Annotated in this window: 56 protein-coding genes and 2 pseudogenes (2 of these 58 only partly in view); 40 read left to right on the forward strand and 18 right to left on the reverse strand. The window is 64.3% G+C overall.

Annotation, left to right across the window (positions count from 1 at the left end; genetic code table 11):
• From OIE68_RS31385 to OIE68_RS31420, 8 genes are all read left to right on the forward strand, one after another.
• A protein-coding gene (locus tag OIE68_RS31385; RefSeq protein WP_327094599.1) for an ABC transporter permease crosses the window boundary here: on the forward strand, positions 1-821 show its 3' portion. The gene continues 121 nt to the left of window position 1, outside the view; the window shows 821 of its 942 coding nt (coding positions 122-942); the start codon falls outside the window, past its left edge; its stop codon occupies positions 819-821.
• The gene (locus OIE68_RS31390) at positions 818-2,692 is read left to right on the forward strand and encodes an ABC transporter ATP-binding protein (protein WP_327094600.1); all 1,875 of its coding nucleotides are present in this window, start codon (positions 818-820) and stop codon (positions 2,690-2,692) included. The genes OIE68_RS31385 and OIE68_RS31390 overlap by 4 nt, the downstream gene beginning before the upstream one ends.
• 12 nt (positions 2,693-2,704) lie before the next feature.
• Positions 2,705-4,393 (forward strand): ABC transporter family substrate-binding protein, encoded by a 1,689-nt coding sequence (locus OIE68_RS31395; protein ID WP_327094601.1) that lies wholly within the window; start codon positions 2,705-2,707, stop codon positions 4,391-4,393.
• A complete protein-coding gene (locus OIE68_RS31400; RefSeq protein WP_327094602.1) occupies positions 4,390-6,075 on the forward strand; it encodes an ABC transporter family substrate-binding protein in 1,686 nt (561 codons plus the stop codon). Before OIE68_RS31395 ends, OIE68_RS31400 begins: the two co-directional genes overlap by 4 nt.
• Complete coding sequence (locus tag OIE68_RS31405; RefSeq protein ID WP_327094603.1) at positions 6,072-7,739, forward strand: ABC transporter family substrate-binding protein; 1,668 nt, start codon at positions 6,072-6,074, stop codon at positions 7,737-7,739. The genes OIE68_RS31400 and OIE68_RS31405 overlap by 4 nt, the downstream gene beginning before the upstream one ends.
• A complete protein-coding gene (locus tag OIE68_RS31410) occupies positions 7,736-8,497 on the forward strand; it encodes a hypothetical protein (RefSeq protein ID WP_327094604.1) in 762 nt (253 codons plus the stop codon). The genes OIE68_RS31405 and OIE68_RS31410 overlap by 4 nt, the downstream gene beginning before the upstream one ends.
• Before the next feature lie 116 nt (positions 8,498-8,613).
• Positions 8,614-9,351, forward strand: coding sequence for a FadR/GntR family transcriptional regulator (locus OIE68_RS31415; RefSeq protein ID WP_327094605.1), 738 nt, complete (start codon positions 8,614-8,616; stop codon positions 9,349-9,351).
• Between the two features lie 109 nt (positions 9,352-9,460).
• Entirely contained in the window at positions 9,461-10,171 is a 711-nt protein-coding gene (locus OIE68_RS31420; protein ID WP_327094606.1) for a sterol desaturase family protein, read from the forward strand.
• A gap of 237 nt (positions 10,172-10,408) precedes the next feature.
• Here OIE68_RS31420 and OIE68_RS31425 read toward each other — a convergent pair whose 3' ends face one another.
• The gene (locus OIE68_RS31425) at positions 10,409-10,966 is read right to left on the reverse strand and encodes a TetR/AcrR family transcriptional regulator (RefSeq protein ID WP_327094607.1); all 558 of its coding nucleotides are present in this window, start codon (positions 10,964-10,966) and stop codon (positions 10,409-10,411) included.
• Between the two features lie 119 nt (positions 10,967-11,085).
• Here OIE68_RS31425 and OIE68_RS31430 point away from each other — a divergent pair, with 119 nt between their 5' ends.
• The 3 genes from OIE68_RS31430 to OIE68_RS31440 all read left to right on the forward strand — a co-directional run bounded on the left by OIE68_RS31430 (position 11,086) and on the right by OIE68_RS31440 (position 15,223).
• The gene (locus tag OIE68_RS31430; protein ID WP_327094608.1) at positions 11,086-11,841 is read left to right on the forward strand and encodes a carboxymuconolactone decarboxylase family protein; all 756 of its coding nucleotides are present in this window, start codon (positions 11,086-11,088) and stop codon (positions 11,839-11,841) included.
• A 156-nt stretch (positions 11,842-11,997) separates the two neighbouring features.
• On the forward strand, positions 11,998-12,903 hold the full coding sequence (locus OIE68_RS31435; protein WP_327094609.1) for a hypothetical protein: 906 nt from the start codon (positions 11,998-12,000) through the stop codon (positions 12,901-12,903).
• Between the two features lie 34 nt (positions 12,904-12,937).
• The gene (locus OIE68_RS31440) at positions 12,938-15,223 is read left to right on the forward strand and encodes a heavy metal translocating P-type ATPase (RefSeq protein WP_327094610.1); all 2,286 of its coding nucleotides are present in this window, start codon (positions 12,938-12,940) and stop codon (positions 15,221-15,223) included.
• Positions 15,224-16,029: 806 nt separating this feature from the next.
• On the opposite strand, the gene OIE68_RS31445 is transcribed toward OIE68_RS31440, so the two are convergent.
• Entirely contained in the window at positions 16,030-16,677 is a 648-nt protein-coding gene (locus OIE68_RS31445) for a maleylpyruvate isomerase family mycothiol-dependent enzyme (RefSeq protein WP_327094611.1), read from the reverse strand.
• A 72-nt stretch (positions 16,678-16,749) separates the two neighbouring features.
• On the opposite strand from OIE68_RS31445, the gene OIE68_RS31450 reads away from it, so the two are divergent.
• From OIE68_RS31450 to OIE68_RS31460, 3 genes are all read left to right on the forward strand, one after another.
• Positions 16,750-17,670, forward strand: coding sequence for a MerR family transcriptional regulator (locus OIE68_RS31450; protein ID WP_327094612.1), 921 nt, complete (start codon positions 16,750-16,752; stop codon positions 17,668-17,670).
• 205 nt (positions 17,671-17,875) lie between these two features.
• The gene (locus tag OIE68_RS31455; protein WP_327094613.1) at positions 17,876-18,520 is read left to right on the forward strand and encodes a dihydrofolate reductase family protein; all 645 of its coding nucleotides are present in this window, start codon (positions 17,876-17,878) and stop codon (positions 18,518-18,520) included.
• A gap of 151 nt (positions 18,521-18,671) precedes the next feature.
• Positions 18,672-19,709, forward strand: coding sequence for an alpha/beta hydrolase family protein (locus tag OIE68_RS31460; protein WP_327094614.1), 1,038 nt, complete (start codon positions 18,672-18,674; stop codon positions 19,707-19,709).
• A gap of 186 nt (positions 19,710-19,895) precedes the next feature.
• Here OIE68_RS31460 and OIE68_RS31465 read toward each other — a convergent pair whose 3' ends face one another.
• The 5 genes from OIE68_RS31465 to OIE68_RS31485 all read right to left on the reverse strand — a co-directional run bounded on the left by OIE68_RS31465 (position 19,896) and on the right by OIE68_RS31485 (position 24,676).
• On the reverse strand, positions 19,896-20,945 hold the full coding sequence (locus tag OIE68_RS31465; RefSeq protein ID WP_327094615.1) for an ABC transporter ATP-binding protein: 1,050 nt from the start codon (positions 20,943-20,945) through the stop codon (positions 19,896-19,898).
• Positions 20,942-21,754: a molybdate ABC transporter permease subunit gene (modB, locus tag OIE68_RS31470; RefSeq protein WP_327101888.1), complete on the reverse strand. Its 813-nt coding sequence runs from the start codon at positions 21,752-21,754 to the stop codon at positions 20,942-20,944. The genes OIE68_RS31465 and modB overlap by 4 nt, the downstream gene beginning before the upstream one ends.
• A complete protein-coding gene (modA, locus tag OIE68_RS31475) occupies positions 21,754-22,533 on the reverse strand; it encodes a molybdate ABC transporter substrate-binding protein (protein WP_327094616.1) in 780 nt (259 codons plus the stop codon). Before modA ends, modB begins: the two co-directional genes overlap by 1 nt.
• 5 nt (positions 22,534-22,538) lie before the next feature.
• Positions 22,539-22,937, reverse strand: coding sequence for a TOBE domain-containing protein (locus OIE68_RS31480; RefSeq protein WP_040685875.1), 399 nt, complete (start codon positions 22,935-22,937; stop codon positions 22,539-22,541).
• 191 nt (positions 22,938-23,128) lie between these two features.
• Positions 23,129-24,676, reverse strand: a complete 1,548-nt coding sequence (locus OIE68_RS31485; RefSeq protein WP_327094617.1) for a serine/threonine-protein kinase — start codon at positions 24,674-24,676, stop codon at positions 23,129-23,131.
• A gap of 283 nt (positions 24,677-24,959) precedes the next feature.
• Here OIE68_RS31485 and OIE68_RS31490 point away from each other — a divergent pair, with 283 nt between their 5' ends.
• The 5 genes from OIE68_RS31490 to OIE68_RS31510 all read left to right on the forward strand — a co-directional run bounded on the left by OIE68_RS31490 (position 24,960) and on the right by OIE68_RS31510 (position 30,061).
• Complete coding sequence (locus OIE68_RS31490) at positions 24,960-26,339, forward strand: serine hydrolase domain-containing protein (protein ID WP_327094618.1); 1,380 nt, start codon at positions 24,960-24,962, stop codon at positions 26,337-26,339.
• Between the two features lie 39 nt (positions 26,340-26,378).
• Positions 26,379-27,110 carry a MerR family transcriptional regulator gene (locus tag OIE68_RS31495; protein WP_327094619.1) on the forward strand — a complete coding sequence of 244 codons (732 nt, stop codon included), beginning with the start codon at positions 26,379-26,381 and terminating at the stop codon, positions 27,108-27,110.
• Positions 27,111-27,694: 584 nt separating this feature from the next.
• The gene (locus tag OIE68_RS31500; RefSeq protein ID WP_327094620.1) at positions 27,695-28,252 is read left to right on the forward strand and encodes a class IV adenylate cyclase; all 558 of its coding nucleotides are present in this window, start codon (positions 27,695-27,697) and stop codon (positions 28,250-28,252) included.
• Between the two features lie 511 nt (positions 28,253-28,763).
• Entirely contained in the window at positions 28,764-29,555 is a 792-nt protein-coding gene (locus tag OIE68_RS31505) for a class I SAM-dependent methyltransferase (RefSeq protein ID WP_327094621.1), read from the forward strand.
• 83 nt (positions 29,556-29,638) lie between these two features.
• The gene (locus OIE68_RS31510) at positions 29,639-30,061 is read left to right on the forward strand and encodes an NUDIX domain-containing protein (protein WP_327094622.1); all 423 of its coding nucleotides are present in this window, start codon (positions 29,639-29,641) and stop codon (positions 30,059-30,061) included.
• A gap of 20 nt (positions 30,062-30,081) precedes the next feature.
• On the opposite strand, the gene OIE68_RS31515 is transcribed toward OIE68_RS31510, so the two are convergent.
• Together OIE68_RS31515 and OIE68_RS47205 are read right to left on the reverse strand one after the other, a co-directional pair.
• Entirely contained in the window at positions 30,082-30,915 is an 834-nt protein-coding gene (locus tag OIE68_RS31515; protein WP_327094623.1) for a hypothetical protein, read from the reverse strand.
• Between the two features lie 360 nt (positions 30,916-31,275).
• Positions 31,276-31,374 (reverse strand): annotated as a pseudogene (locus OIE68_RS47205) (hypothetical protein); the annotation flags it as partial.
• 605 nt (positions 31,375-31,979) lie between these two features.
• Between OIE68_RS47205 and OIE68_RS31520 the strand changes: the two are divergent.
• Complete coding sequence (locus OIE68_RS31520; protein WP_040685793.1) at positions 31,980-32,327, forward strand: glycine zipper domain-containing protein; 348 nt, start codon at positions 31,980-31,982, stop codon at positions 32,325-32,327.
• A gap of 495 nt (positions 32,328-32,822) precedes the next feature.
• On the opposite strand, the gene OIE68_RS31525 is transcribed toward OIE68_RS31520, so the two are convergent.
• On the reverse strand, positions 32,823-33,602 hold the full coding sequence (locus tag OIE68_RS31525) for a GTP-binding protein (protein ID WP_327094624.1): 780 nt from the start codon (positions 33,600-33,602) through the stop codon (positions 32,823-32,825).
• 156 nt (positions 33,603-33,758) lie between these two features.
• On the opposite strand from OIE68_RS31525, the gene OIE68_RS31530 reads away from it, so the two are divergent.
• Together OIE68_RS31530 and OIE68_RS31535 are read left to right on the forward strand one after the other, a co-directional pair.
• Positions 33,759-34,181 carry a Zn-ribbon domain-containing OB-fold protein gene (locus OIE68_RS31530; protein WP_419150822.1) on the forward strand — a complete coding sequence of 141 codons (423 nt, stop codon included), beginning with the start codon at positions 33,759-33,761 and terminating at the stop codon, positions 34,179-34,181.
• Entirely contained in the window at positions 34,174-35,376 is a 1,203-nt protein-coding gene (locus tag OIE68_RS31535; RefSeq protein WP_327094626.1) for a lipid-transfer protein, read from the forward strand. The genes OIE68_RS31530 and OIE68_RS31535 overlap by 8 nt, the downstream gene beginning before the upstream one ends.
• A 242-nt stretch (positions 35,377-35,618) precedes the next feature.
• Here OIE68_RS31535 and OIE68_RS31540 read toward each other — a convergent pair whose 3' ends face one another.
• Positions 35,619-36,017: a PPOX class F420-dependent oxidoreductase gene (locus OIE68_RS31540; protein WP_327094627.1), complete on the reverse strand. Its 399-nt coding sequence runs from the start codon at positions 36,015-36,017 to the stop codon at positions 35,619-35,621.
• 239 nt (positions 36,018-36,256) lie between these two features.
• Between OIE68_RS31540 and OIE68_RS31545 the strand changes: the two genes are divergently transcribed.
• Complete coding sequence (locus OIE68_RS31545; protein ID WP_327094628.1) at positions 36,257-36,454, forward strand: hypothetical protein; 198 nt, start codon at positions 36,257-36,259, stop codon at positions 36,452-36,454.
• Positions 36,455-36,553: 99 nt separating this feature from the next.
• Here OIE68_RS31545 and OIE68_RS31550 read toward each other — a convergent pair whose 3' ends face one another.
• On the reverse strand, positions 36,554-37,447 hold the full coding sequence (locus OIE68_RS31550) for a helix-turn-helix transcriptional regulator (protein WP_327094629.1): 894 nt from the start codon (positions 37,445-37,447) through the stop codon (positions 36,554-36,556).
• A gap of 179 nt (positions 37,448-37,626) precedes the next feature.
• Here OIE68_RS31550 and OIE68_RS31555 point away from each other — a divergent pair, with 179 nt between their 5' ends.
• Positions 37,627-38,607, forward strand: coding sequence for an aldo/keto reductase (locus OIE68_RS31555; RefSeq protein WP_327094630.1), 981 nt, complete (start codon positions 37,627-37,629; stop codon positions 38,605-38,607).
• Positions 38,604-38,810: a hypothetical protein gene (locus OIE68_RS31560; protein ID WP_327094631.1), complete on the forward strand. Its 207-nt coding sequence runs from the start codon at positions 38,604-38,606 to the stop codon at positions 38,808-38,810. The genes OIE68_RS31555 and OIE68_RS31560 overlap by 4 nt, the downstream gene beginning before the upstream one ends.
• 118 nt (positions 38,811-38,928) lie before the next feature.
• Here OIE68_RS31560 and OIE68_RS31565 read toward each other — a convergent pair whose 3' ends face one another.
• Positions 38,929-39,621, reverse strand: coding sequence for a CAP domain-containing protein (locus OIE68_RS31565; RefSeq protein WP_327094632.1), 693 nt, complete (start codon positions 39,619-39,621; stop codon positions 38,929-38,931).
• Positions 39,622-40,016: 395 nt separating this feature from the next.
• Between OIE68_RS31565 and OIE68_RS31570 the strand changes: the two are divergent.
• The 5 genes and pseudogenes from OIE68_RS31570 to OIE68_RS31590 all read left to right on the forward strand — a co-directional run.
• Positions 40,017-40,342: pseudogene (locus OIE68_RS31570) on the forward strand (hypothetical protein); the annotation flags it as partial.
• Positions 40,343-40,401: 59 nt separating this feature from the next.
• A complete protein-coding gene (locus tag OIE68_RS31575) occupies positions 40,402-40,743 on the forward strand; it encodes a metalloregulator ArsR/SmtB family transcription factor (RefSeq protein ID WP_327094633.1) in 342 nt (113 codons plus the stop codon).
• A 3-nt stretch (positions 40,744-40,746) separates the two neighbouring features.
• On the forward strand, positions 40,747-41,253 hold the full coding sequence (locus OIE68_RS31580) for an SRPBCC family protein (protein ID WP_327094634.1): 507 nt from the start codon (positions 40,747-40,749) through the stop codon (positions 41,251-41,253).
• Positions 41,253-41,873 (forward strand): dihydrofolate reductase family protein, encoded by a 621-nt coding sequence (locus OIE68_RS31585; protein ID WP_327094635.1) that lies wholly within the window; start codon positions 41,253-41,255, stop codon positions 41,871-41,873. The genes OIE68_RS31580 and OIE68_RS31585 overlap by 1 nt, the downstream gene beginning before the upstream one ends.
• A gap of 454 nt (positions 41,874-42,327) precedes the next feature.
• Positions 42,328-43,323, forward strand: coding sequence for an alpha/beta hydrolase (locus tag OIE68_RS31590; RefSeq protein WP_327094636.1), 996 nt, complete (start codon positions 42,328-42,330; stop codon positions 43,321-43,323).
• Between the two features lie 32 nt (positions 43,324-43,355).
• Here OIE68_RS31590 and OIE68_RS31595 read toward each other — a convergent pair whose 3' ends face one another.
• Both OIE68_RS31595 and OIE68_RS31600 read right to left on the reverse strand, forming a co-directional pair.
• A complete protein-coding gene (locus OIE68_RS31595) occupies positions 43,356-43,823 on the reverse strand; it encodes a YybH family protein (protein WP_327094637.1) in 468 nt (155 codons plus the stop codon).
• The gene (locus OIE68_RS31600) at positions 43,789-44,421 is read right to left on the reverse strand and encodes an NAD(P)H-dependent oxidoreductase (RefSeq protein ID WP_327094638.1); all 633 of its coding nucleotides are present in this window, start codon (positions 44,419-44,421) and stop codon (positions 43,789-43,791) included. Before OIE68_RS31600 ends, OIE68_RS31595 begins: the two co-directional genes overlap by 35 nt.
• 135 nt (positions 44,422-44,556) lie before the next feature.
• Between OIE68_RS31600 and OIE68_RS31605 the strand changes: the two genes are divergently transcribed.
• The gene (locus OIE68_RS31605; RefSeq protein WP_327094639.1) at positions 44,557-44,814 is read left to right on the forward strand and encodes a sigma factor; all 258 of its coding nucleotides are present in this window, start codon (positions 44,557-44,559) and stop codon (positions 44,812-44,814) included.
• 265 nt (positions 44,815-45,079) lie between these two features.
• Positions 45,080-45,424 (forward strand): hypothetical protein, encoded by a 345-nt coding sequence (locus tag OIE68_RS31610; protein WP_327102052.1) that lies wholly within the window; start codon positions 45,080-45,082, stop codon positions 45,422-45,424.
• A gap of 267 nt (positions 45,425-45,691) precedes the next feature.
• On the opposite strand, the gene OIE68_RS31615 is transcribed toward OIE68_RS31610, so the two are convergent.
• Positions 45,692-46,204, reverse strand: coding sequence for a GNAT family N-acetyltransferase (locus OIE68_RS31615; RefSeq protein ID WP_327094640.1), 513 nt, complete (start codon positions 46,202-46,204; stop codon positions 45,692-45,694).
• 69 nt (positions 46,205-46,273) lie between these two features.
• Between OIE68_RS31615 and OIE68_RS31620 the strand changes: the two genes are divergently transcribed.
• Positions 46,274-47,275, forward strand: a complete 1,002-nt coding sequence (locus OIE68_RS31620; protein WP_327094641.1) for a LysR family transcriptional regulator — start codon at positions 46,274-46,276, stop codon at positions 47,273-47,275.
• Between the two features lie 238 nt (positions 47,276-47,513).
• On the opposite strand, the gene OIE68_RS31625 is transcribed toward OIE68_RS31620, so the two are convergent.
• Positions 47,514-48,122: a hypothetical protein gene (locus tag OIE68_RS31625; protein ID WP_327094642.1), complete on the reverse strand. Its 609-nt coding sequence runs from the start codon at positions 48,120-48,122 to the stop codon at positions 47,514-47,516.
• Between the two features lie 133 nt (positions 48,123-48,255).
• Here OIE68_RS31625 and OIE68_RS31630 point away from each other — a divergent pair, with 133 nt between their 5' ends.
• The 7 genes from OIE68_RS31630 (at position 48,256) to OIE68_RS31660 (ending at position 56,047) form a co-directional block, all read left to right on the forward strand.
• Entirely contained in the window at positions 48,256-48,537 is a 282-nt protein-coding gene (locus OIE68_RS31630; protein ID WP_327094643.1) for a hypothetical protein, read from the forward strand.
• Between the two features lie 711 nt (positions 48,538-49,248).
• A complete protein-coding gene (locus OIE68_RS31635; protein WP_327094644.1) occupies positions 49,249-49,923 on the forward strand; it encodes a DUF433 domain-containing protein in 675 nt (224 codons plus the stop codon).
• 11 nt (positions 49,924-49,934) lie between these two features.
• On the forward strand, positions 49,935-50,348 hold the full coding sequence (locus OIE68_RS31640; RefSeq protein ID WP_327094645.1) for a hypothetical protein: 414 nt from the start codon (positions 49,935-49,937) through the stop codon (positions 50,346-50,348).
• A 472-nt stretch (positions 50,349-50,820) separates the two neighbouring features.
• Entirely contained in the window at positions 50,821-51,726 is a 906-nt protein-coding gene (locus OIE68_RS31645; RefSeq protein ID WP_327094646.1) for a Dam family site-specific DNA-(adenine-N6)-methyltransferase, read from the forward strand.
• On the forward strand, positions 51,701-53,734 hold the full coding sequence (locus OIE68_RS31650) for a helicase HerA domain-containing protein (RefSeq protein WP_327094647.1): 2,034 nt from the start codon (positions 51,701-51,703) through the stop codon (positions 53,732-53,734). The genes OIE68_RS31645 and OIE68_RS31650 overlap by 26 nt, the downstream gene beginning before the upstream one ends.
• 1 nt (position 53,735) lies before the next feature.
• The gene (locus OIE68_RS31655; RefSeq protein ID WP_327094648.1) at positions 53,736-55,073 is read left to right on the forward strand and encodes a hypothetical protein; all 1,338 of its coding nucleotides are present in this window, start codon (positions 53,736-53,738) and stop codon (positions 55,071-55,073) included.
• A gap of 449 nt (positions 55,074-55,522) precedes the next feature.
• On the forward strand, positions 55,523-56,047 hold the full coding sequence (locus OIE68_RS31660) for an IS110 family transposase (protein WP_327094649.1): 525 nt from the start codon (positions 55,523-55,525) through the stop codon (positions 56,045-56,047).
• Positions 56,048-56,144: 97 nt separating this feature from the next.
• Here the strand turns inward: OIE68_RS31660 and OIE68_RS31665 are convergent, their stop codons facing one another.
• Positions 56,145-57,005: the final stretch of a DEAD/DEAH box helicase gene (locus OIE68_RS31665; protein ID WP_327094650.1), read on the reverse strand. 1,740 nt of this gene lie beyond the right edge of the window; only the last 861 of its 2,601 coding nucleotides appear in the window; the start codon falls outside the window, past its right edge; its stop codon occupies positions 56,145-56,147.

A 57,005-nucleotide genomic window follows, 5' to 3' on the forward strand; every position in this document is an offset into this window, starting at 1 on the left:
TGCTGCTCCTGGTGTTGGTGGCCTATGTGCTGCCGTACTTCTGGACCTGGGACTATCAGGAACTCGACGGCACGGCGCTGCGCAAACCGCCGTCGGCCAAGCATCCCTTCGGCACCGACGCCATCGGCCACGACGTACTCGCCCAAACCCTGCGAGGTATGCAGAAATCGCTGATCATCGGCTTCTGCGTCGCCATCATCAGCACCACTATCGCGGCGCTGACCGGTTCGATCGCCGGCCTTATCGGCGGTTTCACCGATAAGGCCATCATGTGGCTGGTCGACCTGCTGCTCGTGGTCCCGAGCTTCATCATCGTCGCGCTCTTCGCGCCGAAGACGAAGGGCAGCGGGTCCATCCTGCTGCTGATTCTGCTACTGAGCGTCTTCGGCTGGATGATCAGCGCGCGCATCGTGCGCGGCCTGACCATGAGTCTGCGCGAACGCGAATTCGTCAAGGCCGCACGGTATATGGGCGCGCCGACCAGGACGGTGATCCTGAGTCATATCCTGCCGAATATCGCCTCGATCCTGATCATCGACACCACGCTGTCGGTGGGCGCGTCGATCATGGCCGAAACCGGTTTGAGCTTCCTCGGATTCGGTGTGCAGTCGCCGGATGTCTCACTCGGCACGCTCATCGCCTCGGGTACCGCATCGGCGCTCACCTTCCCCTGGCTTTTCATGTTCGCCGGTGGACTGCTGATCGTCATCGTGCTCTCGGCGAATCTGGTGGGTGACGGATTGCGGGACGCATTCGATCCCAGTGCCAAACGGGCTCGCTCGCGCAAGAAGGCTGGGTCGGAAAAGAAGGTAGGGGCATGACGGACCCAGCGGACAAGGTCACCACCGAAAAGAACTCCACCGCACCGCTGTTGGAGGTCTCCGACCTGCGGGTCTCCTTCCCCAGCGAAGAGGGCCGCATCGACGCGGTGCGCGGGGTCGACTACAACGTCTCCGATGGCGAAGTGCTCGCCATCGTCGGCGAATCCGGATCCGGCAAGTCGGTCTCCTCACTCGCGGTGATCGGATTGCTGCCGGAGCAGGCGCGGATCAACGGTTCCATCCGGCTGCGCGGCCGCGAACTGCTCGGGCTCGGCGATCGCCAATTGTCCAAGCTGCGTGGACGTTCCATCAGCATGGTGTTCCAGGACCCGCTCTCGGCGCTGACGCCGGTGTATCGGGTCGGCGATCAGGTCGCCGAAGCCCTGCTCGCGCATACGGACATGACCGGTCGAGAAGCCTCGGCACGGGCTGTCGAACTGCTGGATCTGGTCGGCATTCCGGAACCGGCATTGCGCGCCAAGGCATTTCCACACGAGTTCTCCGGCGGTATGCGTCAGCGCGTGGTCATCGCCATGGCCATTGCCAACGACCCCGCGCTGATCATCTGCGATGAGCCGACCACCGCACTCGATGTGACGGTGCAGAAGCAGATCCTGAATCTGCTGCGCAAAGCGCGCGATATCACCGGCGCCGGTGTCATCATGATCACCCACGACATGGGCATCGCCGCCACGCTCGCCGATCGGGTCGCGGTGATGTACGCCGGGAAAATTGTCGAAACCGCACCGGCGGCAGAGCTTTTCGCCGCACCCCGGATGCCGTATACGGTCGGCCTGCTCGGCTCGATTCCCCGCATGGACGGTCCGGCCCGCAGCCCGCTGATCCCGATCGTCGGCGCACCGCCCGCCATGCACGCGCTGCCGCCGGGTTGCTCGTTCGCACCCCGCTGCCCCATCGCGATCGATGACTGTCGTGCGGCCGAGCCGCCGTTGGAGAAGACCGGCCCCGGCCATTCGGCCGCCTGCATCCGCACCGCGGAAGTCACCTCCACCGATCTGTTCGAGGCCTACCGCCAGGAGATTTCGGAGCCATCCGCCGAAGCCGATACCGATGAGCGTGTGGTGCTGCGGGTTTCGGATCTGGTGAAGACCTACCCGATCACCTCGGGGGTGGTGTTCAAAAGTCGCAAAGGTGAAGTCCGAGCCGTCGACGGCATCAGCTTCGAGGTGCGCGCGGGGCGCACATTGGCGCTGGTCGGCGAGTCCGGATCCGGAAAATCCACGACACTCACCCAGATTCTCGACCTGGTGAAGCCGCAAGCGGGCACCATCGAGATCATGGGCAGCGATATCGCGACCCTGACCAAGGCGCGCAGGCGGGAGATCCGCCGGAAGATGCAGATCGTCTTCCAAGATCCGACGGCCGCACTGGATCCGCGGCTGCCGATCTTCGACGTGCTCGCCGAACCGATGCGCATCGATGGCCGGCACCGCACCGAAATCGCCAAGCGAGTACCGCAACTGCTCGAACAGGTCGGTCTGCGGCCCGAACACGCCGACCGCTATCCCGCCGATTTCTCCGGCGGCCAGAAGCAGCGCATCAGCATCGCCCGTGCACTGGCCCTGGATCCGGAGATTCTCGTGCTGGACGAGCCGGTGTCGTCACTGGATGTGTCGATCCAGGCGGGTGTGCTGAATCTGCTGCGTAACCTGCAGACCGAACACGGTCTGTCCTATCTGTTCGTCTCGCACGATCTTTCGGTGGTCCGCAATCTGGCCCACGATATCGCGGTGATGTATCGCGGGAAGATCGTCGAGGCCGGGCCGGCCGAACAGATCTTCGACCGTCCCAGCAACGAGTACACCCGGGCATTGATCGATGCGGTCCCGGTGCCGGTCGTCAGCCGATAGAGGGAGAACGCGATGCGATCGAGAACCCGAACCAAGGGGACGGCACCGGTTGCCGCGCTGGGTCTGATCGTGTTGGGTCTGATCGCGGCGGGCTGTGGTTCGGGCGGCGATTCGACGGCGGGGCTGTCGGATACGCTCGGCACCACCAACGACATCAACCCCAAGAGCGTCGACGAAGTCCGCGAGGGTGGGAATCTGCGCCTCGCGACCACGTCGTATCCGGCCAACTGGAACACCCTGTCCAACGACGGAAACGACGGCGAGATAGCCGATATCGAACGGCCGCTGATGCCGCGCGCGTTCGATACCGATGCCGCGGGCGAATTGTCCGTCAACAAGGACTATTTCACCGATGTCGCGCTGACCAACACCAGCCCGCAGCAGGTCACCTACACGATCAATCCGAAGGCCGTATGGTCCGACGGCAATCCGATCACCTGGGAAGACATCAAATCCGAGGCCAACGCGCTCAGCGGTAAGGACAAGCGATTCCTGATCGCCATCACCAACGGCTTCGAATTCGTGGACAAGGTGGAGCGCGGCGTCGACGACCGCCAGGCCGTCCTGACCTTCAGCCACCCGTACGCCGAATGGCGCGGCCAGTTCGCGGGCAATTCCTCACTGTTCCCGAAATCCGTTACCGCCGACCCGGATTCGTTCAACAACAGCCTCGCCGATGCGATGGGGCCCAGTGCCGGACCATTCCAGGTCGTCTCCACCGACCGGTCGCAGGGCCGAATCGTGCTGGGCCACAACCCGAAATGGTGGGGGGCCGAGCCCAAGCTCGACACCATCACCTACAGCGTGCTCGATCACTCGGCTTGGACGACGGCGCTGCAGAACAACGAGCTCGACCTGGTGCAGCTGACCACGGTCGACGACGTCCAGACGGTGCGCAATACCGGCGGCCTGGTGGTGCGCCGCGCACCGGGTAATCGCTGGCGCCACATCACCTTCAACGGCGCGCCGGGGTCCATCCTGTCCGATGCCAAGGTGCGCGTCGCCATTTCGAAGGCCATCGATCGGCAGGCGATCGTCAGCGCGATTCAGAACGGCCTGGTCGAGAATCCGAAGCCGCTGAACAATCACATCTTCCTACAGGGACAGGCGGGCTACCAGGACAACAGCCTCGGCTTCGACCCGACCGCCGCCGCGCGCGAACTCGACGAGGCGGGGTGGAAACTCAACGGCGATGTGCGGGAGAAGGACGGGCGCAAGCTCGTCATCCGCGATGTCATGTACAACGATCCGACCTGGGTGCAGGTCGCCCAGATCATCCAACAGAACCTCGCCGGAATCGGCGTAGGGCTGACCATCGACACCAAGCCCGGCGCGGGGTATTTCACCGATGTCATCCAGCCCGGCGATTTCGACGCCGCCCAGTTCATCTGGATCGGTGATGCATTCGCGTTCAGCAGTATTCGACAGGCGTACTACTACGACCCGAACGATTTGCAGGGCAATTACGCCCGCGTCGGCTCGCCGGAGCTCAATGCCCTGATCGATCGCACCCTCTCGGAACTGGATCCCGCGAAGGCGCTCGAGCTGGCCAATGAGGTGGATCGCAAGGTGTTCGAGGAGGGTCATTCGCTGCCGCTGATGCAGAGCGACGGCAGCTTCGGCGTCCGCGCGAATCTCGCCAATATCGGTTCCCCCGGCCTCGCGTCCTACGACTACACCAAGATCGGATTCGTGAAATGACAACAGCACGTATCGCCCGGCAGCGCCGGGTGGGAATGCGGATCGCGGCACCCGCCGTCGCCATCGCGCTGATTCTGTCCGGGTGCGGGTCGGGCGATGACGTGACGGCCGGTTCGAGCTCGATCGGCACGGCCAACGACATCAATCCGAAGGACGCCGGCGAATTGCGCGACGGCGGGAATCTGCGGCTGGCGCTGACGAACTTCCCGTCGACCTTCAATGCATCGCATGTCGACTCCGACGGTGAGGTCTCCGATCTGGTCGGGTGGGCGCTGCCAGGGTCGGTCAAATCCGATGCGGCGGGCGACATCACCACTGACACCAACTATTTCACCGAGATCAAACTCACCAATACGAATCCGCAGACGATCGTCTACACGATCAATCCCAAGGCGGTCTGGACCGACGGGACGCCCATCACCTGGGAAGATCTGAAATCCCAGGCCGAAGCGCTCAGCGGGCGCAACCCGGCCTTCCAGGTGGCGGCAACCCAGGGCTATGCGCAGATCGGCACGGTCGAACGCGGCGTCGACGACCGGCAGGCGATCGTCACCATGGCCCAGCACTATGCGGAATGGCAGGGCATCTTCAGCACGGTGTACCCGAAGGCCTCGACCGCGACCCCGCAGGCCTTCGACGACGTCGACCGCAACGGTCTGCCTGTTTCGGCGGGTCCGTTCATGATCACCTCGATCGATAAGGCACAGCAGCGAATCGTGTTGAGCCGAAATCCGAAATGGTGGGGTGATACACCGAAGCTGGATACGGTCACCTACAGCGTGCTCGACTACTCCGCCCGGCTGAACGCACTGCAGAACAACGAACTGGATTCGGCGACGGTATCGGGCATCGATGAGGTCAAGACGGCCGCCAACGCGCCCGGCATCAAGGTGCGTCGCGCGGCCGCGCCGCGGTTCTCGCACTTCACCTTCAATGGCGCGCCCGGCTCGATCCTCGCGGATCCGAAACTGCGCGTTGCCATTTCGAAGGGTATCGATCGGCAGGCCATCGCAACCTCGGCACAGCAGGGCGTCGTGATCGACCCCAAGCCGCTCGACAACCACATTTTCATGGTTGGTCAGAAGGGCTATCAGAATAATGCCGCATCGGTGGCCTACAACCCCGAATTGGCCGCCAAAGAGCTCGATGACCTCGGGTGGAAGCTCAACGGTGATGTCCGCGAAAAGGACGGCCGCAAGCTGGAAATCCGCGATGTGATGTACCAGCAGGAGAGCTGGGTGCAGATGGCCCAGATCGCGCAGCAGAATCTGGCCAAGATCGGCGTCAAGCTGATCATCCAGACCTACCCGGGCAATGGGCTTTTCACCGATGTGATCGACCCGGGCAACTTCGATGTCGCCCAGTTCACCTGGAGCGGCGGCATCCTTCCGCTGGGTGCGCTGCCACAGATCTACGCCTACGACCCGGCGAATACGTTGAGCAATAAGGGCAAGATCGGCTCGCCCGAACTGAATGCGCTGATCGAGCGGACGATCGCCGAGCTCGATCCCGAAAAGGCCATCGAGCTGGCGAACGAATGCGACAAGATGATCTTCGACGAGGGCTTCTCGCTGCCCATCGTGCAGTCCGCGGGCACCGTGGCGGTGCGCGAGGGCCTGGCAAACTACGGCGCCTTCGGCCTCGCGTCGGCGGACTACACCAAGGTCGGGTTCGAGAAATGAGATTCGCGACCGCCGTAGCAGTTCCGGTTGTCGCCCTCGGTCTGATCGCGACCGGTTGCTCCGACAACAGCATCACGCCCGGCACGGTCGATATCGGTAGTACCAACGACATCAACCCGAAGGATCGCAGCGAGCTGCGCGACGGCGGGAATCTGCGCCTGGCCATCACCAACTTCCCGGAGAACTTCAACTATCTGCATATCGACGGCACCACCGAAACCACGGCCTCGGTGGTCAATCCGACCATGCCGTCCCCTTGGGTGAGCAATGCCGCGGGAGAACTCACCGTCGATCACAATTACTTCACCGACATCAAGCTGACGAATACCAGCCCCCAGCAGGTCACCTACACGATCAACCCGAAGGCCGTATGGTCCGATGGCACCCCGATCACCTGGGAGGACCTGCGATCGCAGGCGGCCGCGCTGAGCACCGCGGACCCCGGCTTCCTCATCTCCTCCCCCAGCGGCTTCGACCGGGTCGAGAAGGTCGAACGAGGCGAGGATGACCGGCAGGCGATCGTCACTTTCAACAAGCCGTATGCCGAATGGCAGGGTCAATTCAGTCCGCTGTATCCGAAGGCCGTCACCGCTACCCCGGATGCGTTCACCAACGCCGACCACGACACCCTCCCGGTCAGCTCGGGTCCGTTCATGCTCACCGGCATCGATCGCGCGCAGAACCGGATCACGTTGGGCCGCAATCCGAAATGGTGGGGCGAAACCCCGAAGCTGGACACGATCACGCTCAGCGTGCTCGACGATACCGCGGTGCTGCCGGGGATCCAGAACAACGAGATCGACTATGCCTATATGTCCGGCATCGAGAATGTGACCGGCGCGAGGAACTCTCAGAACGTGGTGGTGCGGCGCACGCCCGAGCCCAGTTGGTCGCATTTGACCTTCAACGGCGGCAAGGGCGCCCTGCTCGCGGATCCACAACTGCGCATTGCCATTTCGAAGGCAATCGATCGGCAGGCCCTGGTGACCGCCGCCCAGAACGGCGTCGTCGAAAATCCGACGCCGCTGAACAACCACATCTACATGAAGGGCCAGAAGGGCTACCAGGACAATTCGGCTCCCATCGCCTACGACCCCGGCGAGGCGGCGCGGATGCTCGACGCGCTCGGGTGGAAGCTCAATGGCGATGTCCGCGAAAAGGACGGCCGAAAGCTGGAACTGCGCGACGTGATGTACCAGCAGGAGGGCTGGGTGCAGACCGCGCAGATCGTGCAGCAGAACCTGGCGAAGGTCGGGGTGAAGATGACCATCCAAACCGTACCCGGCCAAGGGTTGTTCAAGGATGTGATCGATCCGGGCAACTTCGACATCGCCCAATTCAGCTGGGGCGGTGGCGTTCTACCACTGGGGGTGCTGCCGCAGGTCTACGCGTATGACCCGAACAACCCGAACAGTCAGGGGAGCAATAAGGCCCGCATCGGATCCCCGGAATTGAATGGGCTGATCGAGCAGACCATTGCCGAACTCGATCCGGCGAAGGCCATCGAGTTGGCGAACAAATGCGATCAGATGATCTTCGCTGAGGGCTATTCGGTGCCATTGCAGCAGGCCTCGGGCACCTATGCGGTGCGCGACAACCTCGCCAACTACGGCGCGTTCGGCCTCGCCTCCCCCGACTACACCAAAGTCGGCTTCCTGAAGTGAAATTCGGACCGGGCCACCCCCTGGCCTATCCGGTCTCCGTGACGATCGGCGCCCTGGTTGTCTGCCTGGCCTGGGCGCCGTTCGGCGACTTGGACCAGGTGGCGGCATTGGCGACGGTTGCTCTTGGCATTCTGGGCTATACGGGGTTTCAGCTCGCCAGGGCGTTGGGGCTTTTGCCGAATGGATTAGCAGACATCGGCCCACGCCGGGAGGACCGCACGGATACACCTCGCGGTGAGGGCGATATCGGCTCACACTTGGGCGCAGGCAGCGGCAGCACCGGGAGCAGCGATCGTGCGCGCACCGTGGAGATCAGGCGGGTGCGCCAGCAACATCGGCTCGTCAGCCGAAGTTGGCTCGAGATCAACGAGAACTATCGAACTCGCTGGCTGCCAATGTTTTTCGATCCGGCACTGCTCGCCATGGCCGAGACCGAAGCCGAAGTGACCGACAGATCAGTCGACACCGCCACCTTGCACTTCTACCCGTCCGGAAAGGCACGGAGCTCCGAACCGCCCGGCCACCTGATCGACAATCCATCCCGTCCCGATCCCGACGCTCCGATCCTCGCCACCGACTCCGCTCGGGTCCGCCGCCGTCTCCTGCTCGACGCCCAATCCACCGTCGCCGCACCCTTCGTAGCCCTCATGTGGGTCTACATCGCCGCGGGTGGCTTCATGGCCTTCCTTGCTGCCACCTCGGTTGCCGCCGCCACCGCCATCTGGCTCGCCGCCATTCGCGGCTCCGACCCCAGCTGACCTCCCGAATCGCCCACTCTGCCGGGCGTTGTCCAAAAGTACGGATTGTCCGTTCCGCCTCGGCCGGACTGGTCTGACCACTTGACCTCCTGACCTTTTTGACGCAGAGTGGCGGTATGGCGTTGCAACCTGTGGTCAAGCGGTCGGTATCGGGCGATGTATTCGAGCAGATCGCGGCGGATGTGCTCAGTGGGGAATTGGCGCCCGGCGCGACGCTGCCCAGCGAGCGGCAGTTGGCGGAGGCTTTGGGAGTTTCACGGCCCGCGGTGCGGGAGGCGCTGCAGCGGTTGGCGGCGGCGGGACTGGTGGCGGTGCGGCAGGGAGATGCGACCACCGTGCTGGACTACCGGCGCGGAGCCGGGCTGGAGGTGCTGCCGCGACTGCTGGTTCAGGCCGGTGAGCTGGAACCGAAGGTCGCTCGCAGCATTCTGGAAGCGCGGCTGCACAACGGACCGAAGGTGGCCGAACTCGCGGCGATCCGGCTCGGCAAAACCGAGTCGGCCACCGTGCGCGCCACCCTGGATCGTACGGTCGACGCGCTTGCCGCCGAACAGGATCCGATCGCACAGCAGCGGCATGCGATGGAGTTCTGGGATCACGTCGTCGACGCCGCTGACTCCATTGTGTTCCGGCTGATGTTCAACATGTTGCGCGCCGCCTATGAACCCGCGCTCGCGGCGCTGGCCCCGATCATGTCCGCCGAGGTGGGCAATGTCGAGGCCTATCGAAACCTGGCCGCCGCCATCGAGGCAGGTGCGCCGGAACAGGCCGCAAGCACCGCTCGGACGCTGCTCGAACCGGCGACTACGGCCCTGATCGAAGTATTGGAGGGCACCGAAAGCATCGAACGCTGACGGCGAATATGCGATCCGGGTCGACAATCACGGATCATCGCGGCGGTTCGGAATATCGCTCGGTCGCCACCGAATGGACGGCACCGACTGGCTCCACCAAGGAAAGACCATGACGAAACCACAATCATCCAGCAAGGATTCGGCCACAACGCGCGAGCCTGTGCGTCAAGACGAGCGGCCCCTGCGCCGCGGCCTCACCCTCGCCGCCGCCTTCCGCGAATTCATCCGGCACCCCTCGCCATGGCTGATCGGCACCACCCTGGTGGCGGCGCTGGTCGCCCGAATCATCATGGGCGACTGGCAATCGACCGATGCGCTGGTGCCCGCGTTCATGCTCGCGGTCTTCCCGGTCTTCGAATGGATCGTGCACGTCACGGTATTGCATTGGCGGCCGAGGCAACTCGGCCCGATCCCGATCGATAGCGAACTGGCGCGCAAACACCGTGAGCACCATGTGGATCCGCGCAATATCCCGCTGATCTTCATCCCGACCAAGACGCTTTCGGTACTGGTGGTCGTCCTGATCGCGATCGCGACCCTGGCCTTTCCCCGCCTCGGCCTCGGCCTGACCTTCCTGCTGATGATCACCGCCCTCGGCCTCGGCTACGAGTGGACCCACTACCTGATCCACACCGACTACAAGCCGAAAGGCTCGCTCTACCGGGCGGTTTGGCGCAACCATCGCCACCACCACTACAAGAACGAGCACTACTGGTTCACCGTGACCACCTCCGGCACCGCCGACCGTCTGCTCGGCACCTATCCCGATCCGGCGACCACGGAAACCTCCCCGACAGCCCGGCACCTGCACTCGGCCTGAAGCCCGGGCACCACCAGCGCGGCGCTTCCAGCCTTCGCCGCCGCACACCTAGCGGCCTCCGGGCCACGCTGCGCTGGTGCGAGATGGCCGAGGTGGTCGGCGTCGCCCAGGCACGCCGGCCCCGGGAGATCGTGCGGTGGTCGGCGCAACCGTCAATGTCGGCGGGCAGATCATGGTGCACGCCAATTGAATCGGCGTCGATAAGCGGCCGGGCGGGATCGTTATCCGCCGACAGTCTCAGCTCGCCGCGAGCAGACGTTGGGCGATGACTCGGGCGCGGTCGGCGGCGGCCGGGGTCGCCTCGCGAACAGACGTGACGATTGCGCCATCGACGAGGAGTGCGAACTCGGCCGCCAGTTCGGCAGCGTCGGAACGGCCTGCGGCGGTAAGTAATTCGGCGAGGTAGTCGATGACGCGTCGCTTGTGCCGATCGGCGGCCTGATGGGCGGCCGAGCTCGGATCGGCCACTTCGACCATGGTATTGATGAAGGCGCAGCCGCGGAAGTCGTTGCGGGCGAAGCGCTCCGAGAGTGCGTCGAAGACCGTGAGTGGACGGTCCGCCGGGTCGCTCGCCTTCGCTTCGACGGACTCCCGTAACCACGCCAGCCAGCGCCGATCCCGGTCCTCGAGTACGGCGACGACCAGGTCGTCCTTGCTCGCGAAGTGGCGATAGAAGGAGGCACGGCCGACGCCGGACTCCTGCAGCAGGCGATCGACGCCGACCGCCCTGATGCCCTCGGCGTAGAAAAGTTCCTCGGCCGTGGTGAGTAGTCGCTGCTTGGCCTGTGTTGCCATGGCATCACCCTACCAGGACGGTACCGATCGGTACCATCCAGCTTGACGCATTCGGCACCGATCAGTACCGTTTCAATCCGGTACCGATCAGTACCATCACGTTCGAGTTTGGAGTCACGATGTCTCGGCTACCGCTTGTATCGACCGAAACCGCCGACGCCGAGCAGGCCGACCTGCTCGCCGAGGTGCAGCGCCAACTGGGCCGGGTTCCGAATCTCTACGCCGCGATGGCGAACAGCCCCGCGACACTGCGCGGATACCTGAACATGCGCGACGCACTCACCCGCGGCAAGCTCTCGGCCCGCATCCGCGAACAACTGGCCCTGCTGGTCGCGAGCGAAAACAGTTGCGACTACTGCGTTGCCGCGCACAGCATGCGAGCGGGGCGGATGGGTTTCACCGAGGAGGCCATCGCGGCCACCCGTGCGGCGCACGCCGATGATCCGCACGCGGATGCGGTACTGCAGGTCGCGCGCGAGGTGCTGCGATCGCGCGGCCGGGTCGACGATCGCTTCATCGACTCGGCCCGCGAGCGTGGCGTGAGCGATGCCGAGTTGAGCGAGGTGGTCGGTCATATCGCACTGAATGTCCTGTCGAACTATTTCAATCACGTCGCACAGCCGGAGCTGGACTTTCCTCCCGCCGAACCCACGAAGGACAACACAATGAACGCGAAATGGCGTAAGGCCACCAAAGTCGCTCTGGTCGGCGGGTATTCACTGCTCGACCGGAATGGACAGCCGGTTCGGACGATCGATGACGTCGAGGTGTCGATCGAGGGTGGATTCCTGCACGTCAAGATCGCAGAGTCGGCAGAGGTACAGGTGGTTTCGGCGCCCGCGGTGGCGCTGGTCACTTACCGCCCCGAAGCCTGAGCATCGCAGACCAGAGCCCGGCCCGGTCCAGTACCGAGCCGGGCTCTCGTCTGCATACCCTCACCCCGTACCATATTGACAATGTACCCTAGGGGGGTATGGTAGAGCCGAGTTCGACGGGACGGTCCGCCGAATGAATCCGAACGGAGCCTCCTGATGAACGCAGCAAACAAGTTCACCGGCTTCACCCTCGGTCTCGCGGCGGTCTTCGGGATCGCACTGGCCGTCGGTGCCGCGCTCGGGCCGGAACCCACCGAGTCCGCGCACGACGCCGAGGGACACGAGGCCATGGGCGAGTCCGACGAGCTGCCCGCTGGACTCATGGCCAGCGAAAACGGCTACACCCTGCGCTTGGATACCCCGCAGACCACCGCGGCGGCGAATGTTCCGCTGCGGTTTCGCATCCTGAACCGCGACGGCGCACCCGTCACCAGCTACGTCCGCAGCCACGACAAGGATCTGCACCTCATCGTGGTCCGCCGCGATATGGCCGCCTTCCAGCACGTGCATCCGGTACTCGACCAAGCCGGAGCCTGGAGCGTCCCGCTGGATCTCACCCGCGCCGGTGACTACCGGGTCTTCGCCGACTTCACACCTGATGGCGGTCAGAATCTGACGCTCGGTGCCGATCTGCGGGTCGCGGGCAACTACGACGCCCGGGCGCTGCCCGCGCCGTCGGCTACCGCGCAGGTCGGTGAGTACACCGTCGCGCTGAACGGCACGGTCACGCCGGGCCAGGCCTCGAAGGTCGTGCTCACGGTCAGCCGCAATGGCACACCGGTCACCGATCTGCAGCCCTACCTGGGGGCCTATGGTCACCTGGTGGCATTGCGCGCCGCCGACCTCGCCTACCTGCACGTCCATCCGGAGGGCAGCCCCGGCGACGGTGTGACCCCGGCCGGACCAGGCATTACCTTCTACGTCGACGCGCCGAGCACGGGCGACTACCGACTCTTCCTGGATTTCCAGCACCAAGGCGTGGTTCGCACCGCCGAATTCACCCTCTCGGTTGCCGGCTCCGCGCCCATCCCGGCAGCGGAACCTGCCGGACACGGCCACTGATCACTACCCTGATTCGCATAGAACGGAGCACACGATGACCACCGCGACACAACCATCCGCCGGACAGGTCGAATTGGTGATCGGTGGCATGACCTGCGCGTCCTGCGCCAATCGCATCGAGAAGAAGCTGAACAGGCTCGACGGCGTCACCGCGACGGTCAACTATGCGACAGAGAAGGCGCGGGTCGACTTCAGCGGTGATATCTCACCGGAGCAGCTGATCGCCACCGTCGAGCAGGCCGGTTACACCGCCGCGCTGCCGAGGATCGAGGAACCCGCGGAAACCGCCGCCGACGAGGATCCGACGGCGGCGCTGCTGACCCGACTGCTGGTTTCGCTGATGCTGACGGTTCCGGTTATCGCGCTGGCGATGGTGCCCGCGCTGCAGTTCGACAACTGGCAGTGGCTTTCGCTGACGCTGGCCGCGCCGGTCGTGGTGTGGGGCGCACTGCCCTTCCACCGCGCCGCGTGGGCCAACCTGCGGCACGGCACCGCCACCATGGACACCCTGGTGTCGATGGGCACGCTCGCGGCGTTCGGCTGGTCGCTGTATGCGCTGTTCTGGGGCACGGCCGGTATGCCCGGCATGAAGCATGCGTTCGAGTTGACCATTGCGCGGATGGACGGCACCGGCAGCATCTACCTGGAGGCCGCGGCCGGCGTCACCACCTTCATCCTGGCCGGACGCTACTTCGAGGCGCGCTCCAAGCGGCGGGCCGGGGCGGCGCTACGGGCGCTGCTGGAGCTGGGCGCGAAGGAAGTTTCGGTGTTGCGCGGCACAGGGGGACGGCAGCCGACGGAGTCGGCGGGGTGGGTAAACACAGTAGAACAGCGAATTCCGGTCGAGCAGTTGAGCGTTGGCGACATCTTCGTGGTGCGGCCCGGTGAGAAGATCGCCACCGACGGCGTGGTCGTCGAGGGTTCCTCGGCGGTCGACGCCTCGATGCTCACCGGTGAATCGGTGCCGGTGGAGGTCGGTCCCGAGGATGCGGTGGTCGGTGCGACGGTCAATGTCGGCGGGCGGATCGTGGTGCGCGCCAATCGCATCGGCGCCGACACCCAGCTGGCTCAGATGGCGAAACTGGTCGAGGACGCGCAAACCGGAAAGGCGCAGGCACAGCGGTTGGCGGACCAGATCTCCGGAATTTTCGTGCCGATCGTGATCGCACTGTCGGTCGCGACGCTCGGATTCTGGTTGGGAACCGGCGGTTCGGTCGCCGCGGCCTTCACCGCCGCGGTCGCGGTCCTGATCATCGCCTGCCCATGCGCCCTCGGACTGGCCACGCCGACGGCGCTGCTGGTCGGCACCGGTCGAGGTGCGCAGCTGGGCATTCTGATCAAGGGTCCGGAGGTGCTGGAGTCGACCCGTCGGGTCGATACCGTGGTGCTCGACAAGACCGGCACCGTCACCACCGGCAAGATGACCCTGCTGGATGTCATTGCCGCTGCGGGTGAGGACACTGCCGAGGTGCTGGCACTGGCCGGGGCGCTGGAGGATTCGTCGGAGCACCCGATCGCCCACGCGATTGCCAAGGGTGCCCGGGATAAGGTCGGTGCGCTGCGGCGGGTCGAGGATTTCGCGAATATCGAGGGCCTCGGCGTGCAGGGTGTGGTGGACGGCCATGCGGTGATCGTCGGGCGCGCAAGGCTGCTCGCGGACTGGTCGCAGCAGTTGGACGCCGACCTCGAGCAGGCCATGCACGCTGCCGAAACCGATGGCAAGACCGCCGTCGCGGTGGGTTGGGACGGTAAGGCACGCGGCGTGCTCGTGGTCGCCGATGCGGTGAAACCCACTTCCGCCGAAGCGATCTCGCAGCTGAAGGCACTCGGTCTCAACCCGATCATGCTGACCGGCGACAATATTGCCGCGGCGAAAGCCATTGCGGCACAGGTCGGTATCGACGAGGTGATCGCGGAGGTGCTGCCCGCCGACAAGGTCGACACCGTCAAGCGGCTGCAGGCCGAGGGCAAGGTGGTGGCGATGGTCGGCGACGGCGTCAATGATGCCGCGGCACTGGCCCAGGCCGACCTCGGCCTGGCGATGGGCACCGGAACAGATGTCGCCATCGAGGCCAGCGACCTGACCCTGGTCCGCGGTGACCTGCGGGCGGCCGCCGATGCGATCCGACTGTCCCGCAGGACCCTCGGCACCATCAAGGGCAACCTGTTCTGGGCCTTCGCCTACAACGTGGCGGCGATTCCGCTCGCCATGGCCGGACTGCTGAACCCGATGCTCGCGGGCGCCGCAATGGCCTTCTCCTCGGTCTTCGTGGTCAGCAACAGTCTGCGCCTGCGCGGCTTCCGTTCCACCGCTCGATAGGAATCGGGCGGGACGGCGTATATGCCGTCCCGCCCGATCCCATGGCTCACTGCAGAATGCCGCTATTTGCCAGACCCGCCGCGGCACTTCCGGTGGCCCATGCAGCAGCGGCACTTCCGGTCATGGCCAAGAGGGAGAGCAGAATCATCGGTTCGACCTTTCGTAGAGCAACGATCAGCAATCGAAAACTACTGCGACCCAAAGGCGTCCACAATCAGCTGCGCGATACTCTCGGCAACCTCTCGCGACATTGCCAGTCAATTCCCAGCAAGAAATTTCGCGTTTACATGAACGCGGTCGGACGCCCTCGGACCCGGTTCGCCCGGCGGACTATCGCCTGGACGCCTGTGCCCTGTCGAGGCAGTGTCGACTGGCCGGTCACCACAGCCCGTCACCGCACCTCAGGAGCCAGCCGATGCCCATCATGGACAACCCCGAAGTCCCTCCCGCGGTATATGTTCAGATCGACCACGACGTCGATGCCATTCGCCCGATAGGTCCGATCAAGGTGACCGTGACAACATGCGGCGCCGCTGGATCCCACGTCGACTTCCATTGGTCCGATGCCCCCTCGGCACGAACCGCTACCTTTCGCGTATGCGAGAGGTTGGCGCCAATACGATCTTCGAAGTCTACAAAGGGGATGAAGATTGTGGTCCGAATTGCATTCTGATTACACACTCGATGCCTTCATGGGACTTTAGGACGTTTCGTATCAGGAAAATGCCCAGCCACCTATGAAAATCGTTCCTTCGATCGCGGAAATCTGGGATATCCGGCATGACGATGGAACTTGCCCGCTGCGGTCAATGTTGCGGAAATAGCGCTACGCCGGCACCGGTGAGCTGATCCCATGCGTGCTGGCGACCGGTAACGATCAGGAGCAGGGCGGCGACCGGGCCGGTGATGGCGGATCCGTCGCCGGCGGACCAGTTGGTGTCGGTTGCGGCGAGGCGGTAGCCGGTGAACTTCTTGCGGGCGTGGAACGGGGCGCCCATTGTCCAGATTCGGTGAATGGCTGCTCGTGCCGCGGCGACCGGCATATCGCGGGTAATGCCGAGTGGGACCGCGATATCTTGGCCGTGCACCAGTAGGTCCATCAGGCGATCGGCCGGTGTGGTGCCGACCGCCGTGACCCGCGCGTCGATGCTGTCGCGCAACTCGCCGAGCAGCTGCTGGGTCGTGATGCGGTCCGCGTGACGGATAGCGGTATCGCGAATCGCCCGGTCCAGGCTGCCGCGGGCGCGGATCACATTGATCAGGATCCAGCCGATGGAGGCGCGGGCGGACAGCACGATGTGCGCGACGACGTCGCGGACTCGCCAGCCATCGCAGAGCGAAGGATGATCCCAGTCGACTTCCGACAGCGGCTCCAAAAGTTCGACCAGACTGGCTCGCTCGGCGGCAACTGCCCGCCAGATCTGGTCGGTGCTCATCATCGTGTCCTCGGCCATCCGCGTATCTCCTTGTCCCGGTGGGTGTTCCAGTAGGGTAGGAACTCCACCGAGGTGGAGGTTCCAGCGAATGTGACGGATAACACACACCGCGACGGCCTCGTGAGTATCGGGGAGCTGTCGCGAGTGACCGGGGTACCGGTCCGCACGCTCCGCTTCTACTGCGACAACGGGGTACTGGAGTCGCGGCGCAGCGGGGGCGGGCACCGGTTATTCGATCCGGTTACCACGGTCGATCAGGTGTTGCTGGTACGTCGCCTCCGAATGCTCGGCCTGAGCCTGTCGGCAATCATCGAGGTTCTCACCGGCACCCTGTCGATCGCCGATGCGATCGCCGCGGAACGCGCCGCACTCGACACCGAACTCGGCGTGCTGTCCTGGCGGCGCGCATCGCTACGCGCCGTCGAGGATGCGCCACCCGCCGAACGCGCCCGACGGTTGGAACTGCTTGCGTCCGTACAAGATCGGGACCGCGCACGCGACAATCTGGTGACCTTCTGGCGGACACTGCTCGCCCCGATTCCACCGGCACTGTTCGACGGATTCATCGCGATGAACATCCCGCAGCTACCCGCCGATCCGACCCCTCAGCACATCGTCGCCTTCGCCGAACTCACCACCCACATCATCGATCCCGCATGCACCACCGCGATGTCACGACAGCTCTGGCGGACGAACCCGACCCGAATCCACGACAAACTCGCACTGGTCACCGGGGTCGCCGAAGCATGCGCGGCCGTGGCCTCGCTCGGCACACAACCGCACCCGGGCCCAGAACTCGACCGGTTCATCGACGCGCATGCCACCGCCCGACGCGACCGCGACACCCCGCGCCTGCGACACCGACTCCTCGACAACGCGCCCGACAACGACCCGCGCATCCATCGCTACTGGAAACTCACCACCCAGATCACCGGAACCACCAACGCGGGAACCGCCCTCTACTGGCTGTACCAAGCACTCGCGCAGTGGGCCGATGACGTTCGCGCATGACCACCGGTAGCTGTTCAACCTGACCGGAATGCGGACGATCCGCGCTCGGCAGCTGCTCGGCGATAGGCGGCGGCTCGTTCGGCAAGCACTTCCATTCAAGCGAGTGGAACGGAGAATCGTCGCGGGCCACGACAACTGGTTGCACAGTGAGATCAGCCTAGGTAGATTCCCAACCGATTGCACATTGCAACCAGAAGGGATTCCGATGACACAGCTGGTCCGAGTTCAGAACTTCAACGTCTCCAGCGATGGATACGGCGCCGGCGAGGGACAAAGCCGCGAGCACCCATTCGGCCACGCCGATCCGAGCGCGTTCTTCTCCTGGGCAGGCGCCACCGCCCACTGGCCCAACCGAACCGACCCCGGCGGCACCTACGGCCTCGACGACTACTGCACCCGAGACTTCGCCAACAACATCGGCGCCGAGATCATGGGGCGCAATAAATTCGGTCCGCAGCGGGGTCCATGGGAGAACTACGACTGGCAAGGCTGGTGGGGCGACGAACCCCCGTTCCACACACCGGTTTTCGTCCTCACTCATCATGTGCGCCCATCGATCACCCTGGGGGACACCACATTCCACTTCCTCGACGTGTCTCCGAAAGACGCACTGGCGCGGGCATTCGACGCCGCCGAGGGCAAGGATGTGCGAATCGGCGGGGGTGTCGCCACAGTCCGGGCATTCCTCGACGCCGATCTCATCGACAACATGCACATCGCCGTCGCACCGATCGAACTCGGTCGCGGCGAAAGGCTGTGGACCAGCCCCGACGAACTCATCGACCGTTTTCATCTGGAGCAGATCCCGAGCCCGAGCGGCGTGGTACATCACTTCTTCTGGCGAAAGTGACACAACCCTCGGTCACACCACCCCCAGGACTGGGGGCTTCCGGCCGCAACCGGCGTCCGATTCGATCTACGGTAGTAACGATTGCCCATTCGGTGGACTACCTAAACGGGCTTGCACGTTGCGCGGATGCGATTTTCAGGAGAGACCCGGTATGCGATTCAGAGTTCTCGTTGCGGCGGCCGCCGCTGTGACGGTCGTCGGCACGGGAGTGAGCCTGGTGGCGCCTGCGGCCTCGGCCGCACCGATCAACAGCGCGGCCAAGGCACCGGACGGTTCCTACATCGAGAAAGTAGAGCCCCTCGGCGACCGCAAGCTGCAGCTCGAGGTCCACTCCACGGCCATGGATCGGACGTTCCCGGTCCTGGTGGATCTACCCGCAGACAACTCGGTCCCGCGCCCGACGCTGTATCTGGTCAACGGCGGCGGCGGTGGCGTCGACGGTAACGCCTCTTGGGACCAGAAGACCGACGCCAAACAATTCCTCGCCGACAAGAACGTCAACGTCGTCGAGCTGATCGGCGGCCGGTGGAGCTACTTCGCCGACTGGCGCGCGACCGATCCGGTTCTCGGCGTGAACAAATGGCAGACCTTCTACACCGAGGAGCTGCCACCGATCATCGATGCGGCGCTCGGCACCAACGGCAAGAACTCGATCGCGGGCTACTCGATGGCGGGGACATCGGTGCTGATGCTGGCGATCACCAAGCCCGGCCTGTTCCAGAATGTCGGCGCCTACAGCGGCTGTGCGCAGACCAGTGATCCGATCGGCCAGAAGTTCGTGCAGACCACGGTCGAAACGTGGGGCGGCGGTAACCCGGACAATATGTGGGGACCCGCGGACAACCCGCTCTGGCGAGCGAACGATCCGGTCCTGCACGCGGACAAACTGCGCGGAACGAACCTCTGGGTTGCGGCGGGCGGCGGTCTGCCCGGCGCGCACGACGCTCCCGGCGACCCGTTCATCATGGGCGACGACAAGTACAACCCGATCAGTGTGGCCAACCACGTCGTCGTCGGCGGCATCATCGAGGCGGCGATGAGCGCCTGCTCGCACAACCTCCAGAACCGGTTGAACCAGTTGGGAATTCCGGCGACATTCGACCTGCCCCCCACCGGCACGCACACCTGGGGCTACTGGCAGGACGACCTCAAGCAATCATGGCCGGTTCTGTCCAAAGATCTCTACTGACCGACCCTGACCGGCCACAACTACCACCCATGTGACGGTATTCCTCGCCCCGACCTGGACCAGCCGCAGGTCGGGGCGAGCTGTGTCCGATGCCGCAGCGACCGGCCATCACCTGTTGCGGCGACTGTCGCCACATCCCGGTCGCCGATTCGCAAGCCGTAGCGGCGGAGTCGTAACTGGGCCGTATCACGCCGGGTAGGTGTGGATTTCGGTGGCCTTGACCGCGGCCCACAGGGGCGCTCCGATCTGAAGACGCAAATCGGCGACGGTCGCGGGGGTGACGTCGGCGAGCACGGATGGGCTGCCATCGAGGCGAATCCGGGTGGTGTTGGCGTGCTGTTCGAGCCCGACCACGGTGACCGGCCAGGTATTTCGCGGGCTGCCCGTTGGTTGTTCGAGGTGCAGGCTCACCGCGCTCGGCGGGAACGCGACATGTACAGCGCCCTGGGCAGGCTCGGCGACCGTGAGTGCGCCGCCGTCATCGAGATCGATGGCATTGCCGTGGGCGCTGCCGCGATAAAGATTGAGGCCCACCAGGTTTGCGACATAGTCCGAGCGTGGTCTGCGGGCGACCTCGCTGGGCGGGCCTTCCTGAATGATGCTGCCGTTTTCGACGATGACGAGGCGGTCGGCCAGCACCATGGCATCGAGCGGGTCATGGGTGACCAGCACGGTGTGTCCGGTGTAGTCGGCGAGATGGTGGGCGAGGTCGGCGCGAACCTGCAAACGGGTGCTGGCGTCGAGTGCCGCCAACGGTTCATCCAGCAGCAGCAGCCGCGGATCGGTGGCCAGCGCACGGGCCAGCGCGACACGTTGCGCTTGACCGCCCGACAGCGCACGCGGTTTGGCGTGCAGGTGCTCGGCGAGGCCGACTCGGTCGAGCCAATACTTCGCGCGGTCGCGCGCGGCCCGGCGGTGCTGCCCGCGGGCGCGCAGCCCGAAGGCGACATTGTCCTGGGCGGACATGTGCGCGAACAGCAGGTAATCCTGGAATACGACGCCGATCGCGCGCCGCTCAGCCGGGATGAACAGCTTCGGCGGTGCGTCCCAAGTGTTTTCGTCGAGACGAATGCTGCCACCGGTGAGTGGGGTGAGTCCGGCCAGCGCCCGCAGCGCGGTGGTCTTGCCCGCACCGTTGGGACCCAGCAGTGCGACGACTTCGCCCGGTGCCACGCTGAGGGTGATATCGAGTTCGAATTTGTCTCGGGTGACGCGTATTTCGGCATCGAGTGTCATAGCGCTCCTCGCGTCCACCGGTCCCGCAGCGCGGCCAATACGACCACCGACACGGTGAGCAGCACCAAGCTGAGCACGATCGCGTCCTCGGGATCGGTTTCCAATGCGAGGTAGACCGCCAGCGGCATGGTCGTCGTCGTACCAGGAAAGTTGCCCGCGAAGGTGATCGTGGCGCCGAACTCACCGAGCGCACGGGCCCAGCACAGCACCGCACCCGCGATCACACCCGGCATCACCGAGGGCAAGGTGACCCGCCGGAAAGTCAGCCAACGCGACGCGCCCAGAGTGGCGGCGGCTTCTTCGTAGCGGGGATCAGCTCCCCGCAAAGCACCCTCGACGGAAATCACCAGAAACGGCATCGCCACGAATGCTTCGGCGACGACGACCCCGGCGGTGGTGAAAGGCAGTGAGACACCGAACCACTCGTACAGATAGCGGCCGATGATCCCGCGCCTGCCCAATACCAGCAGCAACGCGACACCGCCGACCACCGGCGGCAGCACCAGCGGGACCGTCACCAGCGCCCGTACGAACCCGAGCCCGGGGATCTCACCGCGAGCGAGCAACCACGCCAAGGGAATCCCGAAAACAAGGCAGACGACAGTCGCCGAGCTCGCACACACCAGCGAAAGGCGCAGCGCCTGGCCGACTTCGGCGCTGAACAAACGGTCGGGCAGACCGCGCCAAGGCGCGCGCAGCAGCAGCCCGGCCAGCGGCAACAACAGAAACGCCAAACCGCAGACGGCGGGCAGCACGAGAACGAGCGGTCGCCGCCCGCGCGCCACCCGCCGCCGGCCCGAAGTTCGGATCACGGGTTGTCGAATCCCGCCTTGGTGAACACCGTGCGTGCTCGGTCGGACCGGACGAACTCGACGAACGCCGCGGCGGCCGCGGAGTTGGGTGCCTTGGCCAGCGGCGCTACCGGATAGTCGTTGATCGCCTTGTCCGCCTCGGGGAAGTCGATGCCCTCCACCTTGTCACCGGCAGCCTCGACATCGGTGCGGTAGACGAGCGCGGCATCCACCTCACCGAGGGTGACCTTCGTCAGTACTGCCTTGACGTCGGCCTCACGGGTGTCGGGCTGCGGGTGCACGCCGGCGACCTCGAATACGCTCTTCGCGGCGGCACCACATGGCACCTGTTCGGCACACAGCGCGATCTTGGGTTCGGTCTTGCCGAAGTCGGCCAGTCCGGTGATATGGCCGGGATTGCCCTTGGGGACCGCGATTTCGAGACGGTTGCGAACGAACGTCACCGGCGTTGCCGTGATATCGCCGGCGTCGACGACCTGCTGCATATTCTTCGGCGCGGCCGAGGCGAACACATCGACCGGGGCGCCCTGCTTGATCTGCTGGGCCAGCGCCGAACTCGCACCGAAGCTGTACACAACCTCGACTCCGGGATGAGCGGCCTCGAACTGCTTGCCCAACTCGGTGAACGTCTCGGTCAACGATGCGGCCGCGAATACCGTCACCGTGCCGGAAATCTTGTCGGTGGGGGCCGGATCGGACGACTTGTCCGATCCACAACCGACCAATGTCAATGCGACAGCTCCGGTCAGAGCAACCGCGCTCAGCGAGCGAATCATCCTCGTCAACTTTCCGGGATTTCTACAACAACATGGGTGGACTTGACCGACGCGACCGCGATGCTGCCGACCTCCAGGCCGAGTTCGTCGACCGAGTCCCGACTCAGCAGCGACACCAATCTGAACGGCCCGGCTTGCATCTCGACCTGAGCCATCACCGTGTCCTTCACGATGCGTGTCACGATCCCGCGCATCCGATTCCGCGCCGAGACCGCCACCGTGGCACCCGGCTCCGGGGCCTCCGAGTTGGCCCGCAGAAATTCCGCCAGCTCGCGGCCGCTCACCCCCTTGCGCCCGTTATCCAGCTGAATCGCGTTGAGTCGGCCCTGATCGATATACCGCCGCACGGTGTCATCGCTGACACCCATCAACGCAGCAACCTCACTGATCCGCAGATTCGACACGATTGGCAGCATATTGCCGTATCCGCGGAATGCATAGCCGAATGCACACGCGCCAGCGGATCGTTATCCATACCTTTCGCGGCGGGCTCAGGCCGTGAGAGTTATCCGAAACACGACGTCACCGACGACCTACACCACGTCGGCACACGATCCGACTCCGGCAACCCTGTGAGGTTCCGTTCGGCTTGCTGCTAGCCGACCGGCACGGTCACGCCAGAGGACGACGGCGCGCCGTGCAGGACCAGCCGGCTCGGGGTGTCGTTCTTCTTGTCGTTTTTCTTGCCGTTCTTGTCCTTGCCGGGCAGGTCGAAGGCCAGCCGAATCGTGCGGGTACTGCCGGGATCGATCTGGTCGACACCGGTGCCGGACGGGTTCAGTTCGGTGGTCGCAGTCACGTCGGGGACGAGGGAGCGGCCAGCGGCAGTGATCAGGCGCTGGTCGGCGATGCGGAAGACTTGGCCATGTTGTGAGACGTTCGTGACCGACAGCGTCACGATGGTGTAGGAACCACCCGGGGCTACCGAACCGGTGCGACTCACATTGGACGCGACCTCGGTCACGAGGAAAGCAAAGTTCCCGTCACGAACCGCACCAGCCGGAACCGGGGATTGCCCACCGGTCGAGTGCGGCGGCCATTCGGTCGAGGCAGCAGCGGTCGTCGCCGCGCCTGGAGCGGAGTCGGACCCGAGGTCGCTGTTCAGCAGCCACAGTGCCGCTGCAGCCACAAGTGCTAGACCGGTGGCGATCGGTAACCATCGGCGCACCAACAGCTTTCGCCGAGGCGCTGGTGAGAGTGTCCGGGGCTCGGGCGATTGCGGCGCCGACCGGGGCTCGGCCAAGGTCGGGGGCGGGCCGACGGCGGTAATAACTCGAGTAAGCGGGTGACTGCCCGATCTCGCAGAGGCCGGTTGCGCCGACACGGGCCCGCCCAAAGCCGCACCTGCCGCGGCGGCGAACTCCCCCGCGCTGGCATAGCGTTGCCCCGGTTCCTTGGCCATCCCGCGGGCGATAACAGCGTCCAGCGCCGGCGAGACACCTCCGGCAGCCCGTGACGCACGCGGGGGTTCGGACATCAAATGCGCATGCATCTGCTGTGCCGGGTCACCCTCGCCATACGGCAGCTTCCCGGTGAGGGTTTCATACAGCACGCAGGCCAGCGAGTAGACATCCGAACGGGCATCGGCCGTGCCGGTGAATCGCTCCGGCGCCATATAGCCCAACGTGCCCACCACCAAGCCGGTCGCCGTGAGGGCGCTGCCATCCACGGCGCGGGCGATACCGAAGTCGATCAAATATACGAAACCGCTGGTGTCCTCGAGGATATTGCCCGGCTTCACATCCCGATGAACAAGCCCCGCCGCATGAGCGGCATCCAGCCCCTCCGCCGCTTGGGTGATGACCTCGACCGCCCGAGCCGACACCAACGCACCCGACCGCAGCCGCGTGGCCAGATCAATGCCCTCGATGTAGTCCATCTCCAAAAACAGATGACCATCGACCTCACCGAAAGCGTGAATCGGCACGACGTGTGGGTTGCGCACCTGGGCGCCCAGCCGCGCCTCCCGCTCGAAACGGCGCCGATAGCCCGGATCGGCGGAATACGCCGCGGACAACACCTTCAACGCGACGGTGCCACCGGCGCGGTCGCGCGCCAGCCACACCTCACCCATACCGCCACGACCCACCAAGCGTTCGAGGTGGTAATTCCCGAACGAGCCGCCAGCGCTCTGCACCGACACACTCCGACCGTATCGCTGCGAATAGATGCCCCCGCGACCGGGAGAGCGGATGACGGGATTCGAACCCTGTTTCGACGGTTCACAAGAACGCTGGTCAACAGCCTGAGTTAACCCAAATGTTGGGCCTCAACAGACCTTTCAGAACTTTTCAGTACTGGGACAACAGGTGTCGCCGTGCCAAGCGCTGACGCCTTCCTTGACGGCGATGGCGGCGATGACCAGGGCGGCGAGTTTCGCCTAGGGGCTTGACCTTGCCCCCGGGGCAGTGTTCGAGCATGGTGGCATGAACGAGATAACCCAGGAACTTTCGGAATTCGTTGCGGCCTCGGCCGAGAAGTTGGGCGTACCGGGCGTCGCCGTCGGGGTGTTGGTCGGTGGTCGAGAAGACTTCGCGTGCCAGGGGGTGACGAGCGTGGACAATCCGCTTCCGGTGGACCGGGACACAATGTTCGTGGTCGGGTCTGTGAGTAAGACATTCACCGCGACCGCGTTGATGCGGCTGGTCGCCGAGGGCCGGGTGGAGTTGGACGCGCCGGTGCGTCGGTATGTCCCGGAATTCGCCGCCGCTGATGCGGCCACGGACGAGATCACCGTATTGCGGCTGCTCAACCATACGGCGGGGTTGGAATGGCGCCTCAGTGACGACACCGGCGAAGGAGACGACGCCTTAGCGCGGCACGCGGTGAAACTGGCCGAGTCGCAGCTGATCGGAAACCCGGGAGCGCGCGCGTCGTACAGCCAGGCGGGGTTCAACCTGGCCGGCCGGATCGTCGAGAACGTCACCGGATCGAGCTTCGAACGGGCCATCGCGTCGCTGTTGTTCGAACCGCTCGGGCTGGCACACAGCTGCTACGCGATCAACGACGTCATGACCCGACGGTTCGCGGTGGGCCACAACGTCGATGCGAACGGTGCGCTCGCGGTCGCCGGGCAGTGGAAGGACAACCGCGCCAACAACCCCGGTGGCGGCGTGGTGACGTCCGTGGGTGATTTGCTGCGTTGGGCGCGGTTCCATCTGGGTGACGGCCAGACCGAGGGCGGCGAGCGCATTCTGCCCACCGAACTGCTGCACCGGATGCGGGAGCAGACGGTGCAACTGCGTGGAAGCACACTGGGTGACGCGTTCGGCATCTGCTGGTTCCTGCGCGAGGCGGACGGTGTCGCGACCATCGGGCATGGCGGGTCGGCCAATGGCCAGTTCGCCGACTTGCTCGTCGTGCCGGAGCGGAATTTCGCCGTCGCCGTGATGTCGAACGCGGGCCCGGACGCGGGCCTCGCATTCAACCGAGCCGTGGTGAAGTGGGTGCTCGAACACTACCTCGGCGTGGTTGAACGCGACCCCGAACCGCTGCCCTACGAGAGGGCACGGGCAACGGAGATCCTCGGACATTACGACAACGAGATGATGCGGCTCACCCTCGACACCGACGGGACCGGCTTGACGATCGAATGCGCCATCAAACCGGAGATACGTGCCGCCGCGGACACCCAACTGCCGCCCGACCTGCCACCCGCTACTCTCGGCCTGCTGCCCGGTGACGCGGACGAGTACATCGTCACAGGCGGCGGTCTGCAAGGACAACGCGGGTTCTTCACCCGTGACGAATCCGGCGCCGTGGCCGGAATCGATCTCGCCGGTCGGCTGTTCGCCCGGGTGCGATGACAGCCGCGGATAGGTGGCACACCCTCGAAGGAGACGCGCATGATCACAATCGGCCAGCTCGCGCGGTATGCGGGTGTGACGATCAAGGCCGTGCGCGTCTACCACGAGCGCGACCTACTCCCCGAGCCGCCGCGCGACTCCTCCGGCTATCGCCGCTACCGTGCCGAAGACGCCATCGATCTGGTCAAGATCAAGACACTGGCGCAGGCCGGCGTGCCCTTGGCGCGTGTCAAGGAATTGCTCACCGCGAACTCCGACGAGTTCGCGGCGGCGATCGCCGAGATCGACCGCATGCTCGTCGAACGCGCCGAGGAGATCCGCCGAACCCGTGAGCGGATCGCCGAATTGGGTTCCGGCGACCGACTGTTCGTGTCCACCGAAGTCACCGAGTACCTCGATCGCCTGCAACAACTCGGGGTCAGCGACCGGGCAGTCCGGATGGAGCGCGACCTCTGGATTTTGCTGCAATCGGTCGCCCCGAAACAGGCGGCGGGCTGGGTCGCCGACAAGCTCGACGCCATCGACGACACGGAATTCGCAGCCATCTACCTCGACTACGACGCAGCATTCGACTGGTCCCCCGACGACCCGCGCCTGGCGAACCTGGCCGACCGCACCCGACGGTGGCTGACCGGCAGACGCACCGGAGCAGGCCGGACAACCCCGACGCTGGATCCGAAGCTGATCCGCCTGGTGAACGAATCCGTCGGAATCACCTCGCCCGCCTGGGAACGGCTAGCGCAGATCACCCAGAATTCTACGACCGTGTAACGCTCGCGTCTCAGCGTCAGATCGACACGCTCCAGAACCTATGCGACTGGCAGAAGACAAGGAGTTCCGACTGCGCCATCAACGTAGCCTGTTCCGTTTCAAGAGCGGGCTGTTGGCGTTTGTAGAGACTTCAGTTTGGCACCTCTGCGCGGCTGAATTGACTGTGCCCGTTCAGATCTCCCGGTACCGCGCCAGAACCTGTTTCACAACATCCGTAACCGGTACTTCCTCGGCCAGGCTGGTCCACATGTAGGCGTCGTCTTCGGTCAGCTGCACTGTGTCGGTACTCGTCGACCGTGAAGTTGAACTGACGGCTCTTCTTGCCGCTGCCGGACTGGTAGTCGAACTCGCCGGAGGTAGTTCGTGATGGTGGTGACGTCGAGACCAGTCTCCTCCTTACCTTTCCCGGATCGACTCGCAGGCCATTTCGCGCCGGGCACGTGGAACGTGCTACTCACGTTGCAGACCGATCCGTTCCTCGAACGGGCCCACGTCGGCCAGCCCCACGACCACACTCACCGGATGGGCGTTCTCATCGCGACGAAGTCCCCGGACAAACCACACGAAAGGCGGATCCAGCCTCGATGAAGCACGAGTACGAAGCCAAGTTCCTGGCCATCGATGTCGACGCCGTACGCACCAAGCTCACCGCTCTTGGTGCCACCCAGTCGTTCGCACGAATGCTATTGACCCGCAAGATATTCGAGAATGATGCGCTCGCCCGCGGCGCGTGGGTGCGGCTCCGGGATGAGGGCTCTCGCTCGACGCTCACCCTCAAGCAAGTCACCGATGCCAGCACAATCGACGGCACCACCGAGATCGAAACGACCGTCGGTGATCTGCACGCCATGGCCGAAATCCTGACCAAGCTCGGCCTGCAAGAGCTCCGCTACCAGGAGAACTACCGCGAAGAATGGCAGCTGGGCGACGTGGTGTTCGACCTCGATACCTGGCCGGACCTGCCGACTTTCTTGGAGATCGAGGGACCGGACGAAGCAGCGGTCCGCCACGCAGCGGACCAACTCGGCCTCGACTACGCCGAGGCGCGCTTCGGCAGCGTCGATGAAATCTACAAGAGCGAGACCAGCCGCGACATTCTCACCGAACCGACACTGCTATTCAGCGATACCACCGGGGCCTAGTCGCAGGTTTGGGCCTCAGGGTCCAAAAGCCCTGGCGGAGTGGCGGCTTCGGCTTGCAATCCGGCAGCCGCAAGACAGCTGCCGGAGCAACCTGAGCATCGACGTATCAGCAGGCAAGCCGATGGCGCACGGCCGGAACCATGAGGCAGGCATTCGGGAAAGCCGTAGATCGAGGAGCGCTCAGCGACGGGTGCACCAACGTTGGTCGCATATAAAGGAAATCTGCACGGCTGCGGGCGATTTCGAACTGGTTGAGCCCGTTTGCCCGCGGTCGTCGACGTCGCTGGTGGCGAATCTGTCTGGCCGCATCGTCCTCCGCGGAAACACCTCCCTGGCCGTCTCCGGCAGCCGCCCCGTCCGGACCGCACATCTGCTACCAGCTGATCCATTGCCCTGATCTGACGATTCAGTTCCACCGCATCATGTTCGGCGTGAGCAGACCGGTCATGCTGCAGCACCGGCCGACAACGTGAGTAGTGTCGCTGGCGTGAAAGACACTGGACTCGTCGGAGTGCAGAAGACCATCAGCCCTGTACTCAGGGCCAAAGCACTGGACAACCGGCTGTGGGACCCGATCCTCGGCGACAAATACGCCGAGCAGGCGATGCGTCGCCTCGACCCGGACTACGACAAACGCAGATTCGGCACCAGCCAGATGGGCCTTGCCGCCGTGGTACGCGCCAAGGCCCACGACGACTGGGCGCGAAGCTTCCTCGCCGATCACCCCGACGCGGTCGTGCTGCACCTGGGCTGCGGCCTCGACGCCCGCGTCTACCGGATCGACCCGCCCGCCACCGTCGACTGGTACGACCTGGACTACCCCTCCATCATCGAACTGCGGCAACAATTCCTGCCGCCGCGAGAGCACTACACCCTGATCGGCTCCAGCGTCACCGACCTGACCTGGCTGGACCGTATCCCCCGCGGCCGGCCCGTGCTGATGATCGCCGAGGGGCTGGTGCCCTACCTGACCGAGGCCGACCTCCGGCGGCTGCTGACCAGCGTCGTCGACGCCTTCCCCACCGGCCAGATACAGTTCGACACGGTGCCGGTCTGGGCATGGCGCACCTCGAAATGGGACCCCACCCTGCGCAAATACGACACCCAGTTCCATTGCGGCTTCAATGATCCGGCCGCGCTGGCCGATTGGCACCCGCGCCTCGAATACGTCGACGAGGCGCCGATGAACGACTCACCGGTGCTGATGGCCAAGGCGCCCGCGAACGTACGCCGCATGTTCCGCCTCTTGAACCTGCTGCCGGGCATGAAACGGTCCACCCGCATCGTGCGGTTCCGGTTCTAATGCGCCGACGGTCAATACAGGCTGGACAACTCCGAAATCACCCCACCCACACCAAAAACGACCTTCGACACGAACAGCCACCGATGAGCGCCGCCACCGAAATCATTGCCCGCGCGATCATCCGCGACGGCGGTCGGCTACTCGTGGCACGCGAACGCGGCAAAACATGGGCCTTCCTCCCCGGCGGACATGTCGAACCCGGCGAACCCGTCGAATCCGCACTCATCCGCGAACTCGCCGAAGAACTCGGAACCGCAGGCAGGATCACCGGCTTCGCCGGTGTAATCGAGCACGGGTACACCGATCGTGGCAACGCACACCACGAAGTCAATCTCATCTTCGAAGCAGAACTCGACGGCACACCGACCAGCCAAGAAAACCACCTCGAATTCGACTGGCTCCCAATAGACCAGATCGACACCACAGACCTACGCCCCAGCGCTCTGAAAGCCGTCATCGCAAGCCACACCAGATCGTTCTGGCACAGCTGGAACGCCGACAAATAGCCCGGCCGCGTTACGCGGAGCTACTTCTCCCGTAGACCGTCCAGCGTCCTGCGGACCTGGGACCTGGCGATCGAATCGAGTTCGTCCCGCCGCACCGCGGGAGAACCCTGCTCACGCGTGAGGGAGATCTTCACCCGCACCGAGACATTGCCGTCCTGCACACAGACGACGTAGGCCATGTTCGCGACGAGGTTTCCTCTGACTTCGGAGTACCAGTAGCCCTGATTGCCGATTCCGGTGACCTCACCGGAAGCCGACTCCGCTTCGGGTGTGGCGAGATCGGCGTGCTTCCAATGGTCGTAGAAGGGCGCCGCCGCACCGTTGGTGAATTCGGCCTCGACGCTCATGCCGGCCTTGTTCATGGGGAACTCGCCGGCGGTCGCGCTGGTGTATCCGGCATCGCACTTCAGGCTGCCGCTCTCGTGGGCGGTTGGCCGCGTTTCCCTATGCTCGGGAGCACCTTTCGGCGTGGGCGACCACTTGGTCAACGGCGTGGGATCGACAAGGTCGCATGCGTTGGTGATCGCATTCATCGAATAGGTCCCCGTTTCCCACCGGGCAGTAGCCGAGGCACCGGCGGACTCACTGCTACTGTCGCCACCGCCGACGACGATGCCGATCACCACACCGAGCCCCAGCACCACCACCAGGCCGAGTGCACCGGCGATGATCAAACCTGTTCTGCCGTTGCCGGTCGATGGTGGCGGATACGACAGTGTCGGCCCATATCCCTGGCCAGGTGGCACGTAAGGCATGCCCCAGCCGCCTGTCGGCGGATCCGGTTGCCGCGCAGCGGGATCGACGCCACCCAGCATAGGAGGCCGACCACCAGGTCCGCGCTCGGAATCGGTCATCCCTGTAGCCCTTCGATTCCGCAACGGGCTCTCCCGTCGCCCGCAACTCAGAGCCGATCGTATTCCCGCGACCATTGTCACGGGCAGCAGCGTCGGTGTCGCTCCCGGCACGTCGCTTCCTGGGCAGAGGCTTTCGTGGATGACGCGCCTGGTCGGCATCCACCGCAGCCCCAGATTGCCTCCAGATCGACGCGAACGGCCGGAAAAGGAGCCGCGCGCTCTCGTCGAAAGTGCCCGCGCGCTGCTGTGGGGGCACGATCGTCTCCGCCGCGATGCAGGCCCGGTCGAGGAGACCTTCACCTGGCTGCGGCGGGCGAGGAAGGCATCGAAATCGAACGCTGGACGGTCCGCTGCGCCACCGTCGATCAAAGCCTCACCCAGCACAGGCAACTGGGTCTCACGATTCTTCGAACAGCCGCGATGCCGAACGGACAACGTCGCTCGCCGACCGGTAGCGGCCCGAAGTGACCTCGACATCGATGAACACCCATCGATGAACACGCTGTAAAGCTCACCGAGCGCGTCAGGTTAATGGCAGAAGGCCCCAACTTGCGCCACAACGGCGGCAATACGTCAGATCAACTGGCAAAGGACAGCATCGAGCGAAAGGTTTGCGAGCCTGCTCGGCCAAGTGGCTCTGTCCGTGAGCTATGACGGCAGTTATTCGCGAATCCTGGTGGCGTGTCGCCACATGTATACACCGAAGATATTCGCGAATGGACGAACAGGGTCAGGTCAGCATCTCGTGCTCGGCCGAGCATCTACCCCTCTCGATCATCCGAAATGCCGATGCGCGGATGCCAATTCGCCACATAACGGCGCTATTCGCGCAAGCGCACCGGTGCTGCGCTGATCCGATGGAACCCGGCTGTCTGCTCAGATCTCCGGTGATCATTTTGTGATGCCGATAATGTGCGAATTCGCGTGTAGCGCAGTATCGTCGGGCGCGGTGCGCAGTAGTGGCCGCTCGATTGCTGTCAATTCATCCGAGCAGCAACAGGCAGTCTCCCCCTGATGAAGTAGTGGACTCGGTTGTTCCGAGGGCCCAAAAGGTTAGGAAAACAATGTTCCGTTCTGCCCTGATCAAGACGAGTCGCGTCCTTGCAGTGAGTGCCCTGCCGTTAGCTGCAGCCGTCGTATTCGCGGGCGCGTCTTCCGCCTCCGCGGATCAGGCTGCTGCTCCGGCGGCTCCGGTTGTTGCCCAGCCGATCGCCGGGCTCCCACTGGAGGATGTCACCACCAACCCTGACGCGCAGTACCCCGATCCAGTGCTGAACGGCGCGGCTGCGGGCGCTGCGATCGGCTCCGCCACCGGTTCCTTCATCGACCCCGTGCCCACCGTTATCGGCGCCCTGATCGGCGGGATCGTCGGCTCGGTCAACCCGGGCGTCATCCCCCAGGTGCTGCCCTGATCCCCTAGGACACAACCCTTTTCGTCGAGTCCGAGCAGCGCACGCTGCTCGGACTCGACTCGTTCACCGCCCCTGCACTCACCTTGTGGTGCGGATAGACACCGCGTTCCGCTCGCACCAACGGTGAACCGGCTGTCTTCGTTTGGTTACTCGATGTGGCGAAACGGTCTTGGGGAAGACTCGTGGGTCGGATAAGGACGAACGTCGGCTGACGAGATTTCCCGTCCCCGTATTCGGCGATCAGTTCGCCCCGGTGGTAGTCGGTCCTGCTAGACCGAGTACCCGGCCGCCGCACCGATCGCGCTGAGCAATGGATTCGCAGCACCGAGACAGGCTGGCACGCCTGCAGTGATCTCGGCACCGCGTTTGGGGGCGAGCGCTGACTTGCTGCGTCACGGCACACCTGCCCGGAAGATCTGCCTGACCTGATGAAGTGAGAACACCTGGCCTGCAGGATCATCCGACAACGGCCTATCACCTGACACCAGGCGTCCGTCAATAGTCGAGGGCATGTTCCGGTTGACAGACGTGCATCGGCGACGGCAGATACCGGACGATGGCGTCCAGGAGCGGGGCGATGTCGTCACTCCATGGCGCCGCATCACACAGGACGGGCACAGCGTCGCCGATGCGCGTGAGGCAGCGGATGCGCTCGTGCAAGTGTTCGGGTGGGATCTGTCGGAAGCCGAGGATAGCGTCGGAATCTGCCGGGTCCTGTTCCATCACCGTGGCCACGAGGTTGCGGTACCGCTGCTCGGCGACTTTCCAATGGCTGCCATAGAATTCGACGGCCATCGGTTCGAGCGCCCACATCGGGACCAGATCGATGACGCCTTCGAACTCGGTGCCGATGCCGATAGGAATCTGCAACGTCAACGGCACCGCCCCGCGCGTCTCGGCGATCGTGCGGACGCAGCGGTCGAAGTCGGCGGCAGGATGACCCAGTCCGGTCACCAGACACAGCCGTGCGACCTGATGGTCGTCGGCAAGGCGCAGTATCGTCTCGAGTCGCGGCGTGCTCTTCACGGCAGCGTTCACGACCGCGATCACCCCGTCGGCTACCCGGACGGACCGCTCCAGGTCCGCGATGGGCGCGTGGCTCGACAGCTCGGCGATGTGGATAGCGTGATCGACGCGGCTCGTCACCCAATGGACCGTGGCCGCCGTCCTGGCGAAACGGCGGAACAGGCGGTGGACGACTCGCGTCGTCTCGTCGGGGTCCCCGATGATCGTGACGTTGCGGATCGACTGCGGGTCAATGGCTTTGGTGCCCATCGGCGTTGTGGTACTCCAAGTCGACTCGAGGGTCTCGTCGCGTCCTCAATCCGCAGTCACCGTACCTCCGCGCGTACATCGCCGGAGCGGATTTCAGCCCCAAACTAGAACATGTTCCTATAGCGTCGGGTTGTGCAGAAAGAACAACGCCCCGCGGTGGCAGATTGGTTCACTGCGGACGACGGCGCGGTACGTCTCGTGGGAAGTCGCTGCGATGTGTGCGGCACACCGTATTTCCCGCGGAACACGCTGGCCTGTCGCAACCCGCAGTGTGCAAGTCCGAAGGACGGCTCCGAGCTGGTCGAGTACCTGTTCTCCACGCGTGGCCGGATCTGGTCATACGCGGATGCCCGGTACAAACCGCCCCCGCCCTATGTCTCGCCCGATCCGTTCGAGCCGTATGTCGTCGCGGCGGTGGAGCTCGAGGTCGAGCAGATGGTGATTCTCGGGCAGGTCCAGCGCGGCCTCACGGTGGACGACCTGGCCGTCGGCATGCCGGTCGAACTGACCCTCGGCGTGCTGTACGAGGACGAGGAAGCGGAGCACACGGTGTGGATGTGGAGGCCGGTCGATGCCTGACACGAATAATCGCGACATTGCCGTCCTCGGTGCGGGCATGCACCAGTGGGGCAAGTGGGGACGCAACTTCGTCGAATACGGGCTGGTCGCGGCACGCGCGGCGCTGGCCGATGCCGGGGTGGACCACCTCGACGTCGGCTATATCGCCGGTGCGGACACGATCCGCAACGGATACCCCGGTTTCGTCTCCGGTGCGACATTCGCCCAGGCGTTGGGCTGGTCGGGTGCGCGGATCTCGAGCAGCTACGCCGCCTGCGCCTCCGGTGCGCAGGCCATCGCCAATGCGCGTGCCCAGATCCTGGCCGGATTGACCGATGTAGCGCTGGTGATCGGCGCGGATGCCGCCCCGAAGGGCTTCTTCCAGCCGGTCGGCGGTGAACGCCGCGACGATCCGGACTGGTTGCGCTTCCACCTGCTCGGTGCCACCAACCCCATCTATTTCGCGCTCTATGCCCGCCGCCGGATGGCGCTGCACGGCGCCACGCTCGACGATTTCGCCGCGGTCAAGGTGAAGAACGCCAAGCACGGCCTGAACAACCCGTACGCCCGCTACCGCAAAGAGGTCGCGGCCGAGGAGGTCGCGGCCTCGGCGATCGTCTCGGACCCGCTGCGGCTGCTCGACATCTGCGCGACCAGTGACGGCGGTGCGGCACTGGTGCTGACCTCGATGGAGTACGCCCGCCGCCACGGCGTCACCGACCCGGTCCGTATTCGGGCGCTGTCGACGGTCACGCCGACGTTCCCGAAAACCGTCCTCGACCTGCCGGATTTCGCGACGGACTCCTCCGTGGCCGTCGAGCCCCCGCCGCACACGTTCCGATCCGCCATCGCGCACGCCGCGTATGAGGAGGCCGGGCTCGGTCCCTCCGACCTGTCCTTCGCGGAGGTCTACGACCTCTCCACCGCCCTGGAGTTGGATTGGTACGAGGACATCGGGCTCTGCGACACGGGCGGCGCCGAGGACCTGCTGCGCAGCGGCGCAACGACTTTGGGTGGACGCGTACCGGTGAACCCCAGCGGTGGGCTGGCCTGCTTCGGTGAGGCGATCCCCGCGCAGGCGATCGCTCAGATCTGCGAACTCACGTGGCAGTTGCGCGGCCAGGCCGACAGCCGCCAAGTGGAGAACGCCCGTGCAGGCATCGCGGTGAATCAGGGCCTCTTCGGTCACGGCTCGGCAATCATCGCCACCCGCTGAACCGAGGCCGATCCACGCTGCGAAAACCCGGGCGATACCCGGGTTTTCGTATATCGACCGCGATGAAGCCATAGTCGCTGGATGTTGACCGATGGTCCTGCTGAATCAGATCCCCAGTACCGTAGCGAAGGTCGGCGTAACCGATGTCGTGGTGCCCGGTCTCACTCGCTGACGCGGTCCATTCCGCTCACTACCGGACGGTCGGTGACGGCCTTTCTTGTGGGATCGCCCACGATGCCCGACTACTCGGCGCCGCGACTGGTGAAGTCGAAGGATCCGCTGTCGATGCCCCAGGAGATGACCCGTTCGGGGTGAATTCGGATGACCGCGCGTTCCTGGGGTTGGAACGGTGGCTCCTCGTCATCGAGCGCCTCGGCCGTGCCGCGTACCTCGATGCCGCGAATCACGTATGGCTCCAATGAAACCTGTTGGTCGATGACGAACGACACCCGGCTGCCCGCCTCGACATTGCGGTACTTGCGACTGGCACGCATCCGCATGCCCCCGATGTCGATCGTGCCGTCGGCGTTCACCCGATAGCTGGTCGGGTTATTCTGCACAACGCCGTCGGGCGACACCGTGGCCAGCCGACCGATCCCGGCCTCCGCGAGGAACTGCTGTTCATTGATGGTGAAGGTCATGTCAGTTACTCCTCAGTGAATTCGATATCAGGTGTGCCCCGGCGATCAGCCGGAAGTTGTTGGGTGCGGGAAGCGCAAGCTGTTGCCTGCCGCGTCTTGCGTCGGCGGTTCGGCTTCCCTTCCTGAAGGCTAGCATCGCTAGATACTAGAGCAACGGTAACATTCGTTCGCTAGTTTGTCTAGCGTTGCTAGAGTTCAGATCGCTACCGCGGGATCGCGCTCGGATCAGCAAGCTGTACATGCCCGTTCCGGCCGAGCGGCCGCTGTCGCCCGGCAAGCCGGTCACCGAACGCTGGCAGATCTTCGGCCTGCTGGTTCCGCTGGTGGTGCCGGGGCTCATCGCGGTCCCGGTCCTCGTCGACCGGGTTGCGGGCAGCCTGACCGCGTCGGGGTCGGCGATCGACGGCGCCTGGCAAACCCCGCCTCGACGCCGGTGAGCTGACCTGCCGCCCATCACCGCCACTTACCGCCCTCGACCCACAGGTAGGTAACGAACCCAGCTGCGATGTCGCCTGGTGAGTGCTGGTCGGGTCGGGTCAGGTTTTCGGGGAACTCTGGTTCGGCGCGGGGTTCGAGGGTGCGGTCCAGCTGGCGAGTAGTTGGATCGCGTCGTGTTCGGAGGTGCCCGGTTGTGGGGTGAACACGGTCAGCACCTGGTCGCCGACGGCGTCGATGGTGAGGTTCTCATAGGGCAGGACGAGTTCGCCGAAGAGAGGATGCCGGAAGGCTTTGGTGCCCGCTCTGTGGGTTTTGACGTCGTTGGCGGCCCAGCGGGTCCGGAATGTCCGGCTGTGGGTGGACAGGGTTCCGATGAGGGCGATCAGTTGCGGGTCGTCGGGGTGTCGGCCGGCTTCGGTGCGCAGGATGGACACGGTGTCATCGGCTATGCGTTCCCATTCGGGGAACAGTGCCCGGGCGGCGTGTTCGTCGAGGAATATGAATCGTGCTGTGTTCTGCGGGTTTTCGACGTCAAGCATGCTCGCATAGAGGGCTCGTCCGAGGTCGTTGACGGCAAGGACATCGAGGCGGCTGTTGAATACCACGGCCGGTAGGTGGTCGATCGAGTCCAACAGGACCCGGATCCCGGGGCTGACGGTGTCTTTGACCGGGGGTTTGCGGTGTTTGCGGGCTTCGGGGGTCAGGGCCGCGAGTAGCCGGTCGAGGTGGGCGCGTTCGTCGTCGTCGAGTCGCAGCACCGTGGCGACGGCATCCACGACCCCGCGTGAGGGGCCGGTGGCTTTGCCGCGTTCGAGGCGAATGTAGTACTGCGGGCTGACACCTGCCAGCAACGCGACCTCCTCGCGGCGCAGACCTTTCACGCGACGTCGGGTTCCGGTCTCCGGGAGGCCGACATCGGCAGGAGAGACTCGGTCGCGGCGGGTACTGAGAAACTCGCGGACCGCGGTGCGCGCCGCCTCCTTCTCGTCCATGGTTACGAGCGTAGATGCAGGCAGGACCCCTGAAGGGTCACCGTGAGTAACCCTCTCACCAGGCTCTGTCTCGACCGCAGGCCACAGTGTTGGCTGGAGTCCAGGGAAACACCGACAGGTTGCACTCTGGTGCGCCACCCGGCCTCCCTGACTATCTCTCACCGACGAAGGAGAAACCGATGAAGCACGCTTCTCTCGGCACCTTGCAGGTATCCAGGATCGGTCTGGGCGCCATGACCATGGCAGGCACCTACACCTCCGGCGGCGGTCTGGACGACGACGAGTCGATCCGCACCATCCACCGCGCGCTCGATATGGGTGTCACCCATATCGACACCGCCGAGATCTACGGCCCCTTCCACAGCGAGGAGGTCGTCGGCCGGGCCATCGGCGGCCGTCGCGACGAGGTCGTCGTCGCCACCAAATTCGGCCTGGTCTCGCATTCCGGAGGCGGACCCCGCGTCATCGACAGCAGCGCCGCGAACGTGAAGGCGGCGGTAGAAGGTTCCCTGAAACGGCTGGGCACCGACCGGATCGACCTCTACTACCAACACCGCGTCGACCCCGGCACACCGATCGAGGAAACCGTGGGAGCGCTGGCCGAACTGGTCGCCGAGGGCAAAATTCTGCACATCGGGCTCTCGGAGGCATCCCCGGAAACCATCCGCCGCGCCCACGCGGTGCACCCGGTCGCGGCGCTGCAAACCGAGTACTCGCTGTGGACCCGCGACCCCGAGAACGAACTCCTGCCGCTGCTACGCGGCCTCGGCATCGGGTTCGTGCCCTACTCCCCGCTCGGGCACGGCTTCCTCACCGGTCAACTCCGCTCGCCCGCCGATATCCCCGACGACGACTGGCGCAAGACCAATCCCCGATTCATCGGAGAGGCATTCGACCAGAATCTGCGCCTGGTCGATGAAGTCCGGGCAGTCGGGAACGAGGTCGGCGCCACCCCCGCGCAGGTCGCACTCGCCTGGCTGCTCGCCCAGGGCGACGACATCGCCCCCATCCCCGGCACCCGCCGAGTCGCCCGCGTCGAGGAGAACACCGCCGCCGACGCCGTGGTCCTGTCCACCGACCAACTCGCCCGGCTCGACCAGCTCACACCCGCGGTCGGCGCCCGCCACGACGACGCGAACATGGCCACCATCGACCAATGACGACCGCACCGCACCGCAAGCGTCCGGACAACGTCGAGACTCGCGGAACCGCCATCATCCGCCGCCCCTACCACGACGAAGTGGTGACAGCTGTCCCGCTGATCGTCCGTTCCCGTCGTATGGGCGCATCGGCAAAAGCACTCCCCGGTCGGGGCGCCCATAACAACCGTCTCAGCAGCGGCCATCCGTCATCCGGTAGCTGATCACTACTCGGAAGGTCCGCCCGCACCCGCGCCCGCTCGTACACCATGCCGGACGTTGGTAGTTGCCGGTTGGTGCGGGGCGTAGTGCGCTGACCGATTCGCAGAAAGGCCCGGGAAGTCAGCTGCAGGAGACGAATTGCTGGACGAAGATGCCGGCGGGGTCGGTGGTGTCGAAGCCGGGGCGCGCGGCGCCGGCGCGGACACCTGCACCGAGCTTGGTGACGTTGCGGTCGAGGATGTTGGCCTTGTGGGTGGGGCTGTTCATCCACCAGGTGAGGGCTGCTCGGGCGGTGGTGAAGGTGTTCGAGCCCCAGCCTGCGTAGGTGTTCTCCGACCAGCGGTTCACGTCGTGGCCATCGCCCTGGTAGTAGGTGCAGGGGTTGTAGGACTTCACGCGGCGTTGGATCTGGGTGAGCACCGGGACACCGGCGAGGTCGGGATCGTCGTGAGAGTTCGCCCCGTCGGTCCACCATTGGCGCCCCTCGGCGTGGCGGGCGAAATCAGCTGCGCTGTTGCGCAAGTCGTCGCTCCATTTCAGCTCGGGGACACCGGCATTGGCGCGTTCGATGTTGGTGAGGCAGAAGACGGCGTGCTCGATCTTGTCGAACTGGTCGTTGAGGGCGAACATGGCGCCGAGGCCGTTGTTGGGGTACTTGTTCGCGAAGTACTGGTAGCCGTGCACCGGGTCGTCGGCGTTATCGCAGGTTGGGGCCGCTGCGGCGGGCGCGGCGGTGCACGGGAGACCGGTGACGGCGGTGGTGGCGGCGATGGCCAGCGCCAGGACGGCACCGCCGATGATCTTGCGGCTCATGGTCTTTCAACTCCGTACGCTCGAGGAACCAATGGGCTCCTCGAGCATCGGCGCCGAGACCAACAGTCCACCAACGGAATTCCAATGGGCGCCGGGCGCTCGAATCGACTCCTTGCTTCATCGTCACCGAGGACCTCGCCACCGAACTCGACAAGGCACTGCTGGATGGAGTAAAGCGTCGCGAGCGCGGCCGGATCGGTCAGGACGGCGCTCCGGAAGTGATCGCCATCGAGGCGGTCGGCGATACGCGCCATCTGCTGCGAATAGGCCGGAAACCGTTGCGTGGCGCTCGGGGCGCTGGCCCAGAATCGGCCGGCGACCAGCTGGTGGTCCCCAAGCTCGATCGGCTCGGTCGCACCCCGCGGGCGGCGCCCGTTATTCCAGATCCTCGGCGCCAAGTTTTCCGGATGTCCAAGCACGACCTGCGCGCCCCGGCCGATCTAACACCACAAGCGCGGAGTCCATCGAGGCCCATCTGACCATCGTGTTCGCCGTGCTCGCGGTCACCAGGTTCGTCGAGAACGCGACCGGCTGGTCCATCAAGCGTTTCGTGCGCACCGCGCGGCGTTACCGCACGGTAGAGATCAGGGTCGGCGCCCACACCCTGACCGCCGAAGACCCACTCCCGCCTGACCTACGCGACGCGCTGGCCCAGATCAAGGGACGAGGTGCGCACAAGCCTGAGCCGAGTCAGGTGACAGGGGTCACGATCGTCATCTGACCAGACCCGCCTGATTCATCTCGACTTGACGCATACCGATATGGGAATATGATGTCCACATGGCACGAGCAGCGACGACGTCGGACGTCTTCAACGCGATCGCCGAGCCGCAGCGCCGGGAGATCCTGATATTGCTGCGGGCGGGTGAGCGGCCGGTGACCGAGTTGGCCCGGGAGCTGGGGATGACCCAGCCGGGAGCGTCCAAACACCTGCGGGTGCTCCGGGAGGTCGGGCTGGTGCGGGACCGCAAGGCAGGCAAGCAGCGCCTGTACGGCCTGGACGCCCGCGGGCTGCGACCGATCCACGAGTGGACCGGCGGGTTCGAGCGGTTCTGGAACGAGAGCTTCGACCGGCTGGACGCATACGTGCAGGACCTGAAGCAGACACGGCAGGAGGAATGACCGATGGCAGAAGCAAGGCAAGAAACGCGGGCGGAGCCGGCGACGGCCGACCGCGAGATCGTGATCTCCCGGGTCATCAGCGCCCCACGGGAGCTGGTGTTCGAGGCGTTCACCGAGGTCCGGCACCTGTCGCGATGGTGGGGACCGGAGGGGTTCACCACCACCACGCAGTCGTTCGAGTTCCGCGTCGGCGGGGAGTGGGACTTCGTGATGCACGGACCGGACGGGACGGACTACTCCGAGTGGATCTCCTGGACCGAGATCGCCCCGCCGGAGCGGATCGCGCTGCTGCACGGTGAGTCCCGCGACGACCCGAACGCCTTCGAGTCGGTCCTCACGTTCGTGCCCGACGGCGCGGCGACCCGGATCGAGATGCGCACGGTGTTCCCCACCAAGGAGCTGCGCGACGAGGCGGTCGAGAAGTACCACGCGATCGAGGGCGGGCAGCAGACCCTGAGCAACCTGGCTGCCTACGTCAACGAGATCGTTCGGAAGGGAGTGGAGGACTGATGGCCGGAAAGGTGTTCTTCAGCGTGTCGATGTCGCTGGACGGGTTCATCGCGCCCGAGTCCCCCGAGGACTTGATGGGGCAGCAGTGGATGGAACTGCAGCAGTGGATCTTCCCGCTGCGGTTCTTCCGGGAGAACCTGAAGCTCGGCGCGGGCGGCGAGGAGGGGCGCGACAACGACATCGTGCGGGAGACGTTCGAGCGCACCGGTGCGAGCGTGATGGGCAAGCGCATGTTCGACGCCGGCGAGCAGGCGTGGCCGGAGGAGGCGCCGTTCCACACGCCGGTGTTCGTCGTGACCCACGAGAAGCGTGACCCCTGGGAGCGGCCGGGTGGGACCACCTTCCACTTCGTCAACGACGGCATCGAGCCCGCGCTCGACCAGGCCCGCGAGGCCGCCGGCGACCGAGACGTGCGCATCGCGGGCGGCGGCGCAACGATCCTGGAATACGTGAACGCCGGTCTGATCGACGAGTTCTCGATCGCGCTCTCACCTGTGCTGTTCGGCTCCGGAATCCGCCTGTTCGAGGGCGTGGACGCGGGCCGCGTGGCCCTGGAGCCGGTCCGCGCGGAGCCCTCCCCGAGGGTGACGCACCTGACCTACGCCGTCCGGGAGCGGTAGGCGCACCGCGGACGACACGGCGGACGGCGGACGCGAAGGAACACCCACCGGTTGGCACGCAGACGGTTCTCCTGCCGGGATGACCAGCCCACCTGCTGGATGGCCAGGAAGGATCCGGTGGCCCCGGGCCGCTCGGCGCCCATGGGGGACGATTCGCCAGGTGGAATGGCCAGGAACGGGCCCCGAATCGTAAGCCGAGTCAGGGATCAACTGACGAGGTGCGCACTAGCCTGAGCCGAGTCAGGTCAGCGGCTCTGTGTCCGTGCACTGTAGCTGTGGTCTATGACCGCCATACGCACCGACCGCGCGGGTGTTCGTCGTGCTGGTGGCTCCTGGTCTGACCTCACGGCGCGCTGAGGAGAGCGTTCCGATTATGAAATGGGTTACACCTCATCACGTCGGCGGGTGCTGTCTCGTCCTCTGGTCGAAGACATCCCCTGCCACGGAGTACCTAATGCGATTCAGAATCCGCTTCCGCCGCCTGGCCCTCGGGCTCGCCGCCACCCTGACCGCGCTGTTCGCGCTGGCTCTTCCGGTCGCCTACGCCTGGGAGCCGCCGAGCTCGGACCTGCCCTCGCACTACCTGACGCGCATCGAATCCCGGTATGTCGAAACTGATCTCGCTCGGTTCCACTACACCGTCTCGGGTAGCGGATCACCCGTCGTCCTGATCGCCGGTGGCGGCCTGTGGGGCTACTCCTGGCGGGAGGCGGCCCCCGCACTCGCCCGGCAGCACACCGTCTACGCGGTCGACCTGCCCAGCCAGGGCTACACCGAATTGCACAGCGCCGGTTTCGCCTTCGACCTGCCCGCCATGGCGGACGCCATCGCGACCTTCCTCGACGCCGTCGGCTTGAACCGCACCGCGCTGGTCGGGCACTCGTGGGGTGGGGCCTGGAGCCTGTACTTCGCCGAACAGCATCCGGAACGCGTCGAGCGGCTCGTGCTCCTGGACTCCCCCGGCCTGGACGCCGAAAAAGCTCCGATCACACCGCTGTTCAAGACGCCAGTGATCGGTGAACTGACCACCAATCTCACGACCCGGTCCTTCTACGCCGACAGCATCCGCGGCACGTTCGCGCACCAGGATCTCGTCACCGACGAGCTGATCGACGAGTTCTACCCGCCGTTCTCCCGGCCCTCCAACCGTGACGGCTTCCTGGCCCTGTGGCGAAATCTCGACTACCGCCGCACCGACGCCGGACTGAACCAGGTGACCGCACCCACCCTGGTGCTCTGGGGCGGCGACGACCGATGGCTGCCGTCCTCACAAGCAACCCGACTGGCCGACCGCATCCCCCCACGCCGAGGCGGTCATCCTGCCCGGCTGCGGCCACACCGTGCACGAGGACTGCCCCGCCGCGACGATCCCCCGGATCACGACCTTCCTGAACTGATCACCATGAACGCGAGCAGCCTCGCATCGAAAACCAGTGTCCAATCGTCGTAGGCCGCGCTGCCATGGTCGGTTCCTGCGACCCGTCAGGGCTCGAGGTCGACCACACCTTTGCCGCTCGGGATGTCGAGCGGCACCGACACCTGATCGTGCGCGATCAACCAGGTGTCGTCGATCTTCCGCATGCCGTACGTGACCCGGACCCACATACCGCTCGTTGTGGCCCCGTTCTTCAGCGTGCCGCTGAGACGAGCAAAGGCGTGCCCGAATGCCACATCATCGCCTACGGTGAACGTCAGGTCGCGAATCTCATAGGTCACATTCTCGAAGACCGTGAAGACTTTCGCCCAGTTCTCGAGTTTCGCCGCTATCCCGACATGCTGGAGCGGCGGCTCGACATCGAAGGACACGACGTCGGTTGTGTACAGCTGTTTCACGGCCTCGAGATCCTTGGCGCGCAGTCCTTCGACTACCTTGTCGATTTGCTGGCGAATCTCGACTTCATCTACCTCGATACGGTCAGCGCGTGACTGAAAGTCGTTCGGGCTCGTCATGATTGGTTCCTTCGGAGTTGATGTGCGGGGTATCGGTGGCGGGCCGCCGTAGCGGCGCCAGAGCGGTGCTCCATGCGATGAGCTGATCCAGCAAGGTGTTCAGCGCTGTGGTGTGGCGGTCGCGCGGTGTGAAGGTGGTGTGGTTCTCGAAATCGGTGAGCACCGAGATCTCCACCGGACGGCTCACATCGGCCATGCCCAGCGTGCTGCAGACCACCCGCAGCTGCGCCACCGCGCGGGCGCCGCCGCTCACGCCGTAGGAGACGAATCCGACCGCCTTGTCGGTCCATTCCGCGCACAGGTGGTCGATGGCGTTCTTCAGTACCCCGGGGGCGCCGCCGTTGTACTCCGGGGTCACCACCACGAAGCCGTCGAACGGGGCGATCCGCTCGGCCCAGGCACGGGTGTGCGCATGCACCGACGGGCCGAACATCGGCGCCACGGGCTCGTCCAGATGCGGCAGCGGGTGGTCGCGCAGATCGATCAGTTCGAACTCGGCGTCGCCGCGCTGCGATGCCGAGTCCAGAACCCACTGGGCGACCTGCGGGCCGTTGCGGTTGGGCCGGGTACTGCCGAGGATGATGCCGATTCTGATCATTTCCGGAACTCCTGATTTGCTGAAAGTGTCACGACCTTCCGACGACACAGCCGTCCGGAATGTCAGGCCGCCCCACAAATCGGGTCGCCGATTCGTCGATTTCGGTGAGGGACACACAAACCGAAGGGGCCGACCATGACTGACCCGCACCTGCCCGGGGTGATCGGTGAACGCCGTCAGCTGATCAATCTCGGCTACCGGCTGCTCGGCTCCCTGGCCGAGGAGGATCTCGTGCAGGAGACTTACGCGCGCTGGTACGCGCTGTCCGAGCGGCAGCGGCGGGACGTGGCGGCGCCCGGCGCGTGGTTGACGACGGTCGCCAGCCGGATCTGCTCGGCTCGGCTCGCGCCAGGCGGGAACGTTATGTGGGCGAATGGATTCCGGAGCCGGTAACCCGGCCGGTCCGAATGGCTCGACGGCCCCGCCTCCGTCGATCCCACCGACCGCGTCACCCTCGACGAGTCGATCAGCATGGCCTTCCTCGTCGTGCTGGACTCCATGACACCGGCCGAGCGGGTGGCGTTCGTTCTGCACGACGTCTTCCGCTACCCCTTCGCCGAGGTCGCCGACATCGTCGGGCGCACCCCCGCAGCCCGCCGCCAGCGCCCACCGCCGCATCGATACCTCGCGGGGCCCGTCGAGCACCGAACGCACCGAGGTGGTCCGGGACTTCAAACGGGCTTGGGAGACAAAAGATATCGAGGCCCTGATCGGCCTGCTCGACCCGCAGGCGATCGCGACGGCCGACGGGGCGGTCTGGCATTGGCCTTCCGCGACCCAATCAACGGCGGCCAGCAGATCGCCCACGCCGGGGATGGAACTCGCCACCCATGGCCCAGCGCTAACCCTGCAGGAGCGTACGGTGAACGGCCAGCCCGCCCTGGTAGCACAGCTCGACGGCACCATCGTCTCGGTCTACGCCTTCGACATCACAGACGGACGGATTACGCGCATCTGGGCGATCCGGAACCCGGAGAAACTGCGGCCCTGGGTGGCCAGCTGAACTGAACAGCGGATCCACAAGCTGTTCCGGATGGGCCCTGCACAACCTGCCTTGCTGCCCGGACTGGTTGGCCGCGAGTCGACTCTCGCGCCCAGCAGCGGTGCGGTCATGTCGTGGCCAACGGACCGCCTACTCGGCCGCAGCGGCTTCGATCACCGGCGCTCGGTCGGGCCGAGTTAGGGCAGAGAGACGGCGGCACGATCGCTCACGCCGCCGCTCAACTCCGCTTCCGACGGGCAACGGCACCGCACACATCCGGCACAGCCTTCAGTCCAGCTCGTACCGCATGAACACATCCGCGCGCTCGTACGGCATCGGCCCGATCTGATCGCTCGGGACGTGCACGAAACCGATCGATTCGTACAGATGCACAGCGTCGGCCAACTTGGTGCTGCTACCGAGGAACAGCGCCGTGGCGCTCTGCCGGCGGGCGTAGTCGATGGCCTCCTGCAGGATGATGCGGCCGAGGCCGCGGCCGCGCCGGTCCCGCGCCACCGCCATCTTCGACAGCTCGAACACGCCGTCGCCCTCCGGCACCAGCGCCACACATCCGACGATGTCGTCGCCGTCGCGGGCGATGAGCACCTGTCCGCCCTTGGCGACGATCTCGCGCTCCGGGTTGTCCAGTTTGACGGAGTCGGCGGGTTCGAGGGAGAACAGCGCGACGATCCATTCCTCGTTGAGTTCCTTGAACGCCCGTGCATCGGCCGGGCTGGACATCGGCTCGACGACGATGGTGTCGATCGGTTCGGTGGCAACGGATTCGGTCTGCTGTGTCACGTCGTCAGCATGCCCGGCCGCGAATCATCACGTCCAATACTTGATAGGTCTGATTGATATGTTGAACTTATGAATAATGGGGTCGAACTACGGCACCTGCGCTACTTCCTGGCGGTCGCCGAGGAGCTGCATTTCGGCCGGGCGGCCGCGCGGCTGCACATCGCTCAACCCGCGCTGACCCAGCAGATCCAGCGGCTGGAGACTCTGCTGGGAACCCGCGTGTTCGACCGCACCTCGCGCAGTGTCGCCCTGACTCCGGCGGGAGAGGTACTGCGCGAGCGGGCCGCGGCGATCCTCGGTCACGCGACCCGCGACCTCGACGAGGTCGCGCGCATCGGCCAGGGCAGCCAGGGGCGGCTCTACCTGGGCTTCGTCCCATCGGTGCTGCCGCTGAAACCGCTGCGGAGTGTCCGGCAGTTCCGGGACCACTACCCGCTGGTCCAGATCGACCTCATCGAGGGCTACACCACCCACATGATGGCGCAGCTCGGCTACGGCGCGCTCGACATGGCGATCGTGCGCGACCCCGACGAGCAGCCCGACACCGTCGTATTCCCGCTGGTCACCGAGCCGTTCATGGCGGTGCTGCCGGTCGATCACCCGCTGGCGGACCATGCCACCCTCACCGGCTCCGACCTCGCCGACGACCCGCTGGTGTTCTTCCCCCGGGCCGCGGGCTCCCATGCCCACGACAAGAATCTGCGGCCCCTGGTGGAAGCTGGTTACCGGCCCCGCATCGTGCAGGAGGGCAACAACTGGACCACCATCCTCCACCTGGTGGGTGAGGGGCTGGGCGTCACTATCGCACCGCGCAGCGCGACGTTCACCGCGCCGCAGACCGTGCGCATCGTGCCACTCACCGAAACCACCGCCACGACAACGGTTTACGTGGCTCACCGGGTCGATGACGATCGGGCTCTCGTTCGCAACTTCCTATCGCTACTGCCGAAGGATGACGCTCGGGCGAGCAGCCCGGAGGATCGAACGGCATATGCGGCAGCAGATCTGGACGTAGTGCCGGAAATCACGGCCGCAACCACCAAGGCGCGTAGCGATATCGGGAGCGGCTGATTCCCCGGGGCGTCGCGGTCTCTGCCGAAACGAGCCGTTCGATCCGCCACTTTCGCTGTTACGCCGACGGTGACCCCGGAAACGGTCGCCAGGTAACTCTCGATTTGTCACCTATCCGTGCAGCAGTCCCGAGATTGCAGATATTGATGCGACTCTGACGACACTGGATACGGGGTTGCGCGCGGTCCGGTCTACCACTCGCTGCGAGCTCTCCCGATCCATCGCGCCCACAGGTGCATCAACTTCTGCGCGTCGCATCCACTACACAGGCATCCACGGCTCGTACCCGCTCGTCTGCCGGCGAAATACTCAGCGGTGACGACGAGGCTTTCGGGAATTGCGAGTTGATGCGTGCGCCACCGGTGGAGGCGAAGACGACGTGGTCGCGCAGGATCCACACGTCCGAACGCTCTTCCATCTGTCCGGATGCGTCGAGGGTCGTCGCGCCGAAGAACGTGAGACGACCGTCGATGATCACCGTGGCATTGGTGAGCCGGTAGCCATCCATGGTTAGGCCCGCTTGCACCTGCGCGACGACATTCTCCGCCGCTGGCGCGCATCGCGGATCCGACAGAGACACCGGCGCAGCGGCCGGTGTGGTTGCCGGCGCAGTAGGGGCTGAGCTGCTCGCTGTACTCGCCGCAGTCGATTCCGAATCTTCCTCACCCAGGCCGAGCGCCTTCGAGACGAGCACGACGACGACTAACAGTGCGAACACACCGACAACGCTGGTGATCAGGGCGCGCACCACAGCATTAGCTTGCCCGCGTATGCCAAGGCGTTCGTCTGGTTCGATGGACATGGGAAACCCTTTGTGCGATTGACGGATTGACCGCGCCGCGAGCACCTGTTGACCCTGTGCACGAGGCGCAGGAATCAGCCTGTTCACGGCAGGCCGTGGCTACGTTAGCGCCATGGGAACCCGAGCCGCTCGCTGATCTCACTCATGAGAATCGTTCCATGGCGCGACCAGCAACGAAGTGTTACAACAAGCTAGGCCGTCAGTCGGCTGCCAACTCATCGGCACCGACCGCTCCCCCGTTGCCAATCGGGTGATCTTCGCCGGATCGATCAAATGGCTCGGCACCCCATTCGACCATCACGATCTAGCCGAACTCACTCGCGGGGTCGCCAGTGTTCCAGGCTTCGTCCCGCACGAAACAGCATTGGTCGCAGTGTCCTTAGCCGATATCGAGCCCACCCTCGCCGACACCATCGACCTGGTATGGAACGCCGCTGACGTGCTCTCCGCATGGAGTTGAGGAAGCCGCCACAACGTTTGCCAGCAACCTGTCGACCAGATCATTCAGCTGTTGCCAAGTCCTATTACGGACATTCGGGCTACGTTTCATCCGACAAAGGCTGTGCCGCAACGACCGGAACTTCTTTGGGCGAGGTCCAGACCTGAGAACCCCACCATGAAACCCCGGCATAGGCGCCGCCCGGAGGCGCGGTGGTGTGCCCGAGAAGCAGATGGTGACCGCTGTGGTGACGCGGCACAAAGTCGAGGCTGCCTGAATGGTCGATGACCAGGACTTATGCGGGTGGACCTAGGAGGATTCGAACCCTGTTCCAGCGCTTCACGATTCGCCTGGCCAGCAGCCTGGGCTAGCCCAAATGTTGGGCCTCAACAGACCTTTCAGAACGTTTGAGTACGTTTCGAGACTCGAACCTACCACCTCCCTGGTGACTTCGTCACCAGGCCGTTTAGCGGCGTCGCACCTTCGAGTGGTGACGGTATCACCACCCTGAGAGGGTGACGGGATGTCTCCCGCGCCGGATCGCGGGACTGGTCCCGGACTCGGGTTCTGCCACCGTCGCCGTCGCGACACATTTTGGTGAGTTGGCGGCAATGAGCTGCCTTTCTCAGTCCTCAGCGCTGATGGCTATTCCTCTCATCTTGCTGGCGCGCCATGGACTATCTGGCAGTATCGTGAGCTATGGGGACAATCGTCGATCTACAGGACAGGCCGGTGTACGGCCTGAGCCAGGTCGATCGCATCCTCGGCCTCAAAACTGGTACAGCCCGCCGATGGATCGACGGGTACCGACGTGGCACCAAGTCTTACCCACCCGTAGTCCGGTCAGAGCCGACAGGCGACGAGATCGTGACCTGGGGCGAGTTCGTCGAGGCGCGGCTGTTGTCGGAGTATCGCGAAGCTGGCGTTCCCTTGTTCAAGATGCGCCCCGTCGTTGAGCTGCTAAGAGCCGAACTCGATACAAAATATCCCCTCGCCTCTGCCCGCACCTGGCTCGACGTCGACGGCAGAGAGATCGTTCGTCGAGCCCAGGAACAGACCGAACTCGACAAGCGGCTGGCGCTGGTCGAAGTCGTTCGCACCGATCAGACCATGCTGGAGTGGACTGCCCCCGCACAGGAATTCGCCGATTCGGCCATATGGAGTGACCAGAGCCGCGACGCCGTGCTCATCAGCCTCCGACCTCTACCTGAGATACCCCAGGTATTGGTCGACCCGCGACGCAGCTTCGGTGAACCATCAGTCAGGGGGGTACGCACCGACATCATCGGTGAACTGATCCGCGCGGGCGACCCGCCCGAAATGATCGCCGACATGTACGAACTGGAACCAGAACTCGTCAACGCTGCTGTGCGGTACGAGCTGCTGCGTGTCCCACAGGCGAGCTGATCGTCTGAAATATGGCCGCTGTTGCTGGGCAGATTCGGTTCTATGTCGATGAAAGCGCGCTCGGTCTCGGCAAAGCGCTCGCGTTCGCGCGCAAGGACACGATTCACGTCGGCCACCCACTGATCCTGCCCCAATGCCCGCTCGGCGTACTGGATCCGGATTGGATCCCCGAGGTGGCGGCCCGCGGCCTGATCGTCATCTGCCGCGACAAGCGAATCCGGACAAAGCCCGGAGAGCTGCTCGAGATGAAGAAGGCCGGACTTCGCACATTCTGCCTAGGCGGCAAAAGGGACCAATCGACTTGGGACTGGCTCACTCGCGTTGTCCGCTGGTGGGACCAGATAGAGAATATCGTCCACACCCGGCCCGATGGGCCATGGTTCTACCTGATCAACCAGAACGATCTCGCCGAACTGATCGTCTAGCTCGCCTATTAGCAGACTGTCAGCAGTCAACTCGGTTGACCGTGCGCTAACGGCCAACCGGGCCAACAGATTACGCGATCTATCCACCCGGTCGGTTCAGCCTCGGGATCTTGGCCGCGACGACTTCGTGATCCGTTGCTTAACCCCGCTGGCTGAGGATGCCGGAACGTGGGCGAGCACCTCGACGATCGCCACGTCCTCGGCCTGATCCGGCAGGGCTCTCGACATCGTTGGAATGTGTCGGTGGCGTCTGCGAGCACCGTTGGTGTGGTCGATGTACGCCGAGGTAGTGGTTGATGTGCACCAGGCTCAGGCATGCCCATTCGCTGGGCTTGGGGTCACGATCCATCCGAAACGCGTTCGGGAGCAACAAAACAGGCCCGGGAATCCAGCGCTGACACGCCGATAGTCGTCTTGCTCTGCGAGGCGTGGCGTCGAGATGCATTCGGGGACAATGAGATATCCTTCATCGATGCCGCCAAGTTCATCCTCGCCATCGGGCAGCGGAAGTCGACCGAACGGCGACGCGAGCGAACTCGAGATCGGCCCGTTCCTGAAGTGGCCAGGCGGGAAGCGATGGCTGGTGGAATTGCATGCCCACCTTTTTCGCTTTCAGTTTGACCGATATATTGAGCCATTCCTCGGTGCTGGCTCCGTCTATTTTCATCTCAAGCCTGAGCAGGCGATCCTTGGCGACTTAAACGAGGATCTAATCACTGCCTATCGAGGCATTCAACAGGACCCCGACGGGGTTCAGATCCTACTTGAGAAGCATCACGTCCTACACAACAAAGAATACTACTACGAAGTTCGGAAAGAGATCCCACCTGGGCTCGTGGCGCGGGCTGCCCGGATCATTTACTTGAACAGGACATGCTTTAACGGAATATACCGCGTGAATCAACAGGGGCTCTTCAATGTCCCGATCGGAACCAGAGATCAGGTTGTGCGCGACACCGATAACTTCGCGGGAGTTTCCCGTCTGCTGCACGGCGTGGATTTGCGACACGGGGACTTCGAACCACTTGTTGATGAAGCACAAGCCGGAGACTTTGTTTTTCTCGACCCTCCTTACACTGTCCGACATAACACTAATGGCTTTATCAAATATAACGAGAAGCTCTTCTCATGGGACGATCAGGAAAGACTGGCTAAAGCTGCCACGCGGGCAGCTGAGCGTGGGGCGAAAGTAGTGGTAACCAATGCGTCTCACATTACTGTGCGCCGCCTGTATCCAGGCAGCGTTTTCAAGTTTCGACGCGTAAGCCGGTTCTCGTCGATCTCAGCTTCAGGCGATAGTCGTAAACATTTTGAGGAACTAGTGATAACCAATAAGCACACTGGGAGGGCGCGTGCAGTCAGAGGATTTCTTCAATAAATTGGAGTACCAGGACACACCACTGGCAGCTCTAACGGATTTCTTGGATGCCGAGCAGCGCTACGAACATGCTCAACAGATTGATAAGATGCGATTCGTCGGTTATGTCCTCGAGCTAGGTTACGACACCGCCACCATAATCACTTCGGATCCTTACAAGGTGACTGTCGGCGGCATTCCGCGCGGCTCCTTCCTCATCCTCGCACCGCACGATCTGAAAGGTCTCGCACCACATTTCACACTGCTGCGGGTCAGCGATACAGCGCCGACTCCACTGTCAGGACAGGTGCAGCAGACGTACTTCGAACTACACAAGAAGTCCATGCCAGAGCTGGACGTGTGGACGCAGAGCGAGTTGCAGTGGGGAGCGCTTCGGTCCGCAGTGCTCGGCATGTTCTACCCGGACAAGAATGACCGGACCAAGATAGCGTTCTCCGGCGACGTAAACACTGTGGTCAGCGCCCACCGATACCGGGTTTATGCACCCGACGAGGCATTGCTGGACCTGATCGTCAACGGCTTGGTGAAGCGGAAGGACGGTGAGCCGTTTGGGATCGGTGACCTACGTCCGACAGAGAACGAACTTGCCTCCATCCTCAACGCTGATACTGGAAAGGCGACCTCGACAAGCGTCAAAGTTTCCGTGGAGGACTTCAAGGGTGCCCGAACCGCAATGTTCGGCAAGACACGACTGGGGAAGTCGAACGTGGTCAAGCTGCTGGCTCAAGCCATCATTGACTCGACCAAGGACAATCGGTCAGTCGGACAGCTGATCTTCGACATCAACGGAGAGTACGCCAACGATAACGAGTGGGAGGGCTCAAGATCCATTCGCAGTGCCAACGAGGATCTGTGCGACGTGTACGCACTCACTCAGCGTCCGCAAACTCCATCGAAGCCGCTGCGGCTGAACTTCTACGAGCAACCCTCCTCAGCGATTGACATCCTCAGTTCCTTGCTGTCCCAGGACAACAAGAAGTCCGACTATATCGAGGGATTCGCGAGCGTCACGCTCCCATCGATCGACGAAGTGCAACACGACAACGAGCACGGTAGCCACACTCGAGGCATGCGGCGCATCCAGACCTTCTGGGCAATCTTGCATGTTGCCGGGTTCATCGCGGACGAACCACGTATGGCCGGGTTGAAAAGAGGAGAGGCCGGCTGGTTCACTGTGCGGGCATCGGAGAGCGTCTTCGATCCGGCATTCAGTCAAGCTGTCCGTTCCGAGGTATATGGGAAGGGAAACGAGCCGCAGAAGCCGATGTCGCTGGCCGAGCTCGTCAGCGAGCTGCGGCAGATCATCGGTTTCCTCCGCGAAGAGCCATCTGATGGGCCTCGCAAGAAGGTCCACGAGGAGCTGGTAAAGAAATTCGAAGCAGACGACTTCGCCTTGTTCGAGTTCTTGTCACCACGACGATCGTCGAGCACCGGACCGACGCTGCTCAATCGATACCGGCTGTATCACCACCCACGAGCAACCGATTTCGAACGTGAGGTTCTGGCCGCTCTCGATGCGGGTCGCACCGTGATCCTGGATCTGGGAAACGCGACCGACCAGATACGCACATTCTTCGCCGATAGTCTTTCTCGGGCAGTATTCAGCCATCAGGAAGACAAGTTCACCGCAGCAAACCTCGGTAAGCACTACGTGCAGCTGTATTTCGAGGAAGCACACAACCTGTTCCCCGCCAAAGCGGACCTCAAAGGCGTTTACGCCCGATTCGCCAAAGAGGGTGCTAAATTCCACATCGGAATGACCTACTCGACCCAATCCCCGTCGACCATATACGGCGAGCTTCTCACCCAGACGGAGAACTTCTTCGTCGGGCATCTGTCCTCGTCGGACGAGACCAGGGCACTGGCCCGGCTCCAGCGGGCATTTGTCGGCATCGAGGAGGAGATCATGCGCTCTCGCACACCAGGTTTCATGCGCATGCTCACCCAGTCACACCGATTCGTGATCCCCGTGCAGGCGAAGCTGTTTGAGGCCAGGAGCGGGAGCTGAGATGCCGTACCAGGGTGGACAGCGCCTCACATCGACCGAACGTGCCAGCAAACTGGGGCATCTGGAGGTCGTGAAGAGCCCGTTCGTCAGGCAGCTGGTCGATCAGTTTGAGCGGCCAGAGACTTCCGACGAGGAGCCGGGCAAAGACCTCTGGGAGGAGTTCGATCCGTCGAGTGCCGAACCTCTAGGTTTGGTGTTGGCCGTGGACGGGTCGTTCCAAGCAGTCACCTCTAGCGATTATCCACCGCGCTCGGTCGCCTTCATTAAGACAGCCCTGGTGCGGATCGATCGACGCCAGCTCGACAAGATCGACAAGGAGCTGCCGCACCCAGTTTTGATGAAGGCACTTATGTCCGAATCGGCACTCCAGTCGTCCACCGTACTGCCCTTACGCAACATCAAGGTGCCCGGAACGTCGAACTACGACCTGGTACGCACCATCATCCGCGACTCGTTCCAGATCGAGTCGGACGGCCTTGTCCACCAAACGCTCAAGTGGTTGGCCTACCGGAAATGGAGAACCGATGAGGCGAGCGCATCACCGGAATTCCGGTGCCCCCACTGCCCCAACGACATTCCCGGCCTGCCCCACGATGCAGACACCGGCACTTGTGGTCGCTGTGGCGGCGAGGTCTACCTGTCGGACATGATCGGCTTCCACCTTGAGATGGGTGAAGATCAGGCGCCCGACAGCGTCGCCTCGGCCTACATGCTGGTCCACGAAACACTGCTACTGCTGTCTGTGGTCCGTCACTTCTGGCAACGCAGTGACTTGGCCTCGTTGCGCAACGTACTCCTGATCAAGGACGGGCCCCTGTCGCTGCGCGGTCAGTACTCCAAGCTGGTCGACAACATCCGAGATCTTTTGGCATTCGCCTTCGACTCAGGCTTTCCGATCCACATCATCGGCCAGGAGAAGACCGGGCGATTCGTCGATCACCTGCACGAGATCGAGCGCTTCACCAAACCGAAAGTGCGTGGCGACCTTCCCCGCTACGCGATCCTGTCCCATCGCTACGTCCGCCAGCAAGTTGACCATGCACCCGAACGGGTCAATCCCTATGGACTGAAGACGAATTACGGCGAGAAGGTTCTGGTCAAGCTGGATTCTCACACATCGATGGCGCTGTCTGTACCGACCGGCTACTACAACCCCAGCCAAGACTTCCCCGCCAGCAAGAACGACCTGATCGGCCTAGACCGAATCCTGGCCACCCTTCCCAGACTCATCAGCTACCAAAACGAGGGCGCCCTCGTACCGATCGCGCTTGCCAACGGTGTCGCATCCCTCTCGTCTTACCCCTCAGCTGCTGTGCTGAAGCTCTTTGCGGGCCTGTAGTCCGCGGACGCCATTGGAAGGCGGGTGAACCACCCGGGCTTGCCCGGAGCCGCCCGAGTCGCCATGGGCGGTTCACTACATGTCTCAGGCGCCAGCTATGGCACTAGCGCACATCCACACACGCTGGCATGACCGTGTTGTGGCTGCTGGCGCGATCCCATACCGCTGCGACATGCGGATCGCTTGCTGGGGAAGCAGAGGTTCCATAGTAGGACTTCTGCATCCCCAGCAACCTTGTTAAACACGCACGGTCAACTACCTGATCCGCGGCAGGCAGCAAACAGCCCTATGGTCGCCACCCATACCGTCACGGCGGCTGTCCAATCGACCAACAGGCCGAACAACACAGCCGCGCCCAGGCTCAGCGCCAGCGCGAGCAGCGGATGAACCGCGGGGTCCGGTGGTGACTCGTCGACCACAGGGAGGACATCGTCACCGAACGCACCCGTGTGATCGCACGGCTGCGCTGGCATCTGCACGAACTGGACCCGGGCTGGATGCCGCCGGGCAAGCTCGAACGCGCCAGCACCTACGACCGCGTAACAGTCCACCTGGCCCAATTCGACGGGCCCGTCGCCCGATTGGCGGTGACACTGGTCGAGCACTGCCGACGACTCACCATCGAGATTGACGGACTGGCCGACGAAATCGGCCAGCGGATCCATCAGGTCGCGGCGTCACTGTTGGCCATCGTCGGCTGCGCGGACCTGACCGCGGCGAAGATCATCGGCGAAACCGCCGGCGTCGACCGCTTCCGATCCAAGGACTCCTTCGCCCGCCACAACGGCAGCGCACCACTACCGGTCTGGTCGCCCAACCGCTCGCGACATCGCCTGTCCCGCACCGCAAACCGGCAACTCAACGCCGCACTCCACCGCATCGCCCTCACACAGGCACGCTGCGACCCAGACGCACGAGCACTGCTGGCTGCTTGTATCCGGCGATCTTCTCCAAGGCGCCATTACGCCGCTTGAGACCGACGAGTGAGCCTTTCGGGTCTGCGATTGAGACAGCCTCAGCGCACCGCGCACCACTGGGCAGGCTCGGACCGTTTGAGGCGCGGGTGGTGTATCAGACTTCGGCGTAGTAGTTGACAGCAAACTGGGAGTTGTAGAACCAGTCGACCGGCTGGCCGCCGGTCATGACGATGCCCCGTACGTCCTCGTCCTTCAGGTTCAGCATCTTCATTACGTCGCTGACCTTGCTCAGGGCCTCGATTCGGTGGAACGCGTGACCATGCTCCTCGGCGAATCTGGCAAGCGCCTGAAGCTTGACCAGTGAGTCGTCCAGATGGTGGCCGTGCGGGTCGACGATCGACGCCTTTGCTTCACCGTCGACCTCGTGAAAGAAGACGAAGTCCGGATGCATCGAACGCCAGTTGCCGCTCGTCTCATCGCGGTAAGCGATTCCGAGCGAGTCGGCCGTCTGTCGCGGCGGGTTCCGGTACCACGCGAGTGCGCCGGCACGAGCGATCTCATGCTTGACGATCTCGCCTTCCCAGTCGTTCAACTTCGTGATGGGAGCTTCGCCGTTCTCGTCCGCCATCAAGTGCAACATCACAAGCTCGGCGCGGCTCAGCTGACCGTCGTCGTCCTCCTCAATGTAGTCCTCAATACGGGTGCGCGGCCGACCGAGCCGATCGATTTGAGGGGTCGCAGCGAGCGCGTTGATGTCGCGATACTCCTGTTGGCGATCGTCGGGCAAGTCCTGGATCGCGTCCGCGTGCTCCTCAAACAGCTCTTCTGCCATCTGGTCGGACTTCTTGTCGACCGCTTCACGCACCTCCGGAACGCAGGCGAGCGCCGCGGCCCGCACGAACGCATCGCGCAACGCGTCGTCGCTGTCGTCGTCGTCCGTCAGGTGGTCGACGTAGGCCTGTGCGATATCGGAGCCGAACACCTTGCGTGCGTCCTCGAACGCAGCACGAATGGC

Origin of the sequence: Nocardia vinacea, from assembly GCF_035920345.1 — a bacterium.
Lineage (GTDB): Bacteria > Actinomycetota > Actinomycetes > Mycobacteriales > Mycobacteriaceae > Nocardia > Nocardia vinacea_A.

What these genes read in the sequence shown, in the direction of transcription:
- OIE68_RS31620 (WP_327094641.1), top strand. Translation starts at nt 46,274, where the DNA reads ATGAATAATGGGGTCGAACTACGGCACCTGCGCTACTTCCTGGCGGTC.
- OIE68_RS31445 (WP_327094611.1), bottom strand. Translation starts at nt 16,677, where the DNA reads ATGGCCGAGGACACGATGATGAGCACCGACCAGATCTGGCGGGCAGTT.
- OIE68_RS31390 (WP_327094600.1), top strand. Translation starts at nt 818, where the DNA reads ATGACGGACCCAGCGGACAAGGTCACCACCGAAAAGAACTCCACCGCA.
- OIE68_RS31535 (WP_327094626.1), top strand. Translation starts at nt 34,174, where the DNA reads ATGCCTGACACGAATAATCGCGACATTGCCGTCCTCGGTGCGGGCATG.
- OIE68_RS31580 (WP_327094634.1), top strand. Translation starts at nt 40,747, where the DNA reads ATGGCAGAAGCAAGGCAAGAAACGCGGGCGGAGCCGGCGACGGCCGAC.
- OIE68_RS31565 (WP_327094632.1), bottom strand. Translation starts at nt 39,621, where the DNA reads ATGAGCCGCAAGATCATCGGCGGTGCCGTCCTGGCGCTGGCCATCGCC.
- OIE68_RS31395 (WP_327094601.1), top strand. Translation starts at nt 2,705, where the DNA reads ATGCGATCGAGAACCCGAACCAAGGGGACGGCACCGGTTGCCGCGCTG.
- OIE68_RS31420 (WP_327094606.1), top strand. Translation starts at nt 9,461, where the DNA reads ATGACGAAACCACAATCATCCAGCAAGGATTCGGCCACAACGCGCGAG.
- modA (WP_327094616.1), bottom strand. Translation starts at nt 22,533, where the DNA reads ATGATTCGCTCGCTGAGCGCGGTTGCTCTGACCGGAGCTGTCGCATTG.
- OIE68_RS31520 (WP_040685793.1), top strand. Translation starts at nt 31,980, where the DNA reads ATGTTCCGTTCTGCCCTGATCAAGACGAGTCGCGTCCTTGCAGTGAGT.
- OIE68_RS31515 (WP_327094623.1), bottom strand. Translation starts at nt 30,915, where the DNA reads ATGACCGATTCCGAGCGCGGACCTGGTGGTCGGCCTCCTATGCTGGGT.
- OIE68_RS31540 (WP_327094627.1), bottom strand. Translation starts at nt 36,017, where the DNA reads ATGACCTTCACCATCAATGAACAGCAGTTCCTCGCGGAGGCCGGGATC.
- OIE68_RS31550 (WP_327094629.1), bottom strand. Translation starts at nt 37,447, where the DNA reads ATGGACGAGAAGGAGGCGGCGCGCACCGCGGTCCGCGAGTTTCTCAGT.
- OIE68_RS31460 (WP_327094614.1), top strand. Translation starts at nt 18,672, where the DNA reads ATGCGATTCAGAGTTCTCGTTGCGGCGGCCGCCGCTGTGACGGTCGTC.
- OIE68_RS31560 (WP_327094631.1), top strand. Translation starts at nt 38,604, where the DNA reads ATGACGACCGCACCGCACCGCAAGCGTCCGGACAACGTCGAGACTCGC.
- OIE68_RS31500 (WP_327094620.1), top strand. Translation starts at nt 27,695, where the DNA reads ATGAAGCACGAGTACGAAGCCAAGTTCCTGGCCATCGATGTCGACGCC.
- OIE68_RS31525 (WP_327094624.1), bottom strand. Translation starts at nt 33,602, where the DNA reads ATGGGCACCAAAGCCATTGACCCGCAGTCGATCCGCAACGTCACGATC.
- OIE68_RS31465 (WP_327094615.1), bottom strand. Translation starts at nt 20,945, where the DNA reads ATGACACTCGATGCCGAAATACGCGTCACCCGAGACAAATTCGAACTC.
- OIE68_RS31590 (WP_327094636.1), top strand. Translation starts at nt 42,328, where the DNA reads ATGCGATTCAGAATCCGCTTCCGCCGCCTGGCCCTCGGGCTCGCCGCC.
- OIE68_RS31575 (WP_327094633.1), top strand. Translation starts at nt 40,402, where the DNA reads ATGGCACGAGCAGCGACGACGTCGGACGTCTTCAACGCGATCGCCGAG.
- OIE68_RS31455 (WP_327094613.1), top strand. Translation starts at nt 17,876, where the DNA reads ATGACACAGCTGGTCCGAGTTCAGAACTTCAACGTCTCCAGCGATGGA.
- OIE68_RS31495 (WP_327094619.1), top strand. Translation starts at nt 26,379, where the DNA reads ATGATCACAATCGGCCAGCTCGCGCGGTATGCGGGTGTGACGATCAAG.
- OIE68_RS31400 (WP_327094602.1), top strand. Translation starts at nt 4,390, where the DNA reads ATGACAACAGCACGTATCGCCCGGCAGCGCCGGGTGGGAATGCGGATC.
- OIE68_RS31490 (WP_327094618.1), top strand. Translation starts at nt 24,960, where the DNA reads ATGAACGAGATAACCCAGGAACTTTCGGAATTCGTTGCGGCCTCGGCC.
- OIE68_RS31545 (WP_327094628.1), top strand. Translation starts at nt 36,257, where the DNA reads ATGCCCGTTCCGGCCGAGCGGCCGCTGTCGCCCGGCAAGCCGGTCACC.
- OIE68_RS31585 (WP_327094635.1), top strand. Translation starts at nt 41,253, where the DNA reads ATGGCCGGAAAGGTGTTCTTCAGCGTGTCGATGTCGCTGGACGGGTTC.
- OIE68_RS31655 (WP_327094648.1), top strand. Translation starts at nt 53,736, where the DNA reads ATGCCGTACCAGGGTGGACAGCGCCTCACATCGACCGAACGTGCCAGC.
- OIE68_RS31430 (WP_327094608.1), top strand. Translation starts at nt 11,086, where the DNA reads ATGTCTCGGCTACCGCTTGTATCGACCGAAACCGCCGACGCCGAGCAG.
- OIE68_RS31425 (WP_327094607.1), bottom strand. Translation starts at nt 10,966, where the DNA reads ATGGCAACACAGGCCAAGCAGCGACTACTCACCACGGCCGAGGAACTT.
- OIE68_RS31435 (WP_327094609.1), top strand. Translation starts at nt 11,998, where the DNA reads ATGAACGCAGCAAACAAGTTCACCGGCTTCACCCTCGGTCTCGCGGCG.
- OIE68_RS31605 (WP_327094639.1), top strand. Translation starts at nt 44,557, where the DNA reads ATGACTGACCCGCACCTGCCCGGGGTGATCGGTGAACGCCGTCAGCTG.
- OIE68_RS31645 (WP_327094646.1), top strand. Translation starts at nt 50,821, where the DNA reads ATGCCGCCAAGTTCATCCTCGCCATCGGGCAGCGGAAGTCGACCGAAC.
- OIE68_RS31510 (WP_327094622.1), top strand. Translation starts at nt 29,639, where the DNA reads ATGAGCGCCGCCACCGAAATCATTGCCCGCGCGATCATCCGCGACGGC.
- OIE68_RS31600 (WP_327094638.1), bottom strand. Translation starts at nt 44,421, where the DNA reads ATGATCAGAATCGGCATCATCCTCGGCAGTACCCGGCCCAACCGCAAC.
- OIE68_RS31415 (WP_327094605.1), top strand. Translation starts at nt 8,614, where the DNA reads ATGGCGTTGCAACCTGTGGTCAAGCGGTCGGTATCGGGCGATGTATTC.
- OIE68_RS31595 (WP_327094637.1), bottom strand. Translation starts at nt 43,823, where the DNA reads ATGACGAGCCCGAACGACTTTCAGTCACGCGCTGACCGTATCGAGGTA.
- OIE68_RS31440 (WP_327094610.1), top strand. Translation starts at nt 12,938, where the DNA reads ATGACCACCGCGACACAACCATCCGCCGGACAGGTCGAATTGGTGATC.
- OIE68_RS31555 (WP_327094630.1), top strand. Translation starts at nt 37,627, where the DNA reads ATGAAGCACGCTTCTCTCGGCACCTTGCAGGTATCCAGGATCGGTCTG.
- OIE68_RS31405 (WP_327094603.1), top strand. Translation starts at nt 6,072, where the DNA reads ATGAGATTCGCGACCGCCGTAGCAGTTCCGGTTGTCGCCCTCGGTCTG.
- OIE68_RS31640 (WP_327094645.1), top strand. Translation starts at nt 49,935, where the DNA reads ATGGCCGCTGTTGCTGGGCAGATTCGGTTCTATGTCGATGAAAGCGCG.